Origin of the sequence: Ruminococcus sp. YRD2003, assembly GCA_900109435.1 — a bacterium.
GTDB lineage: Bacteria > Bacillota > Clostridia > Oscillospirales > Ruminococcaceae > Ruminococcus > Ruminococcus flavefaciens_G.
This window is the reverse complement of sequence record FNZT01000011.1, coordinates 57672-115342: the sequence shown is the minus strand read 5'-3', so window position 1 is coordinate 115342 and position 57671 is coordinate 57672. Positions and strand designations below refer to the sequence as shown.

At 53.7% G+C, this 57671-nt stretch carries 46 protein-coding genes (2 of these 46 cut by a window edge); 45 read left to right on the top strand and 1 reads right to left on the bottom strand.

Annotation, left to right across the window (positions count from 1 at the left end; all coding sequences use genetic code 11):
* The 33 genes from truB to BMX22_RS10435 form a co-directional block, all read left to right on the top strand.
* Positions 1–212: the 3' portion of a tRNA pseudouridine(55) synthase TruB gene (gene truB / locus BMX22_RS10595; protein ID WP_074742423.1), read on the top strand. 682 nt of this gene lie to the left of the window's left edge; 212 of the gene's 894 nt are visible here — the last part of the coding sequence; the start codon falls outside the window, past its left edge; its stop codon occupies positions 210–212.
* A 3-nt stretch (positions 213–215) separates the two neighbouring features.
* On the top strand, positions 216–1103 hold the full coding sequence (gene ribF / locus BMX22_RS10590) for a riboflavin biosynthesis protein RibF (protein WP_074742422.1): 888 nt from the start codon (positions 216–218) through the stop codon (positions 1101–1103).
* A 188-nt stretch (positions 1104–1291) separates the two neighbouring features.
* On the top strand, positions 1292–2428 hold the full coding sequence (locus BMX22_RS10585) for an ATP-binding cassette domain-containing protein (protein ID WP_074742421.1): 1137 nt from the start codon (positions 1292–1294) through the stop codon (positions 2426–2428).
* Positions 2428–3132: an ABC transporter permease subunit gene (locus tag BMX22_RS10580; RefSeq protein ID WP_074742420.1), complete on the top strand. Its 705-nt coding sequence runs from the start codon at positions 2428–2430 to the stop codon at positions 3130–3132. Before BMX22_RS10585 ends, BMX22_RS10580 begins: the two co-directional genes overlap by 1 nt.
* A 25-nt stretch (positions 3133–3157) precedes the next feature.
* Positions 3158–4774: a Gldg family protein gene (locus BMX22_RS10575; protein ID WP_074742419.1), complete on the top strand. Its 1617-nt coding sequence runs from the start codon at positions 3158–3160 to the stop codon at positions 4772–4774.
* The gene (locus tag BMX22_RS10570) at positions 4771–6318 is read left to right on the top strand and encodes a DUF4340 domain-containing protein (protein ID WP_074742418.1); all 1548 of its coding nucleotides are present in this window, start codon (positions 4771–4773) and stop codon (positions 6316–6318) included. The genes BMX22_RS10575 and BMX22_RS10570 overlap by 4 nt, the downstream gene beginning before the upstream one ends.
* Positions 6319–6419: 101 nt before the next feature.
* A complete protein-coding gene (locus BMX22_RS10565; RefSeq protein ID WP_074742417.1) occupies positions 6420–6704 on the top strand; it encodes a hypothetical protein in 285 nt (94 codons plus the stop codon).
* Positions 6705–7061: 357 nt separating this feature from the next.
* Entirely contained in the window at positions 7062–9149 is a 2088-nt protein-coding gene (locus tag BMX22_RS10560; RefSeq protein WP_074742416.1) for a glycosyl hydrolase, read from the top strand.
* Between the two features lie 153 nt (positions 9150–9302).
* Positions 9303–10676, top strand: coding sequence for a tRNA (N6-isopentenyl adenosine(37)-C2)-methylthiotransferase MiaB (miaB, locus tag BMX22_RS10555; RefSeq protein ID WP_074742415.1), 1374 nt, complete (start codon positions 9303–9305; stop codon positions 10674–10676).
* 15 nt (positions 10677–10691) lie between these two features.
* Positions 10692–11549, top strand: coding sequence for a hypothetical protein (locus BMX22_RS10550; RefSeq protein WP_074742414.1), 858 nt, complete (start codon positions 10692–10694; stop codon positions 11547–11549).
* Positions 11550–11563: 14 nt separating this feature from the next.
* Positions 11564–11968: a YlbF family regulator gene (locus BMX22_RS10545; RefSeq protein WP_074742413.1), complete on the top strand. Its 405-nt coding sequence runs from the start codon at positions 11564–11566 to the stop codon at positions 11966–11968.
* 518 nt (positions 11969–12486) lie between these two features.
* Positions 12487–15111, top strand: coding sequence for a DNA mismatch repair protein MutS (mutS, locus tag BMX22_RS10540; protein ID WP_074742412.1), 2625 nt, complete (start codon positions 12487–12489; stop codon positions 15109–15111).
* A 9-nt stretch (positions 15112–15120) separates the two neighbouring features.
* Entirely contained in the window at positions 15121–15432 is a 312-nt protein-coding gene (locus BMX22_RS10535) for a hypothetical protein (protein WP_074742411.1), read from the top strand.
* 11 nt (positions 15433–15443) lie between these two features.
* The gene (gene mutL, locus BMX22_RS10530) at positions 15444–17447 is read left to right on the top strand and encodes a DNA mismatch repair endonuclease MutL (protein WP_074742410.1); all 2004 of its coding nucleotides are present in this window, start codon (positions 15444–15446) and stop codon (positions 17445–17447) included.
* A gap of 11 nt (positions 17448–17458) precedes the next feature.
* A complete protein-coding gene (locus BMX22_RS10525) occupies positions 17459–17749 on the top strand; it encodes a hypothetical protein (protein ID WP_074742409.1) in 291 nt (96 codons plus the stop codon).
* A 216-nt stretch (positions 17750–17965) separates the two neighbouring features.
* A complete protein-coding gene (miaA, locus tag BMX22_RS10520) occupies positions 17966–18916 on the top strand; it encodes a tRNA (adenosine(37)-N6)-dimethylallyltransferase MiaA (protein ID WP_074742408.1) in 951 nt (316 codons plus the stop codon).
* Positions 18917–19023: 107 nt separating this feature from the next.
* Entirely contained in the window at positions 19024–19263 is a 240-nt protein-coding gene (gene hfq, locus BMX22_RS10515) for an RNA chaperone Hfq (RefSeq protein WP_031559851.1), read from the top strand.
* A gap of 11 nt (positions 19264–19274) precedes the next feature.
* Complete coding sequence (locus BMX22_RS10510; RefSeq protein ID WP_074742407.1) at positions 19275–20555, top strand: HlyD family efflux transporter periplasmic adaptor subunit; 1281 nt, start codon at positions 19275–19277, stop codon at positions 20553–20555.
* On the top strand, positions 20548–21243 hold the full coding sequence (locus BMX22_RS10505; RefSeq protein WP_074742406.1) for a YggS family pyridoxal phosphate-dependent enzyme: 696 nt from the start codon (positions 20548–20550) through the stop codon (positions 21241–21243). Before BMX22_RS10510 ends, BMX22_RS10505 begins: the two co-directional genes overlap by 8 nt.
* 130 nt (positions 21244–21373) lie before the next feature.
* Positions 21374–21859 carry a cell division protein SepF gene (locus BMX22_RS10500; RefSeq protein ID WP_074742405.1) on the top strand — a complete coding sequence of 162 codons (486 nt, stop codon included), beginning with the start codon at positions 21374–21376 and terminating at the stop codon, positions 21857–21859.
* The gene (locus BMX22_RS10495) at positions 21859–22617 is read left to right on the top strand and encodes an RNA-binding protein (protein ID WP_074742404.1); all 759 of its coding nucleotides are present in this window, start codon (positions 21859–21861) and stop codon (positions 22615–22617) included. Before BMX22_RS10500 ends, BMX22_RS10495 begins: the two co-directional genes overlap by 1 nt.
* 12 nt (positions 22618–22629) lie before the next feature.
* On the top strand, positions 22630–23175 hold the full coding sequence (locus tag BMX22_RS10490; protein ID WP_074742403.1) for a DivIVA domain-containing protein: 546 nt from the start codon (positions 22630–22632) through the stop codon (positions 23173–23175).
* Between the two features lie 61 nt (positions 23176–23236).
* Entirely contained in the window at positions 23237–26008 is a 2772-nt protein-coding gene (ileS, locus tag BMX22_RS10485) for an isoleucine--tRNA ligase (RefSeq protein WP_074742402.1), read from the top strand.
* Between the two features lie 60 nt (positions 26009–26068).
* Positions 26069–26590, top strand: a complete 522-nt coding sequence (gene lspA, locus BMX22_RS10480; RefSeq protein ID WP_074742488.1) for a signal peptidase II — start codon at positions 26069–26071, stop codon at positions 26588–26590.
* Entirely contained in the window at positions 26583–27497 is a 915-nt protein-coding gene (locus tag BMX22_RS10475) for an RluA family pseudouridine synthase (protein WP_074742401.1), read from the top strand. The genes lspA and BMX22_RS10475 overlap by 8 nt, the downstream gene beginning before the upstream one ends.
* A gap of 4 nt (positions 27498–27501) precedes the next feature.
* On the top strand, positions 27502–28329 hold the full coding sequence (locus tag BMX22_RS10470; RefSeq protein WP_074742400.1) for a Cof-type HAD-IIB family hydrolase: 828 nt from the start codon (positions 27502–27504) through the stop codon (positions 28327–28329).
* A 31-nt stretch (positions 28330–28360) separates the two neighbouring features.
* Complete coding sequence (locus BMX22_RS10465; RefSeq protein ID WP_074742399.1) at positions 28361–29200, top strand: transketolase; 840 nt, start codon at positions 28361–28363, stop codon at positions 29198–29200.
* Positions 29201–29204: 4 nt separating this feature from the next.
* Positions 29205–30155, top strand: a complete 951-nt coding sequence (locus BMX22_RS10460) for a transketolase family protein (RefSeq protein ID WP_074742398.1) — start codon at positions 29205–29207, stop codon at positions 30153–30155.
* Positions 30156–30585: 430 nt separating this feature from the next.
* Entirely contained in the window at positions 30586–31410 is an 825-nt protein-coding gene (locus BMX22_RS10455) for a helix-turn-helix transcriptional regulator (RefSeq protein ID WP_074742397.1), read from the top strand.
* A 228-nt stretch (positions 31411–31638) separates the two neighbouring features.
* On the top strand, positions 31639–32682 hold the full coding sequence (locus BMX22_RS10450) for a M15 family metallopeptidase (RefSeq protein ID WP_074742396.1): 1044 nt from the start codon (positions 31639–31641) through the stop codon (positions 32680–32682).
* Between the two features lie 176 nt (positions 32683–32858).
* Complete coding sequence (locus tag BMX22_RS10445) at positions 32859–34496, top strand: ABC transporter substrate-binding protein (RefSeq protein WP_177173013.1); 1638 nt, start codon at positions 32859–32861, stop codon at positions 34494–34496.
* A gap of 34 nt (positions 34497–34530) precedes the next feature.
* Positions 34531–36387 (top strand): 1,4-alpha-glucan branching protein GlgB, encoded by a 1857-nt coding sequence (gene glgB / locus BMX22_RS10440; RefSeq protein ID WP_074742394.1) that lies wholly within the window; start codon positions 34531–34533, stop codon positions 36385–36387.
* A gap of 214 nt (positions 36388–36601) precedes the next feature.
* Positions 36602–37081, top strand: coding sequence for a hypothetical protein (locus tag BMX22_RS10435; protein WP_074742393.1), 480 nt, complete (start codon positions 36602–36604; stop codon positions 37079–37081).
* Between the two features lie 122 nt (positions 37082–37203).
* Here the strand turns inward: BMX22_RS10435 and BMX22_RS10430 are convergent, their stop codons facing one another.
* Positions 37204–39423, bottom strand: a complete 2220-nt coding sequence (locus BMX22_RS10430; RefSeq protein ID WP_074742392.1) for a substrate-binding domain-containing protein — start codon at positions 39421–39423, stop codon at positions 37204–37206.
* A 443-nt stretch (positions 39424–39866) separates the two neighbouring features.
* Between BMX22_RS10430 and abc-f the strand changes: the two genes are divergently transcribed.
* From abc-f to BMX22_RS10370, 12 genes are all read left to right on the top strand, one after another.
* Positions 39867–41792: a ribosomal protection-like ABC-F family protein gene (gene abc-f, locus BMX22_RS10425; RefSeq protein WP_074742391.1), complete on the top strand. Its 1926-nt coding sequence runs from the start codon at positions 39867–39869 to the stop codon at positions 41790–41792.
* A gap of 579 nt (positions 41793–42371) precedes the next feature.
* Positions 42372–42509: a six-cysteine ranthipeptide SCIFF gene (gene scfA / locus BMX22_RS10420; RefSeq protein WP_074742390.1), complete on the top strand. Its 138-nt coding sequence runs from the start codon at positions 42372–42374 to the stop codon at positions 42507–42509.
* 74 nt (positions 42510–42583) lie between these two features.
* Positions 42584–43951, top strand: coding sequence for a thioether cross-link-forming SCIFF peptide maturase (gene scfB, locus BMX22_RS10415; RefSeq protein WP_074742389.1), 1368 nt, complete (start codon positions 42584–42586; stop codon positions 43949–43951).
* A 20-nt stretch (positions 43952–43971) separates the two neighbouring features.
* Positions 43972–44484: a hypothetical protein gene (locus BMX22_RS10410; protein ID WP_074742388.1), complete on the top strand. Its 513-nt coding sequence runs from the start codon at positions 43972–43974 to the stop codon at positions 44482–44484.
* Positions 44485–44607: 123 nt separating this feature from the next.
* Positions 44608–45366 carry a hypothetical protein gene (locus BMX22_RS10405; protein ID WP_074742387.1) on the top strand — a complete coding sequence of 253 codons (759 nt, stop codon included), beginning with the start codon at positions 44608–44610 and terminating at the stop codon, positions 45364–45366.
* 11 nt (positions 45367–45377) lie between these two features.
* Positions 45378–46904 carry a YifB family Mg chelatase-like AAA ATPase gene (locus BMX22_RS10400; protein WP_074742386.1) on the top strand — a complete coding sequence of 509 codons (1527 nt, stop codon included), beginning with the start codon at positions 45378–45380 and terminating at the stop codon, positions 46902–46904.
* A gap of 158 nt (positions 46905–47062) precedes the next feature.
* Positions 47063–48223, top strand: a complete 1161-nt coding sequence (locus tag BMX22_RS10395) for an FtsW/RodA/SpoVE family cell cycle protein (RefSeq protein ID WP_074742385.1) — start codon at positions 47063–47065, stop codon at positions 48221–48223.
* 4 nt (positions 48224–48227) lie between these two features.
* On the top strand, positions 48228–48509 hold the full coding sequence (locus tag BMX22_RS16490) for a hypothetical protein (RefSeq protein WP_074742384.1): 282 nt from the start codon (positions 48228–48230) through the stop codon (positions 48507–48509).
* Positions 48510–48813: 304 nt separating this feature from the next.
* On the top strand, positions 48814–52719 hold the full coding sequence (gene rpoB / locus BMX22_RS10385; RefSeq protein ID WP_074742383.1) for a DNA-directed RNA polymerase subunit beta: 3906 nt from the start codon (positions 48814–48816) through the stop codon (positions 52717–52719).
* 52 nt (positions 52720–52771) lie between these two features.
* Complete coding sequence (gene rpoC, locus BMX22_RS10380) at positions 52772–56494, top strand: DNA-directed RNA polymerase subunit beta' (RefSeq protein ID WP_074742382.1); 3723 nt, start codon at positions 52772–52774, stop codon at positions 56492–56494.
* A 58-nt stretch (positions 56495–56552) separates the two neighbouring features.
* Positions 56553–56807, top strand: coding sequence for a TIGR03905 family TSCPD domain-containing protein (locus BMX22_RS10375; RefSeq protein ID WP_074742381.1), 255 nt, complete (start codon positions 56553–56555; stop codon positions 56805–56807).
* Between the two features lie 258 nt (positions 56808–57065).
* A protein-coding gene (locus BMX22_RS10370) for a YicC/YloC family endoribonuclease (protein WP_177173018.1) crosses the window boundary here: on the top strand, positions 57066–57671 show its 5' portion. Its footprint extends 309 nt past the window's final position; 606 of the gene's 915 nt are visible here — the first part of the coding sequence; the start codon lies at positions 57066–57068; its stop codon lies off the right edge, out of view.

Sequence of the window (57671 nt, the reverse complement as noted above, 5' to 3'; positions counted from 1 at the left end):
AGCGTGTTTTCACGAAGCTGCCGAGGCTGAGGCTGAATGAGGTGCAGACGCGTATGTACCGAAACGGCGTAAAGCTCGACCTTGCCCGCGTGCGCGATATAAAGGCGGGCGTGACGGACTACGCAGTCTACGGCTCCGACGGCGCATTCATCGGCACGGCGCTCGCGGACTTTGAAAACGGCATACTGCGCGTGGCGAAGAATCTGGGGTGAGCTATGGAACGCAAGAAAACAGCAGTTGCTCTGGGACTTTTCGACGGCGTACACCTCGGACACCGCGCGGTGCTCGGGGCAGCGTATGCTCAGAGCAAAAACGGGCTTATCCCGTCGGCTTTCACATTTGAGCCGGGGAGCGTACTGCGTAAAGCAGGCGGTTCGTATGGCTATATCTACGGACAGCGGGCGAAGATAAGGCTCTTGAACGAGTGCGGCATCGAAAGGACCGATTTTCCGCCGTTTGATACGGTGTGCGGACTATCGGGCGAGGAATTTGCATCGCGCATACTTCACGAGCGAATGAACGCAGCCTATGTATGCTGCGGCAATGATTTCAGATTCGGAAAGAATGCTGCCTGCGGCGCGCAGGAGCTCATCGGCTTCGGAAAACGCTTCGGATTCGGCGTTGAGGTCGTTGACAGCGTAAAGCTGGACGGCGAAACGGTTTCCTCGAGCCGAATAAGGGAGCTTCTGCTGAGCGGCGATATCACTGCGGCAAATGAGCTTCTCGGCTCTGCGTATTTCATAAATGCGACGGTCACGGACGGCAATCACATCGGACGCACGATAGACTTCCCGACGATAAATCAGGAATTCGCGGAGGGACAGCTTGTCCCGAGATACGGCGTATACAGCACACACACAAATGTAGGAGGAAGGGTGCTTCCCTCGGTCACGAATGTAGGGGTCAAGCCCACAGTCGGCGGAGTTGACAGACCTCTTGCGGAGACTCACATAATCGGCTACAGCGGCGACCTTTACGGCAAAAACGTCGATGTGAGCTTTAGCGGATTTATCCGTCCCGAGAGGAAGTTCGGCTCGCTAGATGAGCTGAAAGCGCAGATAGCCGCTGATATAATGAGAGCTCGGGAACAGCGTACCACATAAAGTTCGTTTTGCTTTCACAACGTTATCACACATTAGTATTACTATAAATAAGCCATTAGCCGTTAGCCGTTAGCCATTAGCTTTTGGTGTCAGCTTCGCTGACTTATTTAAAATATCGCGTCAGCGATACCATTAGCTAAAGGCTAAAGGCTAATAGCTAAAGGCTCAAAACAGGAGGTTATTGCCAAATGATAGAGGTCAGAAACCTTACAAAGCGTTACGGCGACAAGCAAGCCGTGAACGATATCAGCTTCAAGGTCGAAAAGGGCGAGATACTCGGCTTTCTCGGACCTAACGGAGCGGGAAAATCAACAACCATGAATATGCTCACGGGCTATATCTCGTCGACTTCGGGACAGATACTCATCAACGGAGTAGACATTCTCGAAGACCCGATAAAGGCGAAGTCCAACATCGGCTACCTGCCCGAGATACCGCCTCTTTACGTGGATATGACAGTCGACGCCTACCTCGGCTTCATGTACGACCTGAAGAAGTGCAAGCTTCCGAGAAAGGCTCACTTGAAGGAGATATGCGACCTCTGCAAGATAACCAACGTAAGGGGCAGACTTATCCGCAACCTGTCAAAGGGCTACAAGCAGAGAGTCGGTCTCGCACAGGCGCTCATCAACAATCCGCCCGTGCTCATTCTTGATGAGCCCACTGTCGGACTTGACCCGAACCAGATAATCGAGATACGCACTCTCATCAAGAAGCTCGGCAAGAACCACACCGTTATCCTCTCGTCTCACATACTTCCCGAGATACAGGCGGTATGCGACAGGATAATCATCATCAACAAGGGCGTCGTAGCGGCTGACGGCACTGCTGACGAGATAGCCGCAAAGATAACCAACGAGCACAAGATGACCCTCCGTATCGAGGGCTCAACGCATACAGCTGAGGACAAGAAGGCGATAGTTGCAGCACTCAAGCAGCTTGACGGCATCAAGTATGTCCGTGCCGATATGGAGCGCGAGAAGGGCGTTTACGACTACGATGTAGAGTCTGAGGAAAAGGTGGATATCCGCCGCGCTATCAATCAGCTCTGCCGCGAAAAGGGCTGGAATATCCTCATGCTCCAGCTCTCAGACCTCACTCTCGAGGACATCTTCCTCAAGATAACCATGGGCGACGCCATCCCCGCAGGAGCGGAAAAGGCTGAAAAGCCAGCTAAAGATAAGCCCAAGTTCGACCTCAACGTCAAGGACGGCGCGCTCGTAGCAACCGAGGTCGAGGAGGAGACCAAGGAAGATCTTGAAGAGAACCTTCCCGCAGACCGTTCCTTTGAGGACGAAGACAAAAAAGAAGGAGGCGAGGAGTAATGGGAGCTATATACAGGCGTGAAATGGGCGCTTTCTTTACTTCGGGCGTCGCATACGTATTTCTGACAGTGTTCACACTGCTCTCGGGCATATTCTTTTTCTTCGGCGTTATCACCTCGGGCACTACCGAGACCTCGCCGCTGTTCAGCTCTATGTTCATCGTAGTGCTGTTCCTGATACCTATACTGACGATGAAGCTCCTCAGCGAGGAGAAGAAGAACCGCACAGACCAGGGCTTGCTGACCGCACCGATAGGCTTGTGGTCGATAGTCCTCGGCAAGTACTTCGCAGCTCTCACGCTCTATATCATAGCAGAGAGCGTCATCTTCATCTATTCACTGATACTCGCATATCTCGGCGACGTCGTATGGCCGTCGCTGCTCGGCAATTACTTCGCGATGCTGTTCCTCGGAGCCGCATTTATCGCAGTCGGACTCTTCATCTCCTCCCTTACGGAGAACCAGATGGCAGCAGCCGTAGCGAGTATGCTCGCACTCTTTGTGCTTTACCTCTTTGATTCGCTCGCCTCGAACGTGTCGATAGACTTCATCAGAAAGATAATGCTTTCTTTCTCGTTCTATTCGAGATACCTCGAATTCACGCGCGGCGTGTTTGACCTCACCGGCGTGATATTCTTCATCAGCGTCGCCTTTATCTTCAACTTCCTGACGGTAAGGATACTCGACAAGAGACGCTGGGGTTAATTGAGAAAGGAAGGTGCAATAACAGATGAGCAAAAACAAAAAAGAAGAAATAGAGAAGGTAGAGAGTGCAGCTGCCGATGAGAGCAGCAAGTCCGCCTCTCACGCGAAGCGCGGAACAGGCAAGAAGATAAAATACGGCTCGATGTCGCTGGGCATCGTGGTAGTAGTTATCGCTATCGTAGTGCTTCTGAACCTCATGTGCGGGCTCGTAGTCAAGCGTTACCCCGTAAAGCTCGACCTCACGAGCGATAAGAGATACGACCTCTCGGACGAGTCGATCGACGCGCTGAAGTCGCTTGAAAAGGACGTGGACATCGTTGTAACGTGCCCCGAAAATGATTTTGAAGGGCTCTCAAATCAGTACAAGGCAATGATATACCAGTCCTACGGCATGAATGTGGAATTCCCGTATACGATCATCCCTGAGATGCTCGAAAAGTACAGTATGTACGCAGGGAGCGGCAAGGGAAGCGTAAATGTCAAGTACGTCGATATCAACAAAGACCCTGATGTCATCGCGAAATACAAGGCAAATTACAGCGGCGAGATAACCGCACAGAGCATGATATTTGCCTGCGGTGACCGCGTAAAGGTCATCCCGCAGAACGAAGTGATCGGAATGATCGCTCCTTCAAAGGCAAGTGCTCAGTCCACCAATCTACAGATGGTATTCGGCGGCGAGAGCACGATAACCTCCGCTATCATGTCCGTAGCCGATTCCAAGCCGATAAAGGTCGCAGTCGTCAGCAAGATGAACGGAAGTGTGGTAGTTGACCAGATAGGTGCTAACATGGCGTACTCCACAGAGCAGTTCCTCAACAAGAACGGCTATGACTGTACGGAAGTGGATATCGCTGCAGATGAGCTCGGCGACTACGATATGATCGTGCTCTGCTGTCCCGCATTCGACTTCTCGGACGACATCATCAGCAAGATGACCGATTTCCTCTACAACGACGGAAAATACGAGAAGGACATGATATATATCCCGAGCCTCGACGCACTGAATCTCCCGAATATCACCGAGTTCCTCGCTGACTGGAAAATACAGATCGACGAGAACTACATCAAGGACGACAAGAACAGCGTTGCTATCTCGGGACAGCTCTACCCCACAGTAATGGTAAGCGATACCGAAGAGGTAGGCACGCTCCCGAATGACACGCTCCCGATAGTAGCTCCCTTCGGAAGGACTATAACTGTAGTCGGCAAGAATAACGAGACAGTTATCAAGGAGCTCCTCAAGTCCAACGACACATCGTACACCGCATCTCTTGTTGACGACAGCGATTCGAGCGAGAGAGCGGCATATAACATCGTAGTAAAGGCGAGAAAAGAGACATCGTCGGGTATCAGCGTATACGGCAGCGACCTTCTCGTGATAGGCAGCCCGTATATGCTCGACAGCACGATACTCTCGAACACTAACACCTACAACAACGCAACAGTGCTCCTCACCGTCATCAACGGTATGTCAGGCAAGGAGAACAGCGCTATCATACCCGAGAAGTCGCTCCAGCAGAATTACATCTCGCCCGACGCGACAGCTCTCAGGGTCATTGAGATAACAGTTATCCTCGTGATACCGTTCATCATCGCCTGCATAGGACTTGTTGTACTGTTAAGGAGAAAGAATCGATGAATAAAACAGCAAAGGGTCTTATAGCGCTCAGCGGAGTGCTGGTGCTGCTCGGAGGCGGCTATGCCGCCCTGAAGCTCACCGAGGACAAGGGCGGCGAGAGCGAGAGTTCCTCTTCGTCCGAGACCTCCGAGAGCGGAAAGCAGGTCATCATAATCAGTGACGATACTCCCGACGGTCCCGACAACCCGAACAGCAATATCGAATACGGCGTTATCAAGACTGTTGACGTCAAGAATCCGACAGACGAGCTCCATGTGGTTCAGAGCGGCAAGGGCACCAATGAATCGGGCTCGTCATATACGACCTACACACTCGACGGCTATCAGGACGTGGCAATGGACAACTCTGTTATCGGCACGCTCGCGAACAACGCGAACGAGCTGACATCCGAGGACGTGATTGCCGAGAACTGTAAGGATATCGCAAAGTACGGACTTGCAGACCCACAGACGACCGTAGATATCAAGTACGAGAGCGGAAAGGAGTACCGTATGCTCATCGGCGACGAGGCTCCCTCTGGAGACGCGACCTACGTAATGATAGATGGCGTTGACACGGTTTATACCGTAAGAGACTCCGTGCTCTCCAACTATAAGCGCACGGCTGTTGAATTCGTTGATAAGACGCTGCTCAAAAGCCCCGAAGAGACACCTGTTGTCAAGGAGCTGAAAATAGAGCGCGGCGATATCGACTACAACATCGTGATAAAGTACGACGAAAAGGCTGACGACCCCGATTATACGGGCGGAACATCGTCCTCGCACCTTCTTGTCGAGCCGACAAAGGCATATCTTGCGGTAGAGCGTTCGACCAACGTGGTCTCGGGTATGTTCGGGCTCAGTGCAGCAGGCATATACAGCGTACACTGTACAGACGCAGACATCGCGGAGGCAGGTCTCTCAGACCCGTTCTGCCGCGTGACGATGAGCTGCGAAGACGGCAGTGAGTACGTGCTCCTGCTGAGCGAGCTGTTCACCGACAGTGAGTACGGCAAGTGCTGCTACGGAATGCTTGAGGGCGGTAACGTCATCTTCATAATCAGCGAAGACAAAGCGCAGTGGACGACTGTTATGCCTGTAGATATAGCCTCGAAGATATTCCTTGCCGCATACGTATGGAACCTCACCGACCTCAGTGTTGAGTGCAATACAGGCGACAAGGCGGAGTTCAGGCTCACGAAGAAAAATCCCGATGAGAAGAAGGACTCCTACAAGGCTGAGGACTTCAACATCACGAAGAACGGAGAGAGCTTCGACAGCGAGCGCTTCCGCCAGTTCTACGGCTTCCTTATCAGCGGCAACGCGGAAAACTTTGCTCTCGGCGAGGAGATACCCGCGACTGAACCGATGGTAAAGATGCAGTATACAGATTCGTACACAGGAGAGACCGAAACGCTTGAATTCTACGAAAAGACAGCGATGTCGGCGCTCATCGTCGTAGACGGCGAAGCGAAGTTCACAGTGACGAAGTCGTTTGTTGATACGCTGATACACAACGTGCAGATACTCGACACCGACGAAGAATTCAAGCTGACATGGAAATAATTTGTAATTATAGAACTCGGAGTTCAGAACTCAGGTCGTAGTGGCGGCGCTCCGCTGCCCGAAGTTACGACAAGCATATCATACGAACAGGAGGAAAACAAATGAGCGAAAAGTTTTTCACATACAAGGGTTATCCGCTCGTGAGGAACGGCAACCAGATATACTACGGATACATGGCTGACCCTTATGTAATATGGATACAGATACTCGCCACAGCCAAGAACGAGGCAGGCGAGGAAGTCACCTCAAAGGTCAGAGTCGTGCAGATGGACACCAACGAGACAGACCCGATAAAGGCATTCGTGAAGAATGCAGAGCGCGAGTGCGGACTTTACGAGGCACTGGACATCGCCAAGGTATGGCTTGATAAGGCACTGGCAGTATAAGATCGAGAGAGAGGAGCGAAAGCTCCTCTCTTTTTTGTCGGGTACTCATGTGAGGGCTCCGTCTCGGTGCTCCGAGGAGCAGTCAGCGTGTGCCCTGTAAGAGATACAGCAAATGATTGAACTACAATGATTAAATCTTTCTGATTAAATTCGACTTAAATAAAGCGAGATTTTTCTTTATATGTGCAAAATCAAACTGTGGATTTGGTGAATGCAACGATTTTTTATACTGTTCATAAAAAGTTCTTGAAATAATACTTTATCGTGACTATAATTAAAGTGGATTTAATCTAAAAAGCTGTTTAGGCGCAGCTTAAAAGAACATAACGAGGGATAATTTTATCGGAGGGAAAAAACATGAAAAAAATCATTTGCAAGCTCCTGTCAGCCGTATCGGCTGCGGCTGTCACTGCGGCAGGCGTACCGTATGCCGCTCCCGTACAGGCGGCGGACACCGTCTTCCCGTACACCATCGAGGGTGAGGACTTGGAGGGCGCCGACCTCTGGACGTCCATCTACGAAACGAAGATACCCGATTATTCGGGCGAGGGCTTCTGGTACCTCACGAATGCATCGGGCTCTTTTGAGGTGACAGTCCCCGAGGACGCGATGTATCAGCTCACAGTGCGCGGAGCCCAGATACTCAGCGGCGAAGGCGGAGCGCGTCAGCAGGCGGTCAAGGTAAACGGCGTGAAGTACACGATACAGGCGGGTTATTCCGCAGAGTGGCGCGACTACGACTTCGGCATGATACGTCTCAACAAGGGCGTGAACACCATTGAATTCATCAACGAGTACGGCTACATGGCGATAGACACCGTGACCGTCTCTGAGGCAGTGTTCCCCGACCTCTCGAAGGCAACGGACGAGCTCTGCGACCCCGACGCCATTCCCGAGGCAAAGGCTGTGATGAAGTATCTTCACAGCGTCTACGGCACGAATATCCTCTCGGGACAGCAGCAGATATACGGCGGCGGAAACACGATACAGACCACGATACGCTACGACGAGAACGCCGACAAGTGTACCGACCAGGACGGCGTCGAATACGAAATAGACCCCGAGAGCTACGACAAGGATGAGCAGGGTCACAAGTTCCCGTGGCACTGCACGGGCCCCGACGGTCAGGTCTACACCTACAGCACGCAGAACCGCAACTACACCTACAACAACTACGACCTTGACGTAAACCTCATACACGACCTCACAGGCAAATATCCCGCGATACAGGGCTTCGATTTTGGAAGCTACTGCCCGTGCTACGCATGGGACGACGGTGTTGCGGGACGAATGATAGAGTGGACGAACGAAAAGGGCGGCATATGCACAGCTTCATGGCACGTGAACGTCCCGACAGTTCTCGCAGACTATACTCTTGGCGAGCCGCTCGACTTCTCCAAGACGACATACACCGAAAAGACCGACTTCAAGACCGCGAACTGCATGGTCGAGGGCACAGTCGAGTACGAGTATTTCCAGCTGTGTATGAAGAACCTCGCGGCAGAGCTGAAAAAGCTTCAGGACGCGGGAGTTCCCGTGATATTCCGTCCTTTCCACGAGGCAGAGGGCAACCCGAGCCACACCGACGACCCGATAGACGGCTCGGGAGCATGGTTCTGGTGGGCAAAGGAAGGCGCAGTAGTCTACAAGCAGATATGGGCGCTCTTACAGGACACCCTCGAAAACGAGTACGGTCTGCACAACCTGATATGGGAGCAGAACCTCTACGCGTGGTCGGATTCGTCAGCTGAGTGGTACTCGGGCGACGACAGGGTCGACATAGTCGCATTTGACAAGTACAACACCCAGTACAACCGCCACGACGGCAAGACCTCGGGACCCAACCTCGACGCCGAGGCAGGCATCTTCTACAAGATACACGGCTATGTCAAGGGCAATAAAATGGTAGCAATGGCAGAGAACGACTCCGTACCGAGCATGACGAATATGCAGGTCGAGCACGCCGACTGGCTGTACTTCTGCCCGTGGTACGACACACCCGAGACCCCCTTCGTAAGCGGCGAGAAGTATCAGGACCACGCAGAGCTGAAGGCTCTCTACAACAGTGACTACTGCATCACGCTCGATGAGCTTCCCGCCGACCTTTTCAATGGCGGCACAGCTCCGACGAGCACGACCTCGTCCGCGGCGACAACGTCCAGGACGACGACCACCACTGCCTCCGCGACTGCAACTACAGCTTCGACCTCCGCAGGCAAGGTGACGCTCATCGGCGATGCCAACTGTGATAAGAAGGTAACGGTAGCGGACGCAGTAGCGATACTTCAGGCACTGGCGAACAAGGACAAGTACGCGCTCACTCCCGAGGGAGCGGCGAATGCGGACTGCTGTGATGTCGGCGACGGCGTGACAGCGAAGGACGCGCTTGCGATACAGCGTCTTGACGCGAAGGTGATATCCGACCTTCCCGAAACGAGCAAATAAGCGAAAAAGCACCCGAGAGCGCTCGGGTGCTTTTTTATGCGTCTCTGTCTGCGGTAACGTGGATATATTTTGTACGTTTCGCCACTTGCAAGACTTCCCGACTTGTGTTATAATGATATATTGGCGGAAAATGTTCGGGGAGGTACATGGAAGTTGAACGATAACACCGTGATAATAGACGAAATAAAGCGCCTTCTCGGCGATAAAACACCCCTTGCATACGTGCGGAGCTTTGGCTGTCAGCTGAATGTCTCCGACGGCGAGAAGCTCAAGGGACAGCTCAAAAAAATGGGATACGGCTTTACGGAGGACGAATCCACAGCCGACCTTATCATACTCAACACCTGCGCCGTCCGCGAGAATGCGGAGGACAGGGTATTCGGCATAGTAGGCAGCATGAAGAAGCTGAAAGAGCAGAAGCCCTCGCTCATCATCGGCATAGCGGGCTGCATGACGGCTCAGAGCCATATTGCGGAAAAGATAAAGAAGTCATACCCGCAGGTCGACTTCGTGCTCGGCACATCTGCGATAAACGGGCTTCCGAAGCTGCTGCTGGACAGCCTGCGGGGAGTGAAGTTCTCGGCTGATATAGCGGAATACGACGATTTCTCGGCGGAGGCAGAGCAGGTGCGCGAGAGCAGCTTCAAAGCGAGCGTGCCAATAATGTTCGGCTGCAACAACTTCTGCACCTACTGCATCGTGCCGTACGTGCGCGGCAGAGAGCGCAGCCGCCGTCCCGAGGACATCATTTCCGAGGTGGAAGGTCTCGTGCGGGACGGCTACAAGGAGATAATGCTGCTCGGACAGAACGTCAACTCCTACGGCAATGACCTCGGCGGAGAGATGAGCTTCCCACAGCTTTTGCGGAGGCTGAACGCGATAGAGGGAGACTTCCGTATACGCTTCATGTCCTCTCACCCGAAGGACGCATCAAATGAGCTGATAGACGCGATATTTGAATGTGACAAGGTCGCGAAGCACCTGCATCTTCCCGTACAGAGCGGCAGCGATGATGTGCTGCGCCGCATGAACAGGCGATACACAGCGGAGAGCTACCTTGCGATAGTGGACGAGATACGCCGCCGCGACCCTGATTTTTCACTGACGACGGATATAATAGTCGGTTTCCCTGATGAAACAAACGAAGATTTTGAGGCGACACTTGCTATAATGGAAAGGGTGAGGTACGACAACATCTACTCTTTCATCTACTCGAAGCGCACGGGCACGAAGGCAGCAGAAATGCCCGACAGTATCACCGACGAGGAGAAGGGAAAGCGGATGCGCCGCCTCCTTGAGGTGCAGCGCGGCATATCGACGGAGCACTACAAGCGCTTCATCGGCAGAAGGATGCGTGTACTGGCAGACGACATATCGAAGAAGCACGATGGCTATGTGACGGGCAAGAGCGACGAGTTCATCATCGTTGAGTTCGAGGGTGACAGCACGCTGATAGGACAGTTTGTCGACGTCGAGATAACCGCGGCGATGAACTGGGCAGTCATAGGCAGACGGATACAGAAATAAGCAGGAGGAATAGCTATGAAAAAGTTTTTGGCACTTTCATGTTTGACGGCGATACTTCTCGCGGGCTGCGGAGTTGACGAGCCGAACGAGGAGATAAGCAAGCCCGCCCCTGTGAGTGTTCCCGCGACGGAGGCGGAGACCACCACAGAGCCCGCGACAGAGCCCGCGACAGAGCCCGAGACGACCACCACGATTGCAACGACTACAAGGGCTACAACTACAAAGGCGACCACCACAGCCGCTACAACGACAACATCGGCGACAGCCACAGCTCCCTCTGGCGGCACGGCTTCGTTCACCGACAGGCTCGACAGCTATGCTGAGCTCTACAAGGCGGAGGTACAGCGCGTGTGGGACGAGACATACAACGCCAACGACGGCACGGTCATGATAGACTACGTGCTCTACGACATCGACAATGACAGGATACCCGAGCTGATTTTCAATCACGGCACGTGCGAGGCTGATATGATGGTGACGGTCTACACGGTAGACCTCGACGCCAAGCTGAAAAAGGTAGGCGAGGTCGGAGGAGGTCACGCCGTATTTGCCGAGGACGATTCCGAAGACGCCGACAACCGCGCATTTGTTCTCGTGCAGGGACACATGGGCTATATGACGATACGCTGGTTCACGCTGGGCGACGATTTCACCTTCAGCGAGCGCAGAAAACTGGAGCACGAGCTCAAAGCTGACGAGGATTATGAGGACGTAGAGTGGGACAACTCCGTATGGCGTCTGGACTACATCAGCGCGTATAATATGGATAAGGACAGCAAGCCGAAGTCGTATTACAACTACGCATACAGCGAGGCAGAGGAGCAGGACGGACTTGTCCTCGATTTCAACTATGATAACGGCTGGCTGAGATAAAAAAGGAGAAAGAAATGGATATTATTGAAATGACGAGGGAGCTCGGAAAGGCTCTCCAGACTGACGACAGATACATCGCGTATATGCTCGCGAAGCAGGTAAACGACGGCGACGAGGAGCTTCAGGAGCAGATAGACAGCTTCGAGAAGATGCGCTACGACCTGAGCATGGAGCTCACGAAGGAGAACAAGGATACCGACAAGGTGAAGGAGCTTGACGAGAACATCAAGGCGACATACAACAAGATAATGTCGAACAAGAACATGATAGTGTTCACAGCGGCGCAGAAGTCACTGGAGGCGCTGGTGAACAATATGCAGCAGATAATCACCATGTCAGCCAACGGTGAGGACCCTGCCACCTGCGAGCCGTCAACGGGCTGCACGGGCAGCTGTGCGACCTGCGGCGGCTGCCACTGAGTACGCAGAACTCAGAACTCAGAACTCAGACTGTAGGGGCGGATATTATCCGCCCGCAATATACCGACAAACCAACGGCTACCAAATGTAGGGGACGGCGCGGCTAACAGCCGCCCGTACCCTCTGTCAGCTTCGCTGACATCTCCCTACACTGTAGGGAGTCACCCGACGTCCCACCATTATACCGCAAAACAAACGGCTACCAAATGTAGGGAACGCCGCCCTCGGCGTTCCGCAAATATACCGACAAACCAACTCAGACTGTAGGGGCGGATATCATCCGCCCGCAATATACCGACAAACCAACGGCTACCAAATGTAGGGAACGCCGCCTCGGCGTTCCGCAAATATACCGACAAACCAACTCAGACTGTAGGGGCGGATATTATCCGCCCGCAATATACCGACAAACCAACGGCTACCGATTGTAGCGGCGAGTTCCGCTCGCCCGCGAATGACCGAATGAACACGGGCGCACGGAATGCGCCCCTACAAATCCACGATAAGGAGAAAAGATAATGGATATCGACAGAAGCAAGATATCGCCGATGATGCAGCAGTATTTCGAGGTCAAGGACAAGTACGCGGACTGCGTGCTGTTTTTCAGGCTCGGCGACTTCTACGAGATGTTCTTCGACGACGCGATAGCGGTATCGAAGGCACTCGAGCTGACGCTCACGGGCAGGGACTGCGGTCTCGAGGAGCGTGCGCCGATGTGCGGTGTCCCTTACCACGCCGCTGATGTATACATAAAGAAGCTCATAGATATGGGCTTCAAGGTGGCGGTATGCGAGCAGCTCACCGACCCTGCGGAGACGAAGGGGATAGTTGTCCGCGATGTTATCCGCGTAGTCACCCCGGGAACGCTGACGGATTCGAGTATGCTCGACGACGGCTCGAACAACTACCTGTGCAGTGTCTACTACGATGAGGAGAACAAGACCTGCGGAGTCGCGACAGCCGATATATCGACGGGCGAAGCTTCTCTCTGCGTTTTTGAGGGCAAGGACATGGAAGCCGACGTGATAAACGAGCTTTCCCGCTGCCGCCCCGCGGAGATGATATTCCCCGAGAACTTTCTCTCGATGAAAACTGTGGCGGAGTTCGTAAAAATACGCCTTGAATGTGCCGTGACCCTGCGTGACACGGTATGCTTCAGGACGCCCGACCGAATAGATTACGTGAAGGAGGTCTTCGGCGTCAAGTCCATGCCCGAGCTCGGCATATCCGAGGACGGCGCGGACTGTTATGCCGTGTGCGGACTTTTTGACTACATACGCGAGACGCAGAAAGCCACAGTATCGCGCTTTACTGCGATACAGCTCATGCAGGGCGACGCCTACATGGGGCTCGACCTCAACGCGCGCCGCAACCTCGAGCTGACCGAGACCATGCGCAGCAAGGAGAAGAAGGGCTCGCTGATGTGGGTGCTTGATTCGACAAAGACCTCAATGGGGCGCAGGATGCTGCGAAGCTGGATAGAGCAGCCGCTGAAGAGCCCTGCTCGTATAATCGAGCGTCTTGACGCGGTACAGGCGCTCTACAGAAAGAGCGTGACACTTGCGGATATGCAGGCTCTTCTTGAAAGGGTATATGACCTCGAGCGCCTGATGACGAAGGTGATGTACAAGTCGGCTACCCCGCGCGACCTCCGCTCGCTGTCAGCGACGGCGATGCAGCTTCCCGCGCTGAAAAAGGAGCTTGCGGGACTTAGCGGCAGCTCGAAGCTGCTTGCAAGGCTCGACAGCGAGATATCCACGCTCGATGAGATAGTGAAGCTCGTGGAGAACGCGATAATGGAGGAGCCGCCGATATCCGTTAAAGACGGCGGTGTTATCAGGGACGGCTTCAACGAGGAGCTCGACTCGCTCCGTCACATAATGAAGCACGGCAAGGACATCATTGCCGAAATAGAGCAGCGCGAGAAGGACGAGACAGGGATAAAGAACCTGAAAATAGGCTATAACCGCGTGTTCGGCTACTATCTGGAGGTCACTCGCTCGTACTACGACCTCATTCCCGAGGACTGGATACGCAAGCAGACCCTTGCGAATGCCGAGCGTTTCATCACCGAGGAGCTGAAAAACGCCGAAAATTCGATACTCGGAGCCAAGGACAAGGCGCTCCAGCTCGAAGCGGACATATTCGCGGAGGTCAGGGACTTCCTCGCGACTCGTCTCGAACCCGTACAGAAAACGGCTTCGGCGGTCGCTGCGGTGGACGTACTCTGCTCGTTTGCGGACGTCGCCCTCAGGAACAACTATGTAAAGCCCGATATCGCAATAGACGGTGCTATTGACATCAAGGCGGGGCGTCACCCCGTAGTTGAGCTCATGCTCGAGGACGAGATGTTCGTGCCCAACGATGCCTACATCGACAAGAAAGCCGACCGCATGGCGATAATCACAGGACCGAATATGTCGGGTAAATCGACGTATATGCGTCAGGTCGCGCTGATAGTATTAATGGCGCAGACAGGCAGCTTCGTGCCCGCAGATTCCGCAAAGATATCGGTCGTTGACAAGATATTCACCCGTGTGGGCGCCTCCGACGACCTCACCGCAGGACAGTCAACGTTCATGGTAGAGATGAGCGAGGTGTCCGATATACTGAAAAACGCCACACCCGACAGCCTTGTCATACTTGACGAGGTCGGACGCGGTACGTCCACATTTGACGGCGTGAGCATAGCGCGGGCGGTCGCGGAGCACATCTGCACATCGAAGAAGCTGGGCTGCAAGACTCTGTTCGCGACTCACTATCATGAGCTGATAGAGCTTGAAAACGAGCTTGAGGGCGTGAAGAACTACAGCATCGCGGTGAACAAGCACGGCGGCACGATACGCTTCCTGCGCAAGATAGTGCGCGGCGGAGTTGACGAGAGCTACGGAGTAGACGTCGCGAAGCTTGCGGGACTTCCGGGCAAGGTAGTCGCGAGGGCGAAGGACCTGCTCGAAGAGATGGAGCGCGCTCACGCCTCCGAGCGTACTGCTGCGGCGCGCGACGACGGCGGACAGATAAGCTTCGGCAGTCTCGGACGCGAAGCCGCTCTCGGAATGCTCGAACGCACCAATATAGATGAGCTTTCCGACGAGGAATGCAGAGGCTTGTTAAAAGATATGTTGAATGTTATTAATAATTGAGGTAATAGTATGGCGAAGCATATTTGGTCGAAGGAAGAAAATATAATATGTTGCTTAAGCTGTGTAAGTGAATATGTGATAAAGAAAAACGGCTGTGATCCGTTTGAATTTATAGAAAAACTTCATTCCATTTTTATTGCTATAGGCAGTGATATACCACTTTCCTCTATTAGAATGAAAATGCAGAATATTAAACAGCTTTTTATTGAACTTGATGTTGAAAACAATCTAAGAATCAATGAATTGGAGCATTATTCAAAGGATAACAAAGAAGCTATGATATCTGTTTTGGATATGCTTTCAATAGAATATAATAAATAAAGGAGTACGCTATGCCGCATATCAACGTACTGAGCAAGGAGATATCCGAGCTCATAGCCGCAGGCGAGGTCATAGAGCGCCCCGCCTCCGTAATAAAGGAGCTTGTTGAGAACTCCATAGATTCGGGCGCGACCCATATCACCGTCGAGATGAAGAACGGCGGAACAACATATATGCGTGTCACGGACGACGGCTGCGGCATGGCGTTCGGTGACGTGCCGACGGCTTTTCTCCGCCACGCGACGAGCAAGATAGTTACAAAAAAAGACCTTGACGATATCCGCACCCTCGGCTTCCGCGGAGAGGCACTTGCCTCGGTGTCGGCAGTGGCGAGGGTGGAAGTGATGACAAAGCGCCGCGAGGACGAGTACGGCACCCTCTACACCATTGAGGGAAGCGTGGAGAGATCGCACGATAGGGGCGGCTGTCCCGACGGCACGACCATAATAATACGCGACCTCTTCTACAACGTCCCCGCGAGGGCGAAGTTCATGAAGAAGGACGTCACCGAAGCCAACGCGATCAGCAATATAATGCAAAAGACCGCGCTCTCGCACCCGTCTGTCGCATTCAAGCTCATACGCGACAACCGCATGGAGTTCAACTCTGCGGGCGACGGCGAGCTGTTTTCGGCGGTATATGCAGTCTACGGGCGCGATTTTGCACGCGACCTCATCCCCTGCGACTATGAGTACAATGGGATACACGTCAGCGGCTACGTGATAAAACCGCTGTATTCCCGCAATAACAGGGCATTGCAGAACTTCTTCGTCAACGGCAGATATGTCAGGTCGCGGCTGTGCTCGGCTGCACTCGAGAACGCCTACTCGAATATGATAATGACAGGGAAGTTCCCCGCCTGCGTGATGATGATAGACCTCGCACCCTCGGCAATGGACGTCAATATCCACCCCGCAAAGGCTGAGGTGCGCTTTACCGACGAAAAAACGGTATCGGACGCGATATATTTCGCTGTGAAGAACGCCCTCATGAACGACGGACTGATATACGAATTCGAGCTCAAGTCCCGCACCGACTGGACAGCGCCTGTTCCCGAAGAGAAGCCACTCCAACAGATGTCGATGTTCACGCCCGTGGAGGAGATAGCGAAAAAGGAGCAGGAGCTCGCCGCACACGAGACAGCGGTGAAAGTCCCCGAAAAGCCTGCCTATACTCCGCCTGTGAAGGTCGAGCGCGACGAAGCTGAGGTCGTGAGCATACGTCCGTTCGAGCATTTCGGCGAGAGCGGCGTGACGGCTGCGAAGTCCGAACCCAAGCCGCCGCTTCCCGAAACCAAGCCTGCCGCGGCTCCCGAGCCCGAGCCCGAGAGTGTTTCGGCGGCTCCGATAGAGGGCTTCACCTACATCAGCGCGAGCTCCTTTGCGAAGCCTGCCGCACCCGCGGAGGAGGTCAAGGCGGAGCCCGCGGACGCACTGCACGAAGAATTCCCCGATATCAAGGTCATCGGCGAGGCATTCGGGCTTTATGTGATATGCGAGAGCGCGGGCAAAATGATAATGATAGATAAGCACGCGGCTCACGAGCGCATCATCTTCGAGCGTCTGAGAAGCCGCAACTGCCGCCAGTACAGCCAGAATCTGCTCACAGGGATAAAGGTGCTGCTCACGGCGGAGGAGATAGACGCGATGGAGAGCCAGCAGGAGCTTCTTGCCGACCTCGGTTTCACGTTTGATTTCTCGCAGAGACCGTGCATCGTCGCGACGGCTGTCCCCACCTTCATAATGGAGGCAGACATAGAGGACATCATCTGCGAGGTCGCGAACAATCTTCGTATGCACAAGGCAGACCCACAGTCGGGGCTGCTCGACGATATGCTGCACACAGTCGCCTGTAAATCGGCGATAAAGGCAAATGACAAGAGCACGCCCGAGGAGCTGCAAGCGCTCGCGGAGCAGGTCTGCTACAATGAGAACATCAGGCATTGTCCGCACGGACGCCCCGTGATGTTCACGATGACAAAATATAATATCGACCACCAGTTCAGACGGACATAAGGAGAATACCAATGGAATTCCACGTAAGCAATAAACTGATAGTGACGGCAGTGATGTTCGCTGTCGCTTTCGTGCTTGTTACGTTTATATTTTTCAGGAAGCCGCATATCGCGAGGAGCAAGAACCGCCTTGTGCGGACGGCTGTGATATTCTGCATCGCCTTCGTACCCGGAGTGCTCGCGGCTACGGTCTGCGCGAAGGCTCTGACCGAGATCTGCACGCACGTTTTCGGCGATGTAGCGCAGACTGTCGCCGAGGAGATAGTCGACGACGACAACGAGGAAGAAAAGCACGCGGCATAAACCTTGTAGGAACGCATAAATTCTGCGCGTCAAATTTGTTAAAACTAAACAGCAAATGTAGGGGCGCACAATGTGCGCCCGCGCCTTTTTGAATCTGTTCGGGAGAAAACGATTGTAGGGGCGAGTTCCGCTCGCCCGCGTCTCGCACGATTGCTGTGGCGGCATATTGTAGGGGCGTCCTTTGGGCGTCTGCAACTTTTATTTTTGGAGGCTGACATGGATAAATCAAATAAGCCCTTCGTCCTCGCAGTGGTAGGCCCGACCGCCTCGGGCAAGACACGTCTCGGCGCGGAGCTCGCGAAGGAATACGGCGGCGAGGTAGTTTCAGCCGATTCCATGCAGATATACAAGGGAATGGACATCGCCTCCGCGAAGCCGACGAAAGCGGAGATGCAGGGCATCCCGCACCATCTCATCGGCGTGATAGACCGCGATACGCCGTTTTCTGCGGCAGATTACGTGAAAATGGCGCGCGAGGTCATCGCTGATATCCTCGGCAGGGGAAAGCTCCCCGTTATCGTCGGCGGAACAGGGCTGTACGTGGATTCGCTGCTCAATAACGTGCAGTTTTCCGAGATGAAGAGCGACCCCGACTACCGTGAGAAGCTGCACGCCCTCGCCCGCACGCAGGGCAGCGAAGCGCTCTACGCGGAGCTTGTACGTGCAGACCCCGCGGCGGCGGAGTCCATACATATGAACAACACCGTCCGCGTGGTGAGAGCGCTCGAGGTCATACACGTTACGGGCAGACTGTTCAGCGAGCTCAAAGCGGAGAGCATCGCAGAGGAGAGCCCCTACGACTCGCTTATACTCGGGCTGAATGCCGCAGACAGAGCTGTTCTGTACGAGCGGATAAACCACCGTGTTGACGAAATGGTGCGTGCAGGACTTATCGAAGAGGCACGTGCCGTCTACAGCGAGGGCAACCTTCGCACAGCCGCCAACGCCATAGGCTACAAGGAACTGATACCGTACTTTGAGGGAGAGATGCCCCTTGACGAGTGCATTGACAAGATAAAGCAGGAAACGCGCCGTTACGCGAAAAGACAGCTCACATGGTTTAGGAGAAATGAACGTATCAGGTGGATAGTTGCGGACGATTTTAGTAAAAATTATGAAATTTTAGAAAATTCCAAAAAAGCTATAGCAAAATACGGAAGAGTATGATATAATGTATTGTGTGTATTTTTATCCTTATGGGATAGGTATGCCCTCTCGCGGACGGCACTATGCTCCCGCGGGCGTGAAAAACTACAAAGGAATGGAGAATGTGTATGAACAAAACGATCAATTTACAGGATGTTTTCCTCAACCAGTGCAGAAAGGAAAAGATCGTCGTTACCATTATCCTTACCAACGGCTTCCAGTTCAAGGGTATGGTAAGAGGATTTGACAGTTACGTAGCAATATTCGACTGCGACGGCAAGCAGCAGCTCGTATACAAGCACGCTATCTCGACGATAATCCCCGCAAGACCCGTTTCTATCCTCGATACATCCGAGAAGAGCGAATGAGCGGTGATTGAATGAACACAAACAAGTCAGAAAGCAGCATTATCTCGAAGATACTGCGAAACAGCGTCCTCATACTGCTTCTGATAATATTTATCAGTATCGTTTACAATTTCCGCAACAGGCAGGAAAAAACTGCTGTCGCCCTTATGTCGGACGCCGTAGCCTCGAAGGAGCTCAGCGGCGTGTTCATCAGGGACGAGGAAGTACGCCTCTACAGCGGCAGCGGCATCCTCAGCTATAATGTAGCCGACGGCGGCAAGCTGGGAAACGGCACAGTTATCGCAGAGGTATATCCCGACGACAAGCAGATAGCCAGAAACAGGGAAATAGAGAAGCTCACCAAGGAACTCGATATCCTCAAGAAGATACAGAACCCTGGCACTATCGAGTCCGCCCAGCCCTCGACGCTCTCCGCGAGCATAGAGGAGAGCTACCGTAGTCTCATCTACAGCCGCGATACACATGATTATGAGACACTGAAGAGGGATATGGAGGATCTGGTCGTTGATATGAGTACGTACCAGATAATCACCAAACAGGTCAGCGGCTTCAATCAGCAGATAACAGATATCAATTCCGAACTCGCACTGCTCAAGTCGGAATCCACCAAGCCCACAGAGACGATAAAGTCTCCGCGCTCGGCGTATTTCGTCAGCTATTGTGACGGCTACGAGAAGGAACTTACCCCCGATAAGCTGGACAAGCTCACTATCGCCGAGATAAACAGCATCGTCGACCGCAAGACCGACGACCCGCAGGTCGTAGGCAAGCTCATAGACGGCTACGGCTGGTATCTCGCAGGCGTTATCGACAACTCCCGCAAGGAGTACGCGATAGGCAACGACGTAAAGCTCAGATTTGATTCCTCCGCCGATACGTTCAGCGCAGTGATAAAGGACGTCAGGGACGAGGGCGACGCCTCGAAGAGTATCATTATCCTCGAGTGCGACCAGTTCAACTACGACCTCGTCAAGCACCGCGTGGAAAAGTGCGAGATAATCAAGGGAGAGTACCACGGTCTGAAAGTCCCGCGTGAGTCCATACGATTCGCGGAAGTGACAGAGACCGACCCGACCGCTCCCGCACCGACCGAGGACGGCGCAGAGCCCGCGACCACTACAGTCAGCTATAAGGGCGTGTACATAATGAAGGGCGAACAGATGACCTTCAAGAAGATAGACGTTATCTATGAGGGAAGCGATTATGTGCTCTCAAAGGTACATGAAGAGGACCCGTCCTACCTGTCTCTGTACGACGATATCCTGATAGAAGGAGTTGACGCAGATGACTGACGCTCTCAGCTATGTAAATGAAAACCTTGCCGCTATCCGCGAAAATATCGCAGAGGCGGCTGATAAATGCGGAAGACGCGCAGAGGAAATACGCATCATGGCGGTCACCAAGACCGTCGCTCCCGAGACCGTGAACCGCGCGGTCGAGCTCGGAGTAACGCTGCTCGGCGAGAACAGGGTGCAGGAATTCCTCTCGAAGCAGGAGGCTTATGACAGCTCTGCCGAGATACATTTCATAGGACATTTGCAGACCAATAAGGTCAAATACATAATAGAGCCGATGACCATGATACAGTCTGTGGACAGCATTAAGCTGGCACAGGAAATAAACAGGCTGGCTTCGGCACATAATAAAGTGATGGATATCCTCTGCGAGGTCAATATCGGCGGAGAGGAGTCCAAAAGCGGTATCGCTCCCGACTCACTTGCAGAGCTCATAGAGGCAGCAGCTTCTATGGAGAACCTGAGAGTGCGCGGATTGATGACCATACCGCCGCCTGCCTCGGGGGACATCTTCCTCGGGCGCATGGAGGAGCTCTTTCACAAAGTCAGAAACTCCGCAGGGCTGAGCATGGACGTGCTCTCCATGGGCATGACCCACGACTATGCCGACGCCGTAAAGCACGGCTCGACGCTCGTGCGGATAGGCACGGGGCTCTTCGGAGCAAGGGACTACTCAAAAAAGTGAGCCCCGCATGACAAGTTCAGAGCTGCCGAAAGGCAGATATGATAATCACGGCAATAAGCCTGTACGTTTCTCCGCATGGGACGCACAGGTCACAGACATATAAAACAATATGCGGAGAATGGAGTAAATTATGAAACTGTTCGAGAATATCAAGGATTTCTTCTTTGCAGCCGAGGATGAGGAAGCTGATTTTGCTGATACTCCCATCCATGCTGACCCCAGAGCCGAGCGTGCAGCTGCCGCTATCGAGCACGAGGAGGCTGTTGCAGCCGCATCGGGTGAGGGCGGAAGCACCTTTGGAAGCAGAAGGAACAAGGTGGTGAATATCCAGACTACCGCACAGCTTCAGGTAGTTCTCGTAAAGCCCTCGGCTTTCACAGACGCCAAGCAGATAGCCGACCACCTCATCGCCAAGAAGACCGTAGTTCTCAACCTTGAGACAGCTTCTCCCGAGAACAAGAGAAGGATAATCGACTTCCTCGTTGGCGTTGCCTACGCTAACGGCGGAAGCCTCAAGCCGGTTGCGAACCTCACATACATCATCACGCCCTACAATGTCGGCTTCATCGGCGAAGACCTCGTCGGCGAGCTGGAGAACAACGGCGTGTTCATCTGATGAACGCACAGCCTGATAAGCTTTTTTTCGCAAGGCTCGCGGATATGGTGAGCCGCTGCGGCAGAGACTACGCCCCCGTGTTCTCGTCATTCTTCGATGAGAGACAGTGCGCGGAGGCAGAGCTCTGGTGCAGGGCGAACGTCGGCGGCCTCAGCTATATGCTGTGGGGCGGCTATGACGGTGCAAGGCGGAAAATGCTGGCTGTTTACCCCGAATACCTCGGCGATGAAGTGCGGGAGATGTTCCCGATGAAGTGCCTGACCTTTACCTACCGCGAGGAGGACAAGCTCACGCACAGGGACTTTCTCGGCTCGTTCATGGCTCAGATGCTGAGGCGCGAGGTCATAGGGGATATCGTCACGGGCGAGGGCAAAGCTCAGGCATTCGTGACGGATATCGCCGCCGGGTCTGTTACGGCTTCGGTGACGAAGATAGGGCGCGTCGGAGTGAAAATATCCGACGACCGTCCGTTTGAGCTTGATGATGCTCAGAAGTTTCAGGATATGAGCGGTACGGTCGCTTCGCTGCGGCTCGACTGCATCGTCAGCCTTGCGGCGAAGGTGAGCCGCGAGAAAGCGGCAGAGCTTATCCGCACTGACAGGGTGGACGTCAACCACCTGACCGCAGATTCGGTATCGAGGGAGGTACGCGAGGGCGATATCCTCTCGGTTAGAGGCTGCGGAAGATTCATTCTATCAGGTATCAACGGCGAGACGAAAAAAGGCCGTATACACATAATTCTGAAGAAATATATTTAGAGGTGATTTATCATGATAACATCAAAGGACGTAAGAAATAAAAGATTCGAGAAGGCAGCCTTTGGCTATAAGCAGGAGGAGATAGACGAATTCCTCTCCCAGCTCGAGGCTGAGCTCGATGAAATGGAGCGCGAGCGCGCAGAGGCAAACAACAAGATACAGATACTTGCCGACAAGGTAAGAGAGTATATGAAGGACGAGGACGCCCTCAAGGACGCTCTTCTCGGCGCTCAGAAGCAGGGCCATCAGGTCCTCAACGAAGCCAATGACAAGGCAGAGCAGATAATCGCTGAGGCACAGGCTAAGGCAGACCAGCTCGAGGACGAGGCAGTCCGTCAGCACGCAGAGGCAATGGAGAAGAACAGAGCCGAGATAGCCAAGGAGAAGGAAGCTCTCATTGACGCACGCCGTCAGGTCGCAGAGTTCAAGAAGAGCCTCTTTGATATGTACAAGGCTCACCTTGAGATGATATCTTCAATGCCCGAGGCTTACGACGAGGACGACACCACCGAGACAGCCGAGGATATCGCCAACGCTGTTGCCGGCGTCAACGACTGATAAACTTTAACGAAATCGCTTGAAAGGAGGAGCGCTCCTACGCGGAGACGCTCAGGATACAATGGCACAGGATTACAATGCTACTCTGAATTTACCCGTGACAGAATTCCCCATGCGCGGAAATCTGCCAAAGAGAGAGCCCGAGACCCTTGAAAAATGGGAGAGCGAGAGGCTCTATTACAAGATGATAGACAAGAACAAGGGCAAGCCTACATTCATTCTCCATGACGGACCTCCCTACGCAAACGGCGAGATACATCTCGGTACAGCGCTCAACAAGACCCTCAAGGACTTCATCGTGAAGTACAAGAATATGTCGGGCTTCTGCGCACCTTACGTACCGGGCTGGGATACTCACGGTCTGCCTATCGAGCTGAAAGCAATGAAGGCTATCGGCGTCAAGGACGGCGCTATCCCCCCGACAGAGCTGAGAAAGCATTGTCATGACTATGCCATGACCCACGTTGCCAATCAGATGAAGCAGTTCAAGAGACTGGGCTCGCTCGGTGATTACGAGTACCCCTATCTCACGCTCCGTCCCGCATATGAGGCACGTCAGGTCGAAGTATTCGGCGCAATGGCGAAGAAGGGCTATATGTACAAGGGACTCAAGCCTGTCTACTGGTGCCCCGATTGTAACACAGCCCTCGCAGAGGCGGAGATAGAGTACTCCAACGACCCCTGCTACTCTATCTATGTAAAGTTCAACGTTACCGACGACAAGGGTATGTTCACTGCCCTCGGTCTTGACCTTTCAAAGGTATATTTCGTTATCTGGACTACGACTACTTGGACTATCCCGGGCAACCTTGCTATCTGCCTCGGACCCGAGTATAACTATACCCTCGTACACGTAGGCGACGAGTATTACGTAATGGCTGAAGAGCTCGTAAAGACGACTATGGAGACTGCGGGTATCACAGAGTATACCACCGAGCACATCTTCACAGGCGCAGAGCTTGAGGGCATGAAGACAAAGCACCCGCTCTATGACCGTCCGTCCCCGATAATCGTCGGCGACCACGTTACTCTCGAGAGCGGTACGGGCTGCGTACATACCGCTCCAGGCTACGGTGTCGAGGACTTTGAGGTCTGCAAGAATTATGACGACATCGGCATCATCGTATGCGTAGACGCCAAGGGCAGGCAGACCGCAGAGGCAGGCGAGTTTGAAGGTCTCGACACAGACGAGGCGAACAAGGCTATCGCCGCCAAGCTCACAGAGCTCGGCGCAATGCTCGCAACCCAGAAGATAGTCCACCAGTATCCTCACTGCTGGAGATGCAACAGCCCGATAATCTACCGAGCTACCGAGCAGTGGTTCTGCTCCGTCAACGGCTTCAAGGACGAGGCTATCAAGGCTATCGAGTCCGTTAAGTGGATACCCGAGTGGGGCGAGGACCGCATCAAGGGCATGGTCCGCGACAGAAGCGACTGGTGTATCTCCCGTCAGAGAACATGGGGCGTTCCGATACCCGTCATCTACTGCAAGGACTGCGGAAAGCCCATCGTCACCGACGAGACTATCTCAGCTATCGCCGACCTCTTCCGCAAGGAGGGCTCGGACGCATGGTGGACGAAGGAAGTCAGCGAGTTCATCCCCGCATCCGTGAAGTGCGAGTGCGGCTGCGGCGAGTTCACCAAGGAATACGATATCATGGACGTATGGTTCGACAGCGGTGTTTCCCATACCTCTGTCATGGACGAATTCGACAGCCTCACATGGCCTGCCGACCTCTACCTCGAGGGCGCAGACCAGTACCGCGGCTGGTTCCAGTCGTCACTCCTTACATCCGTAGTATACAAGGGCACTGCCCCCTATAAGGCAGTCTGCACCCACGGCTGGGTAGTTGACGGCGAGGGCAAGACGATGCACAAGTCGCTCGGCAACGGCATTGACCCCAGCGAGATAACCGACCAGTACGGCGCGGATATCCTCCGCCTGTGGGTAGCTTCATCGGACTATCACAGCGATATCCGTATCTCCAAGCCTATCCTGAGCCAGCTCTCGGACGCTTACAAGAAGATACGCAATACCGCAAGGTTCATACTCGGAAATCTCGGCAACGGCTCGGGCTTCGACCCCGACAAGGACAGCGTTTCCGACGACAAGCTCACAGAGCTCGATAAATGGGCACTCATGAAGCTCGACAAGCTCATCGACGACGTCAAGGGCGGCTACGAGAGGTACGATTTCCACATTGCCTTCCACGCTATCCATAACTTCTGCGTCGTTGATATGTCCAACTTCTACCTCGATATCATCAAGGACAGGCTCTACTGCGAGAAGGAGGCAAGCGAACTCCGCCGCGCTGCTCAGACAACGATGTACCGCATACTCAGCGCACTTGCTCGACTTGCGGCTCCGATAATCTCGTTCACAGCCGAGGAGATATGGCAGTTCATGCCGCACACCTCTGCTGATGACAAGGAGAGCGTTTTCCTCAACCAGATGCCCGAGAAGAGCGGAATCGAGTTCAGCGCTGATTTCGCCGACAAGTGGGACTTCATCTACAACACCCGCCTCGGAGCAAACAAGGCTCTCGAGGAAGCAAGAAACGCCAAGACTATCGGCAAGTCGCTCGAGGCTAAGATAATCATCAAGTCCTCCGAGGCTGACTTCGCCCGCTATGCGGAGCTTGCTGACAGCTTAAAGGATATCCTCATCGTTTCGGGAGTTGAAGCCGTAAAGGGCGAGGGAGAGACCGTCTTCGAGGTCGCAAAGGCTGACGGCGAGAAGTGCGAGCGCTGCTGGTGCTATTCATGCACAGTCGGCAAGAACAGTACGCACCCCACACTCTGCGAGAGATGTGCGGTCGCAGTTGAAGTATAAATTAGAACGATATTGCCTGCCGCAATGATTGCGGCAGGCAATGTTTGCGAAAGGATAAATATGGCGATAATACTCGTTGTACTCATCGCCGTGCTTGTTGCAGCAGACCAGCTCGTCAAGCACTGGGCGGTGGTATCGCTCAAGCCCGTCGGAAGCATGGATTTCATACACTTCGGCGATTTCAAGGTGTTCGACCTGACCTACCTCGAGAACGACGGCGCCATTTTCGGCAGTATGTCGGGGCAGAGGTGGTTCCTTATCGGGTTCACGCTGCTGATAATCGTACTTGGTCTGGCGGGAATGTTCTGGGCACTTAAGCGCTCGAAATTCCTTGCTTTTTCGATAATGCTGTTCGTCGCGGGAGGCATCGGGAATTTCATCGACCGCTTCCGCTACGGCTACGTAGTTGATATGTTTGAATTCAAACCCTTCCACTTCGCGATATTCAACGTAGCAGACATCTGCGTGACATTCGCATTCATCTTCGTCCTCATTTACATGGTATTCATTGACCCGAAGATAGAAAAGGCGAAGAAGGCAGCGAAGCACGAAGACGGGAAAACGGAGAGCGGAAATGAGTGACAAGGTCACGCTCGTCTGCGGAGAAGGATCCGCGGGAGCGAGGATAGACAAGTATATTTCGGACAATATTGCGGAGCTCACACGTTCAGCCGTACAGGGGCTCATCGCCGACGGAATGGTCCTCGCGGACGGCAAGCCCGTCAGCAAAAACTACAAGCTCCGCGGCGGAGAGACGATAGAGGCAGAGATACCCGAGCCACAGGCTATGGACGCCGTTCCTGAGGATATCCCGCTGAACATCGTCTATGAGGACGCCGACCTGCTGGTGGTCAACAAGCCGAAGGGCATGGTCGTTCACCCCGCGCACGGCAACTACACGGGCACGCTCGTCAACGCGCTCCTGCACCACTGCGGGGACAGCCTCTCGGGGATAAACGGCGTTATCCGTCCCGGTATCGTCCACCGTATCGACAAGGACACGAGCGGGCTGCTCATCGTCGCGAAGAACGACGCCTCCCACCTGCACCTCGCAGAGCAGATAAAGGCACACAGCTTCACGCGTGAGTACGAGGCTGTCGCGTGCGGAGCCTTCAAGGAGGCGGAGGGCACGGTCGACGCACCAATCGGGCGGCACAAGACCGACCGCAAGAAAATGTGTGTCACGACCGAGAACAGCCGCAATGCCGTCACGCACTACAGCGTGATAAAGCAGTACGGCGGTTACGCGCACGTAAGGCTGCGGCTCGAGACGGGGCGCACCCACCAGATACGCGTTCACCTCGCCTACATCGGACATCCCGTCCTCGGCGATGCGGTCTACGGCAAGCCTTTCAAGGGCATTGAGGGACAGTGCCTCCACGCCCGAAAAATAGGCTTTATCCACCCGACGACAGGCGAGTATATGGAGTTCACGAGCGACCTCCCCGACTACTTTGTTTCGGTGCTGAACAAGCTTGAAAAGATGTGATAATTTGTTTGAAGATATATCAAAGGTGATACTGCTCAGCGATATGGACGGCACGCTGCTCAACTCCAAAAAGGAGATAAGCGACACCGACCGCGCCGCTATCGGGCGGTTCACAGCTCTCGGAGGGCGGTTCACCGTCGCGACGGGGCGGACGATACAGTCGTTCGAGCAGTTCCTGAAAGTGCTCGACCTTCGCTCGCCCGTCATCATGTACAACGGCGCGGCGATACACGATTTCGTGCGCGGCGAGACGCTCTACACTCATCCGCTCCCGCCCGAGTGCAGGGAAATGGCGATACGCCTGCTCGAGGCTATGCCCGAGGCGGGCGGAGAGGTGCTCCGTGCGGACGGCACATACGTATTCAGCAACACCGAGTACCAACAGCTCCACACGCGGCTGTGCAATATAGTCCCCGAGTACGTCGAACTCCCCGACATCGCGGAGGGCGGCTGGCTGAAGGTGCTGTTTTCGCTCGCACCCGAGGACGTCCCGCATATGGAGGTTCTCACGCGTCAGCTCGGCTTCGACAAGAAGGCGGACTTTGTGCGCTCGGCGGACATTTTCCTCGAAATGCTCCCGCTCGGAGTGAGCAAGGGCTCGGCTCTTACGGAGTACAGGAAGCTTGACGGCTTCAGTGACTTCACATTCGTCTCGATAGGCGACTTCGACAACGACCTCGAAATGGTACAGGCAGCGGACTTCGGAGCTTGTCCCGCCAACGCTGAGGACTGCGTCAAGGCGGCTGCGGACTTGGTACTGACCCGCACCAATGACGAGGGAGCTGTAGCGGAGCTTATCGACATCATCATAAATAAATGCGGACTTGCGTGAGCGGTCGGCAGAATAATAAACGGAGGTAATTATGGACGCATCTAAGAAAAAGGAATTGCAGAAATTCGCCTGCAAGGCGAGAATGGGCGTTATCGAGGGCACATATAACGCGAAGTCGGGACATCCGGGCGGCTCGCTCTCGATATGCGACACACTGACCTATCTCTACAACGTGAAGATGAACATTGACCCCAAGGCCCCCGAGTCCCCCGACAGAGACCGCTTCGTGCTCTCCAAGGGACACACAGCCCCCGCGCTGTACTCCGTACTTGCGCTCAAGGGCTACTTCCCCGAGGAGGAGATAAAGTCTCTCCGTCACATCGGTGCGCTCTTACAGGGACACCCCTGCATCCATATCCCGGGCGTTGATATGTCGAGCGGCTCGCTCGGACAGGGCATCTCGGCGGCTTGCGGAATGGCACTTGCAGGCAAGCTTGACGGCAAGTCCTACAAGGTCTACACTATCCTCGGCGACGGCGAGATAGAGGAAGGGCAGGTATGGGAGGCAGCGATGTTCGCGGCACACAAGAAGCTCGACAACCTCGTTGCCGTAGTTGACAACAACGGCTTGCAGATAGACGGACCTATCAGCGAGGTATGCTCGCCCGAGCCTATCACCGACAAATTTGCGGCATTCGGCTGGCACGTCATAACAATGGACGCCCACGACTTCGACGACATCGACCGCGCATTCAGCGAGGCAGATGCGGTAACGGGAAAGCCCGTAGTCATCGTGCAGAAGTCCACAAAGGGCAAGGGCGTTTCTTTCATGGAAAATCAGGTCGGCTGGCACGGCACAGCTCCCAACAAGGAGCAGTACGAGCAGGCAATGTCGGAGCTCAGCGCGCAGTTAAAGGGATTGGAGGACTAAGACAATGGCAGATGTTATCAAAAAAGCTACCAGAGAGAGCTACGGCGAGGCGCTCAGAGACCTCGCAGAGGAGTACCCGCAGCTCGTAGTCCTCGACGCAGACCTTGCAGCCGCAACCAAGACAGGCATATTCAAGAAGGCTTACCCCGACCGTTTCTTTGACTGCGGCATCGCGGAGGCTAATATGATGGGAGTTGCCGCGGGACTCGCATCCTGCGGAAAGATACCGTTCGCATCCACATTTGCGATGTTTGCGGCAGGACGCGCATTTGAAATAGTCCGCAATTCCATCGGCTACCCCCACCTCAATGTTAAGATAGGCGCAACTCACGCGGGCATATCCGTCGGCGAGGACGGCGCTACCCACCAGTGCAACGAGGATATCGCGCTCATGCGTACTATCCCTGGCATGACGATAATCAATCCCTGCGACGACGTAGAGGCAAGAGCGGCTGTAAAGGCGGCGCTCGACTTCAACGGACCCGTGTATATGCGGTTCGGACGTCTCGCAGTGCCCGTTATCAACGACGCAGCGACCTACAAGTTCGAGCTTGGCAAGGGCGTTGTCATGAAGGACGGAAGTGACGTTACCATCGTTGCAACGGGACTTATGGTCAACGAGGCGATGCAGGCGGCGGAGGCTCTCGCAGCTGACGGCATTTCCGCGCGCGTTGTCAATATCCACACGATAAAACCCCTTGACAGGGAGCTCATCTGCAAGTGTGCGAAGGAGACGGGAGTTATTGTGACAGCCGAGGAGCACAGCATCATCGGCGGACTCGGCTCAGCAGTAGCCGAGGCAGTTACGGAATGCTGCCCCGTGCCTGTAGTGAAGATAGGCGTGAACGACGAGTTCGGTCACTCGGGACCCGCAGTTGACCTCCTCAAGGAGTTCGGTCTGTCGGCGGACAACATCGCCGCAAAGGCAAAGGAAGCAGTCAAGCTGAAGAAATAATTATTAAAGGGGACGTTCTATAATACGATTACAGGGCGTCCCCCTTTTAATTCGTAATGCGTAATTATGGGGGCGCGGAGGTATCCACCGATTTGAAAAGACTGACGCGCGAAACCGAAAGTTTCGCTCAAGCCTTTCCAAAGGCTTGCAGAGTCCGGAGACAGCGTCTCTGGTCGCCGCTTATAGTTTTATAGAGCGGCGAAATAAAACCGAAGGGCGCTCTGCAAGGGGATGAATTCAAAAACAGTCCGGTGGACTGTTTTTGAAGAGGGGAGGCTCTGCAAGAGAGAGCCTCCCCTTGTGGAAGTCCGCAGTTGATGAGTCCGCGTAATTATTCCGCGCGCGATAGCAGAGCCGTTTGTCAGCGGACGCCCGAAGGGCACCCCTACAAAAAACATATCTAATCCAAAGAACCAGCAAAGGAGGCAGTATGAAAGTCACCAAGATAGTGCTCGGGTGCAGGCGGACAGGCACGGTATACGGCGAGATGTCCGACGACTACTGTCTCTACCTATTCCGCACACCGATAGTGTTCAATCTCGGCGGCAGCGAGAAGCAGTGCGCAGGCAGCTCCGCGGTGCTGTTCACGGGCGGCAAACGGCGGTACTTCCGTCCGCAGGACGGCAAGACCATGAAGTACGACGTCGTCATGTTCAAGCCCTCGACAGCAGATAAGCAGTATGCGGCTTCGATGAATATCCCGTTTGACGTACCCGTAGAACTTGCCGATGACTTCGTCATCGCCTCGCTTATCAAGAGCATGAAGGTGAGGAGCGGCATCAGCGGCAGGCGCAACGGCGAGTTTATGGAGCTTTCCATGCGCATGATACTCATTTGTATGGGAGATATGTGCAGCACGGAGGCGGCGCCGCAGCCCGCGCGCGACGTGCCGATGTATCATCGTTTCAAGGCACTGCGCGAGGAGATATACGACGACCCGATGCGCCCGTGGTCGGTAGACGAGCTCTGCACGGAGCTCGACATCAGCAGAACGTATTTCCATCGGGTCTACCTTTCGGCATTCGGGGTAACGTTTCTACAGGACGTGATAGAGAGCCGCCTTGTTTATGCAGAGGAGCTGCTCTCCGAAACGGAGCTGACCGTCTACGAGGTCGCAGAGCAGTGCGGCTACGACAGCGACTCCTACTTCATGCGCCAGTTCAAGCAGCACCGCGGCTGCACACCGACGGAGTTCCGCAGACGCGCCGCCCTGAAAGCGGCAGCAGCGTTCACGGACGACGGCGCGGACGGGTGAGCTGTAGTGCGTCCATTACAGGCATATTCGCGGGCGAGCGGAACTCGCCCCTACACAATGTTAAATCTGCGTAGTGTGTCCCGAAAAAAAATACAGAAACAGGAAAAAAGCTATTTACAACCAATGACATCTATGCTATAATGTAAAGTGCGCAGATATCGCGCGGCAACAAAAGAATCTTTCGACATAAATAAAGAAAAAATCAGAAAGATAAGGAGAAAACAGAATATGAACAAGGGAGAAAGACGCAGACAGCGCAGAAGATACCGCGTCAGATATGACCGTATCGTTATAATGGCTCTCATTCTGACTATCGTCATTGTGCTGATGACCTCATGCGTGCTTGCTGTGACAGGCAAGGGAGAAAAGCCTGAAAAGCCGCAGCCCAAGCCTAAGACGAGCAGCTCCGAACCGACCACTGAGCCCGAAAACGAGCAGACGAGCAAGGACAGCGGCAAGGAGGACACTACGAAGGCTACAACTGAGGGGGAGGCAAAGCCGCTCGACGACGGCTTCACTGCCGAGACTCACACCCACGACGAGATATTCATGGGCAACCTCATACTTGTAAATGCCGACCATGAGTACAAGTTCATCGAAGGCGATGTCGAGCTGTACAGTGTTGTACAGAACAGGAACGACTACTACTCAAACGGCGACTACGTAACAAAGCTCGACAGCATGGCGCTGACAAAGCTCAACGAGATGATGGAAGCGTTTGCGAAGTCACAGTCACTTGAAACAACGAACATATTCGTGCAGGACGGCTACAGAACGTATCAGGAACAGGTCGATCGCCACAACAGCGGCAAGTCGGGCACGTTCGAGGCAGGTCACTGCGATTATCATACAGGACGCACCTTTGATATGTTCCGCATGAACGACGACGGCACGACGCCATATTTCAAGGCAGAGGGCGATGTTGAATGGTTTGCGGACAACGCCTGCAAGTACGGCTTCATCGTGAGATATCCCGAGGGCAAGGACGAGGTCACGGGCGAAAAGGCGAGGACGTACACCTACAGATATGTAGGCGCACCTCACGCGACATATATGCATGACAACGGCTTGTGTCTCGAGGAGTATATTGCAGAGGTAAAGGAACATACTAAGGATGACCCGCTGACTGTAGCAGTTGACGGCGAGGTCAGCCTGATATACTACGTGCCCGCCTCCGAGGAAGGCGACACCGACGTCACAGTCCCGAAGGACAAAGCATACACAGTATCGGGCAATAATTGTGACGGATTTATAGTAACTGTAAAGAAATAAAGGCAGCACCGCCCGAGCCGTCAGGCGGTCATTGAGCGGTGCTGTGAAAATGCTTCCCCCGCCGACTGTCCTGTCGGCGGGGGAAAAGTATCTGACTATGTTTTGATTATATCTTTTTGCGGAGCTCCTGCCGCGGAGGTCCGATGGTGTGTTTTGGCGGCGGAACGGAGATAATTGTGAAAAAAACACCGCTTTTCGCAAGCGTAATGATAGCGGCAGCCCTCCTGACGGGCTGCGGAAATGAGGATAAGGGCAGCGGTACGGGGCACCAGTACAAGGCAGTGCTTTGCGGAAATCCCGAGAGCCTCGACCCCCAGTTCGCTGACGACCCGTCCTCAAATACGGTGATAAAGAACCTGTACAGCGGGCTTATGAGCGTTGACGCGGGCGGAAATATCGTCGCGTGCAATGCCGAGAGCTATTCCGTCTCGACAGACGGAACGGCATACACGTTCACGCTCCGCGGTGACAACGTGTGGTTCTACGATACGAATGACGACGACGTCATCGAGGAGGACGAGTATTTCCCTGTTACGGCGAAGGACTACGTTTTCGCGCTCAGGCGGGTGCTCGACCCGAAGATGAAGTCGCCCTATGCCAAGGATTTCTCCTGCATAAAGGGCGCGAAGCTCATAGAGCGCGGTCTGCTCGAGCCTGAAAAGGCTGAGATATATGCCCCCGACGACAGCACTCTCGTGGTAGTGCTTGAGGAGCCGAACGCCGAATTCCTGTACCTTATGAGCACACCCGCAGCATATCCCTGCAACGAGGAGTTTTTCGATTCCACGAAGGGGCGCTACGGGCTCGACGACAGGTCGGTGATGTCAAACGGCGCGTTCTTTGTGCGCCAGTGGTTCTACGACCCCTACGGCAAGAACAACATTCTCTATATGAAGCGCAACGACGCTGACTGGAGCGAAACCTACGACATCTGTCCCTCACTGCTCAGCTTCAGCATAGAGCGCAGCGAGGAGGATATCCGCAAGGTGTTCAAGTCCGAGGATACGGAGTGCTTCACGACACGGAACCGCAATCCCTACAACCCGAAGAAGTACATCGTCGAGGGGACGAGTGCGACCACTCTCGGACTGATATTCAACCCCGACGATAAATACTTCTCTAACGAAAATATGCGCAGAGCGCTTGCTCTCGCAGTCGACCGCGAAAAGCTCGCAAAAGACCTCGACAGCGACCTGACGCCCGCATACGGCATAATCCCGCCCGCAGTAAGGCTCAGCGGCAGGAGCTACCGCGAGCTTGTCTCCGACCGCTCATTCGACCTCTTCGACAGTTCCGCCGCGCAGGAGGCATTCTCGCAGGGCAGGAGCGAGGTCGGCGCGGAGAGCCTTGAGGGCGTGAAGGTGCTCGTCTGCGGAGGCACAGTGGATACGGCAGCCCTGCACGTTCTCACGCAGGACTGGCAGAGCATATTCGGCACCTATATCGGCATAGACGAAGTCACGGAGGAGGAGTATCGCTCACGTATAGAGAGCGGCGACTACAGCATAGCCCTCTACCCGCTGAAGGGCGAGCTCTGTTACGGAGCGTCCGTTATAGCGCAGTTCGAGGACGTGCCGTGCCTTAAATATATCGCAGGTGAGGCAGAGCTGACAGCGCCGCTGAGGAACTGCACGGATACGAACGCCCTTGTCGAGGCATATACAGCGGCAGAGCGCGGGATAATAGAGAAGTACGGCTTTGTGCCCGTATTCTATAAGAAGTCATATCTCATAGCAAGCAAGGACAACGAGCAGATCTGTTATGACCCGTTCACGGAGGCTGTCGATTTCAGGCTCGCACTGAACTACAGCTGATGAAGCGGTAATTCTGTAAGGAGTGTGACATACCATGGACATCTACGGATTCTACAAGGGCAATGCTTTTGAAGCCTACGAGTACCTCGGTGCTCACCTGACAAATCAGGGGACGCTGTTCCGCACCTATGCTCCGAACGCGGGCAAGGTAGCGTTAGTCGGCGACTTCAACGACTGGACCGACGAGCCGATGAAGCCCGTAGAAGACGGGCGCTTCTACGAGCTCCTATGCCCCGACGCAAAAGAGGGTATGCGCTACAAATACAGGATATACGACAAAAAGGGCAATTTCATCGACCACTGCGACCCCTACGGCTACGGCATGGAGGTGCGCCCTGGCACGTGCTCAGTGATACGGAGCATAGAGGGCTACACCTTCTCGGACGGCGAATGGCTCACACAGCGGAGCGACTGCCGCGACAAGCCGCTGAACATCTACGAGGTGCATCTCGGCTCATGGAGGCGCAAGCCGGGCTTTGTCCCGCACGAAAACGGCACCCCGCCGCTTGATGAATCGGCTATGTCCGCAGAGGAGATACGCGGGACCGAGCACTGGTACAGCTACGCGGAAATTGCCGATATTATTTCCGATTACGCAGTCGAGTACGGCTACACTCACATAGAGCTCATGCCCCTCGCGGAGCACCCCTCCGACGAGTCATGGGGCTACCAGATAACAGGCTTTTTTGCCCCGACCTCCCGCTACGGCACACCGAAGGAGCTCATGGAGCTCGTAGATGTCTGCCACAAAAAGGGCATAGGTGTCATCATGGACTTCGTCCCCGTCCACTTCGCAGTAGACCACTACGCCCTCACGGAGTACGACGGCACACGGCTTTACGAATTTCCCGACGACGAAGCCGCCTACAACGAGTGGGGGAGCCGCAACTTCATGCATTCAAAGGGCGAGGTGCGCTCGTTTTTGCAGTCGGCGGCGAATTACTGGCTCTCTGTCTACCACTTCGACGGCTTGCGCATGGACGCGGTCCGCAATATGATATACTGGAACGGACGCGAATATCTCGGCGAGAACAGGTACGCGATACAGCTTCTCAAGGACATGAACAGCGGGCTCAAGGCTCGTCATCCGTCGGTGATACTGGCGGCTGAGGACTCCTCCTCGCACCCGAAGGTAGCAGCCCCCGTATTTGACGGCGGGCTCGGCTTCGACTACAAGTGGGACCTCGGCTGGATGCACGACACACTGGAATACTTCCAAAGTGCGCCGATGTACCGCACCCGTGACTACCACAAGCTGACGTTCTCGATGCTGTATTTCTACAACGAGCGCTATATACTGCCGCTTTCTCACGACGAGGTCGTTCACGGCAAGGCAACGATACTGCAAAAGATGAACGGACAGTACGACGAGAAGTTCCCGCAGGCACGCGCTCTGTATATGTACATGATAGCCCACCCGGGCAAGAAGCTCGATTTTATGGGCAGCGAGTTCGGACAGCTCCGCGAGTGGGACGTCAAGCGCGAGCAGGACTGGGATATGCTGAAATACCCGATGCACGACTCGTTCCGCGAGTATATCAGGGAGCTCAACCGCATCTACATCACCTATAGCGCCCTCCACTACGACTACGACCCCACCAATTTTATGTGGGAGGACTGCGAATCCACAGACAGGTGCGTCTACGCGATACGCCGCAAGAGCGCGGAGGGCGATATCCTCGCGGTGCTCAATTTCTCGGACTGGTACCAGTTCGACTATTACGTCACCATAGGCGAGGAGTACGAAGCCGAGCTGCTGCTCGATTCGGACGACCAGCTCTACAGCGGCGACACACCGCACGGCGAGACGATATTCAGCCGCACGGGAGCCGACCTTGACATGGACATACCGCCATACAGCGGACGGCTGTTCCTGCTGAAGCGGAAATGAGCTTAGAGGGACGTCGAGGACGCCGTCCCCTACACAAATATGCTGTAGGGGGCGATGTGACCGATACATATTGTAGGGAACGCCGCCCTCGGCGTTCCGCGAACATATCGACGATTTCAGGGCGAGCGGAACTCGCCCCTACAAATAGCTTGTGTAGGGGGCGCATTCCGAGCGCCCGCTCATTGTCGTCTATAAATGATGTGGAGGGATTCAAGTGAGCTCAAGCCGCATAAAAAAAGGAAAAATACTGAAGGTTTCCCTGCTCTCTCTGCTCATCATTCTGCTGATATGCTCGATATCTGTAGTGTATATACTGGAAAGCATTGGCTGCTATGAATATGTAGACGAGCTATGCTACGAGTGCAATGATATCGGTGGTTTATCAAGCTATATCGACTACAGTATGCTCAGCGGCGATATGAAGAAAAGAATTTCAAGGGAAGAGCTTGATTTTTCAAACGATGATTCGATATACAATGTAGCAGAATGCTTTTCGGAACAAACCGATAATAAGGAATTTCTCGCGTATACGTGTACAACAAGCTCTTTCCCTCATTCGCACTTGTATAAAAAGATGTCGATAAACGGGAAAGCGTATCTTGTCAGCTATACTATCGTTTTTTCTCCGAAAGCCTTTTCGCCGAAGCCTAAAATCGTTGATTGGGAAGCCTCGATTATTGACATTGAAGTGTAAAAAAACGGCTCTTTAGGGCTGCTCTCTTTAACGGAAAAAGCGGGCTACCGTGCTGTAAACTTACGGCATATGTTTGGTAACCTGCGAATCCGCCAAAGGGGGCTCCCCTTAGAGCCGTTTTTTTATTTGCCGTTCTTTGTCCTGTATTCCGACGGTGAGAGCCCTTCGGATATCTTGAACTGCCGCACGAAGTAGTTGTACGACGAATAGCCGCACTCCTTGGATATCTCGGTGACGGTCATATCGGTATTGGCGAGCAGTTCCTTAGCTTTTTCAATGCGGAACTGTATCATTTCCTCGATGATGCTCTTATTGAAGTATGACTTGTATATCTTCTGGAGGTAGCTTTTGCTGAGGTAGAGGCTCTCGGCTATCTCGCTGATATTCCACGGATTTTCGGGGTTCTTCATTATCCTGTTTCGGAGCATACACAGCTTCTCGAACTGCGGGTTTGCGCTGTTCTCGGAGATATTGTAGTTAAAGAGCCTGTTTATCGCCGCCTTGTGCATGGCATTACCGAGGCTGACGTCGGTGCTCATCGGCTGACTGAACTGTCCGAGCGAGAAATCGACGTTGCAGTTCTCGCCGTCGCTGAACTGTGAATCCTTGCATTTTTCCGACAGCTCGCGGAATAGCTCGCCCGCGCGTTCGGGGTGTACGGTCACCACGCCGAGTATATTGCTTGACCACGTGCCGCATATCTCATCGGGCTTGACGCATTCTCTCAGCTTCTGTGCGAAAGCGGCGAAAATGCGCTGACACTTGTCCTCGCCGCTCTGGAAGTAGGTCTTGTTCAGACCCGTGAGCTGAATGCGGATGAAGTCGGCATCGAAGCCGCGCGCCGTCCATTCGCTCTTGCAGTCGGACATAGCCTTCTCCATGCCGTTCCTGTTGAGGAGCCCCGTCGCCTCGTCGTAAAGGAGGGCATGGTTGGCAGTGGAGATAGTGCGGTTCATCATCGCTTTTATGCGGAGCTGTTCAAGCGCCACATTTACGTAGTTTATCCACTGCAAATACAGAGTCGAGAAGCTTATCGGCTCCTTGCCGAAGGAAATGGCGGAGTAGCCGAAGAAGTTGCTGTTGTAATGGAGGGGCGAGATGTAGTACGCCACGGGGAAAGCCCGTTCCTTGCTGAACACAGGCAGAAGGTCGAACGAGCTGAAATACTCATCGGATACGTCCTCACGCCTCACAGCTGATTTTGAGATCACCATTCTCACGTCATCGCCCGCAGAGAAGGTGAGCTTGTCGGTGAAGCTGCCCGAAGGCGAGTCGATGAACTTGCGCGTAAGGCAGATCGCGATGTGGCGGAGCTTGTAAATGAAGTAGGTGTAGTTGTCGAGTCTGTCGGCGAAATCGGCGGGATTATCGACATTGGTGATATCGAAGAGCATATCGCTCATGAGCATATTCGACTCGAAACGCGCGTTGATCTTGTTCTGCCGCTGCAAGCGCTGAACGACGCGCATATCCTCGGGACATCCGCAGCTCTGCCCTGTGCGGAGCTCGCCGTTCTCGTTGTGGACGCGGTTGCATATCCTGCCCGTGATTATGCGGTAGAGTCGGCGCAGCGCCTCAGCCCCCATCTGGAAGTTCGGGCGGCTGAAGCTTGTGATAGACGGTTTGAAGTTATAGCCGTCCTCGGAGGAATCGTAGCCTGTGAGGGCGATGTCCTCGGGGACGCGGATACCCGCGCTGAGGAATTCCTCCGCAAGCGAGATAGCCATATAGTCGTTGCCGCAGACGATAGCCTCGGGGCGTTCTATCTCGCCGCGGATCATACGGCGTGCGAGGTCTTTGGCGGCTTCGCGCCAGAAGTCGCCGTAGTAGCAGTAGCTCCTGTCGTAGTAGAGCCCGTGTTTTTTCATAGAGTTCTTGAAACCCTTGAGCCTCTCTTCCGAGACGAACTCCTTCTTCGGACCTGTCAGGCAGTAGATCCTGCTGAAGCCGTGGACTTCGATGAGGTGGTCGGTTATCTGCTCGAATGCGGCGCAGTCGTCGATAGAGGTAGTCTCGAAGCTCCTGTGGTCGGCGGAGTCCATCAGCATAACGGGCTTGCCCGAGCGCACGAGGAGGTTGTCGATGTGGTTTTTGATCTCCTCGCTGTAGAAGGTATTTCTTCCGTAGAGGAAGCCGTCGAAGCGGTTGGAGAGGATAAGGTCGAAGATTTTCTTTTCTATCTGTTTGTGGGGGGTATCCATGAAGAAGTTATGCAGCGGAGTGAGAACGGCGATATCGCAGTTGCTCTTGAAGGCTTGCGAGATAATGCCGCGCAGGATCTCCTTCTGGAAGTCTATCTGGCATTCGGTGATAATAACGCCGATGAGAATACGCTTGCTCACGATGTCCTCCTTTATGAACGATAGTGTTTGCACGAGAAAAGAAGCATATTTTACATAGATAAAATAATGTTTTTACCATATGCCATTTTATTCTATATGTATTATTGTATCATAAATATATAAAAAAATCAATAGCACAGGCAGAGAAAAAAGCGGAGATTACAAAAAAATCTTCTGAAATTGATAGGATAATAGATTGTACAAATGAGCGGCATGGGGTATAATATAAGCACAGACAAACGTCTCGCAGCGTTCACAGGACGCACGATATTTAAACAACAACCCCTAATTCTATAATTTACCCTACATGAAAAGCTCTCCGATAGGCACGGAGGGCTTTTTATGTTTCACAGACACAGGTCACGGTGTCCGCGCCGTGCCCTCTTGCAATCCGAGCGGAAATATGGTAAAATAGGCTTATATTTACTGAAAAGGAAGATAATATGCTTGCAAGCCTGACAAATATAAACAAATTTTACAACGGCGTACAGCTGCTCAGCAACGTCTCGCTGACCATAGACGAGGCGGACAAGATAGGACTTGTCGGCAATAACGGCTGCGGAAAATCGACATTGCTGAAGATACTTACGGGGTCGGTGGAGCCCGACCGTTTCACCGAGAAGGACGGTATTGTCTCCTTTGCGGGCAAGACGAGCATCGGTTATCTCGAGCAGATGGGCGGTCTCGACTCCGAGAGCACCGTCATGGACGAGATGCAGAAGGTGTTCGAGCCGATGCACAAGGCGATAGAGCGCCTTCGCGAGATAGAGCTTGAGATAGAGGCGGGCGACAGCTCCGCCGCAGACGAGTACCAGCAGCTCTCGTCGTGGGTAGAGGCAAACGACGGCTACAACACCGACGTGAAGATACGCACTATCCTGAACGGCATGGGCTTCACGGAGGAGGAGCTCGGGCGCGTGGTATCGGGCTTCAGCGGAGGCGAGAAGACACGTCTCTGCATATCGAAGCTGCTGCTTGAAGAGCCGAACCTGCTCATTCTCGACGAACCCACGAACCACCTTGATTTCAAGACGATAATGTGGCTGGAGGACTACCTTCGCAGCTACAAGGGAGCGGTCCTCATCGTGTCGCACGACCGTTTTTTTCTCGACAGGCTGTGTACGTCGATATGCGAGATAGAGCGCGGAGTGCTCCGCCGATACAAGGGCAACTATTCGGCGTTCGTGCGGCAGCGTGAGGAGGACGACGCCCGCCGCGAGAAGGAGTACGCCCAGCAGCAGAAGCAGATAGCGAAAATGGAGGACTACGTCGCGAAAAACCTCGTGCGCGCCTCCACGACGAAAATGGCTCAGAGCCGCCGCAGGCAGCTTGAAAAGATAGAGCCGATAGAGAAGCCGTTCCACGACACGCGCCGCGCGAAGATACACTTCACATATGGGGTCGAGCCGCCGCTCGACGTGCTGAAGGTCAAGGGAGTGGACATCACTGTCGGCGAGGGCTCGGAGCGTAAAACACTTGTTGACGAGATAGATTTTGAAGTCCGCAGAGGCGAGAAAATAGGCATAATCGGCGACAACGGCATCGGCAAGTCGACCTTGCTCAAAATAATACAGGAGAAGCTTCCGCACAAGGGCGTTGTCCGCTGGAACAGCAACATCAAGATATCCTACTTCGAGCAGGAGAGCACCAACCTCAACCGCGCACTGACGGTAATGGAGGAGCTCCACAGCCGCTATCCGTCGCTGTCGGACCTCGAGGTGCGCAGCCTGCTTGCACAGGTGCGATTCACGGGCGAGAACGTGTTCAAGGAGACAGGCGTTATCAGCGGAGGCGAGCGTGCGAAGCTGTGCTTCGCGATAATGATGCAGGAGCACGGCAACGTCCTCATACTCGACGAGCCGACGAACCACCTCGACCTCGCGTCGAAGGAGGCTATCGAGGAGGCGCTTGAGGAATACACAGGCACGGTGATATTCGTCTCGCACGACCGCTACCTGCTCAGCAAGATAGCCGACAGGCTCATCGAGCTGACCGAGGGCGGCTACCGCGAGCACAACTACGGTTTTGCGAAGTATCTTGACGTCCTGCGTGACGAGCAGGCGGAGGAGAAGCGTATCGCGGACGCAGCGAAGTTTGCGAAGGCAGCCGAGGCAGCGCGCGAGAAGAACGAGCGCAGCTACCGCTCGAAGCAGCAGAGGAGCGCCGATGCCGCCCGCAAGAACGAGATGAGGCGCTTGGAGAAGGAAATAGACGAATTACAGGCGCGTATCGACTTGCTGACCGAAGAGATATCCCGCGAGGAGGTCTACACCGACTATGAGCTGATGAGCAGCAAATGTGCGGAGATAGACAGCCTGAAGCAGCAGATAGACGCTGATTTTGAGAAACTGATAGAGCTTGATGAGTGAGCTGTCAGAGCTCAGAAAAAGGCGGACGGTGTCCGCCTTTTTTAATTGAGAATGAATGTAGGGGCGAGTTCCGCTCGCCCGCATATTCTCGAATTGGTTCCTGCAACATTATGTAGGGGACGGCGTCCTCGACGTCCCGCAAAAAACGAAATGTTAGCGGAAACATCTTGTAGGGAACGCCGCAGCCAACGGCTGCACGTACCCTCTGTCAGCTCTGCTGACATCTCCCTACACTGTAGGGAGTCACTCGGCGTTCCGCAAAAGAACGAACGGCGACGCGGGCGGACACACGGGTCCGCCCCTACAAATATCACGTAATACAGCAAATTATTTGGTAAGGAACGGGCGCACGGAATGCGCCCCTACATTTGAGTTCTAATATAATCATTTACATATATGGGTATATGTTCACGAATGCATTTGTGCTCTTTTGATACCCAATCAACAGCTCTCTTGTAAAAAATCCACAAAAATATAAATCCCACCATTTTTCTATTGAAATTTCTGCCGCATTGTGGTATAATGATGACAATATATATAGTGCGGCGACGTACCGCATAGCTTTAGGAGGATAAAAACATGAAACACATCCAGACTATCAACAAGGCTAATCTCAAGGAGTCCGCAAAGAAGGGCGGCTGCGGCAAGTGTCAGGCATCATGCCAGTCAGCCTGCAAGACTTCATGCACAGTAGCAAACCAGAAGTGCGAGAGATAAGCTCGGTTCAAACTGAACATTCCGAGAGGCAGTATTTATACTGCCTCAAATTTTTTAAAGTTGAGGGATAGTTTATGATACATAAATACAAGCTGAACGGGTTCAACATCGTTCTTGACGTAAACAGCGGCGGAGTCCACATCGTTGACGAGCTCACATACGACCTCCTCGACAACGTTGAGCCGCCGTTTGAAGAAAAATGTCCCGAGAAGGTAGTGGAGAAGCTCTCGCGTTCGTATACGCCTGATGACATCGAGTCATGCTATCGCGAGATAGTCGAGCTCTACAACGACAAGATACTCTTCTCCGATGATGACTACGAGAAGTACGCGAAGTATTCCGTAGCCTCGCCCGTTAAGGCGATGTGCCTGAATATCGCGCACGACTGCCAGCTGAGGTGCAAATACTGTTTCGCATCGACGGGCGACTTCGGAAAGGGCAGAAAGCTCATGTCTCTCGAAACGGGCAAGCACGCAATTGACTTCCTTCTCGAAAATTCGGGCGACCGTCCGAATCTCGAGCTTGACTTCTTCGGCGGCGAGCCGCTGATGAACTGGAACGTCGTAAAGCAGGTCGTGGAGTACGCACGCTCTCGCGAGGCGGAGTACGGCAAGAAGTTCCGCTTCACTATCACGACTAACGGACTTCTGCTCGACGACGAGAAGATAGACTTCATAAACCGCGAGATGTCGAACGTCGTGCTCTCAATAGACGGACGCAAGGAGGTCAACGACTACTTCCGCGTGCTGCCGAACGGACAGGGCTGCTACGACATCATTATGCCGAAGTACAAGAAGCTTGTAGAGGGCAGAGGCGACAAGGAATACTACGTAAGAGGCACATTCACGAAGAAGAACCTCGACTTCTCTAACGACGTATTTGCGCTGTATGACGCAGGATTCGACCAGATATCCGTCGAGCCCGTAGTAGGCGACAGCGACGAGTACGCGCTCACGGAGAAGGAGCTCCCCGCCGTATTCAAGGAGTACGAGGTACTTGCGAAGAAGCTGATAGAGAGCGAGAAGCAGGGCAAAAAGTTCAATTTCTTCCACTTCATGCTCGACCTTGACCAGGGACCGTGCGCGATAAAGCGACTTCGCGGCTGCGGCTGCGGAAACGACTACGTGGCGATCACTCCCGACGGCGACATTTTCCCGTGCCACCAGTTTGTAGGCATAGACGAGTACAAAATGGGCAACATCGACGAGGGCACCTTTGATCAGGAGATGAAGAAGGACTTCGCGGCTGCACACGTATACTCAAAGCCCGACTGCCGCAAATGCTGGGCGAAGTTCTACTGCAGCGGCGGCTGCAACGCGAACAATTACCAGTACATGGGAGATATCAGAGCGGCGCACAAGATATCGTGCCAGCTCGAGAAGAAGCGCCTCGAATGCGCAATAATGATAAAGGCAGTACGCGCTTTTGGTGAACAGGAATAAGTATTCTAAGGAGGAATAATATGGGGAATGTTTCTTCAAGGATAATGGGACAATTGTTTGGTGCATCTCCACAAACAGTTAATTACATATTAAAAAAGTACCTTGGAGTATTAGATGGCGAGGAAGGAAATTATACACCATCTGAAGAAGGAAGAGAACACGCTAATTTTTCTTATGGAAATAATGGTTCTGCGTTTATTTCATGGGATAATGATGTTCAGGAGAGCTTTAAGGAGTTGGTTGAGAATAATCCTGAAATAATATCACAAGCCAAAGAAGAATTGAGAGAGTATAGAAGGCAAAAAAAGCAGGAAGAGGAAGAAAATGACCCTTATAAGTATTTGTTAGAGGGGAACAACGATGAAAACAATTCAGAAGATGATGATTATGAAATAGAGATATCAAGTAGTACAGATGTTGTAAAATACGGATTAATTGCGGTAGCAGTGGGTTGCAGCGTATGGTACATTGGCAAATGTATTAAGAAAAAAAGAATTTTTAATCCTTTTTCAAAGAAAAACAAGAAGGAATAATAACGAAATAATCCCGAGGTCTCCTCGGGATTATTTGTTGGAGTGGATAATAATAAATGTTTACATTTCCTTGAAATGGTGGTATAATATATCTGTTATACGATAACCGAGGAGGTGAGCAGTTTGCACGACGCGAAATACGACGAAAAGCCCGACCACGGACACTATGTAGCCTGTGCGGAGCGAAGCACGCAGATATACGAATTCTCGCGCAACGTCTTTGTGTATACGGGCGGAGTCTGTCTTGTCATGCTGTTCATCACCTACTGCGGCGCAGCGATGCCGCTCGTCTCGTGGATACCCTCGCTTTTCGGCTGCCCGACCTGTGTGCCGTTTCTCTTCACACAGACAGCCGAGCTGATACTTGTGACCCTTGCTGCATTTCTTGCCTTCGGGAAGTGGAAGATACTGCACATCGGGCTGTTTATCGGCTATGTGCTGCTTGTGGTCGCGACATTTTTCTCAAGTTCGGGGATAGGGATAATAACGTTCATTATCGGCGTAGTCGGAACAGTCCTCACAGCTCCGAGCTTCAAGGTATACTCCGACTACAACCAACTTGTAAATACCGAGGGCTGGCCGCATTTCAGCCTTCACTACACTGATTCGCTGGAGCACCCGACCTACACCTCGCGCTATATGTCGGAGTACCGCTCAGCCCCCGATGACAAGAGGATAACCGCCGACGAGACCGCAGCGAGCCGTTCCGCGCCCGTGCTGCCCGAGATGGCGGACATTGAAGCGCCCGAGCCCGTAATGGAAGACATACCGCTTATCGGAGCAGCCCCTGTCCCCGATACAGCGGACACGCCCGAGCTCCCCGACGGCGAGATGTTCGTGCCCGACTCAGGGCTTTCGGACGAGCCGTTTGACATTCAGTAAGGAGGCAAGCCATGTTTGCAAAAGTATCAAGTCTCGGACTGTTCGGACTGAACGCCTTTCCCGTAGACGTCGAGATAGACATCAGCCGCGGACAGCCCTACTTTGAAATAGACGGACTCACCGACACCGTAATAAAGGAGAGCCGCGACCGTATCCGTGCGGCAATGCGCTCCTGCGGGATAAACTTCCCCGTGGCGTCGGTCATGGTCAACCTCGCACCCGCGGATATGAAAAAGAGCGGCTCGGTGCATGACACAGCGATATTCATGGCGATACTCCGCGCAATGCGCATGATAGATGACGTCCCCGAGGATGCCGCGTTCATAGGCGAGCTCTCGCTGAACGGCGATGTCCGCCGCGTGAACGGCGTGCTGCCGATGGTGATGCTTGCCCGTGAGAGCGGGAAGAAGAGCGTGTTTGTCCCTGCGGCGAACGCCCGTGAAGCGTCGGTCATCGCGGGGATAGACGTGTACGCCGTACACAGTGCCGAGCAGCTGATACTGCACTTTCGCGGCGAGGAGCCGATGACCCCCTGCGAGCACTACATACCTCCCGAGGCCGCGTACAACGAAACGCTTGACTTTGCCGATGTGCGCGGACAGCAGTCGGCGAAGAAGGCACTCGAGATAGCAGCCGCAGGAGGTCACAACGCACTGCTTATCGGCGCACCTGGAAGCGGCAAGAGTATGCTTGCGAAGCGGATGCCGTCGATACTGCCGCCCCTCACATTCGAGGAGGCGCTTGAAACTACCAAGATACACTCGATATCGGGGCTTCTCGACCCCGACACTCCTATAATCACAAAGCGCCCGTTCCGCTCGCCGCACCACACGATATCGTCCGCGGGACTTGCAGGCGGCGGCAGCATACCCCAGCCGGGCGAGATATCCCTTGCACACAACGGGCTGCTCTTCCTCGACGAGCTCGCGGAGTTCGACAGACGTACACTTGAGATAATGCGCCAGCCGCTCGAAGACAGGAAGGTAACGATAGCGCGCGCATCGGGAACGATAACCTACCCGTGTACGATAATGCTGATAGGCGCGATGAATCCGTGCCCGTGCGGTTATTACGGACACCCGAAGCGCAAGTGCATATGTTCGCAGAAGAAAGTCTCGGCATACCTGTCGAAAATATCGGGACCCCTGCTTGACCGCTTCGACCTGCACATAGACGTAGCCCCTGTGGAGTACGACGACCTTTCGGCAAAGACGAGCGAGGAGTCCTCTGCGGAAATAAGGAAGCGCGTAATGGCGGCGCGTGAGATACAGGCAGAGCGATTCCGCGGTACTGACATCACCTGCAACGCGCTCATCACACCCGACAAGCTGCGTGAAATGTGTCCTATGGACGACGGAGCGGAGGCGATGATGAAGAGCGTTTTTGACAGTCTCGGGCTAAGTGCCCGTGCATATGACAGGATATTGAAGGTCGCGCGGACGATCGCCGACCTGAGCGGGAACGAGGTCATTACGCGAAGGCACGTTGCCGCAGCTGCGCAGTATCGCAGTCTCGACCGCAAGTATTGGCATGAATAAACCTGACGGCAATTGAGAAAAAATTGAAAATTGAGAATTGAGAATTAATGTGTCCGCTGACGCGGACGAATTTCAAATAATATCGGCGAAGCCGATACCGCGAGCTAATGGCTGACGGCTAACGGCTAATAGCTCAAAAAAGAAAAAGGAACAAGAAAATGGGATCAGTATTCAAGAAATTACCCGCCAACAAGCATAATATCGACCTCGGACTGCTGTTTGCGGTTACGCTCTGCGCGTGTATCAGTACGATACTGATATGGTCGATAGTCAAGAGCGGTATAAGCGAGAACGAGGGCGTCGGAGACAGCTACTGGCAGACCCAGCTCATATCCATGGGACTTGGCATAGCGGCAGCGTATATCATCTCCTGCATCGACTACCGCAAGCTTGTGAAGATATGGTGGCTGTTCGTACCGATAACGCTGGTGCTCGTAGCGCTGCCCTTCACATCGCTCGGCTATCAGCGCGACGGCGCGGACGATCAGGGCTGGATACGCTTATTCGGCGTAAGTATGCAGCCGTCGGAGATAATGAAGATAGCGTTCATCCTCACATTCAGCTATCATCTCTCGCGCGACGAGGAGGACATGAACAAGCCGCTGCATATGCTTCTTCTTCTTATCCACGGAGCCGTGCCGATCGGTATAGTCGCATTGCAGGGCGATTACGGAACGGCAATCATCTTTGCGGCGATATTCACATTTATGATGATATCGGCAAAGATATCGTGGAAGTACCTTATAGCCGCGCCGTTTGCAGCGGCAGGAGCCATAGCCGTGATGTGGTTCAATTTCCTTAGTTCTTTCCACAAGCAGAGGATACTGATACTGTTTCATCCTGGCACAGACCCCGAGAACATCGAGTACCAGCAGGACCTCGGACTTGCGGCGATAAAGTCGGGCGGAATCTTCGGAAAGGGGATATTCGACGGCAAGAAGGACTACATCTACGTTCCCGAGCTCCACAACGACTTCATTTTCGCTCATGTGGGGCAGGTATTCGGATTTGTCGGCTCTATAGGCATCATAATAGTTCTCGCGTATATCATACTGAAAATATTCGCAGACAGCCGCATCACGCGCGACCGTCTCGGGCACTTCATATGCATGGGAGCTTTCGGACTTTTCTTCACCCACTGTCTTATGAACATCGGCATGGTGCTGAAGGTAGCGCCCGTTATCGGCATACCTCTGCCGTTCCTGAGCGGCGGCGGAACGGCGATGCTGAGTATGTATGCGGTGATAGGGCTTGTTATCAGCACCTACAGCCACCGTGCGGTCGCATACAACGTATTCTACGACGAAGACGAGGAGTGACGCCATGAAAAAAGGCTTGCTTATAGCAGGAGCCGCAATTTTGGGAGGCAGCGGGCTTGGAACAGTCGGACTTATCGCGTGGTTCGTGTACACGCTGAGACGTGAGCCCGAGCACATAGGGATAATAGGCGGCGCAGACGCTCCGACCGCGATATTTCTTGCGGACAGACTGAGCCCACTGTTTGTTGCGGTATTTGTGCCGCTTTTCCTGTTAATATTCATCGGAGCTGGACTGCTCGCTGCTGCGATAATAATGCATCTTATACGGAAAAATCCCGAGGCATGACCTCGGGATTTTTGCATTTTCAGCCCAATTGCATTAAGCTACAAAAAAAGCCGAGGCTTCACATGAAACTTCGGCAAGAATGCTGATATTTACCAAAAGCGCTTGACACTGCTGCAAAAGAGTGATATACTAATATAATGTATCAATATGGAAAAGTGCCGCTACTTTGCAAGATATTATAGCACATCTGTGCAGTACTTGTCAATAGCTTTTTCAAAAATTTTTCCAAAAGGGTACGCAAGGTGATAACAGCCCCGACGCGCAGAAGCGTCTGCGGGGTAGAAATAATAAGGAGGTTCCGCCTATGGTGAATGTAACACCTAAGCAGCTGGGAAAAAACGTCAGGATGAGCTTCGGTAAGATAACCGAGCCTCTTGAGATGCCGAACCTTATCGAGGTGCAGAAGAACTCGTATAAGTGGTTCAGGGAAGAGGGACTGAGAGAGGTATTCCGCGACATGACCGCGATAACCGACTACAACGGCAATCTCGTCCTCAACTTCAAGGACTACCGCTTCGACGACACCCCCAAGTACAGCCTTGCGGAGTGCAAGTCCAGAGGCGCTACATATCAGGTAGCGATGAGGGCGACAGCAACTCTCTGCAACAAGGAGACGGGAGCAGTCAGCGAGAGCGAGATATACATGGGCGACTTCCCGCTCATGACAGACAGCGGAACCTTTGTTATCAACGGTGCGGAGCGTGTCATCGTATCACAGCTCGTGCGTTCGCCGGGCGTTTACTACGCATTCGAGAAGGATAAGACGGGCAAGGACCTCTTCAACACCACCGTTATCCCGAACCGCGGTGCATGGCTCGAATACGAGATGGACTCGAACGATATCGTATACGTTCGTATCGACAAGAACAGAAAGATACCGATAACCACATTCATCCGTGCGCTCGGCATCGGCTCCGACGAGGAGATATTCGAGTTCTTCGGCGAGGACGAGAGACTCAAGCAGACCATTCTCCAGAAGGACCAGACAAAGAACAACTCCGACGCACTTATCGACGTGTACAAGAAGCTTCGTCCGGGCGAGCCCCCGACGGTCGAGAGCGCGGTAACACACCTCAACAATCTCTTCTTCGATGCCAAGAGGTACGACCTCTGCCGCTTCGGAAGATACAAATACAACAAGAAGCTCGGCATAGCAACGCGTCTGTCGGGTCACGTACTCGCAGAGCCCGTTATCAACCCGATGACAGGCGAGATAATGGCTGATGCGGGCGAGACCATCAGCTACGACAAGGCTTGCGAGATAGAGCAGGCAGGCGTATACAGCGCATTCGTCACAGTCGAGTCCAAGGAGTATTTCACCAACGACCGCGGCGAGACCCAGATACGCCCCGTTGAGAAGACCGTGAAGATAATCGGCAACGGCATGGTAGACATCAAGGGCTACGTTGACTTCGACACCGAGAAGTACGGCATCAACGAGAAGGTATCCTTCAAGGTGCTCCGCGAGATAATGGAGAATTCCGCCGATGCCGAGGAGCTTGAGGAAAACATCAAGAAGCGTGCCGATGAGCTCGTTCCCAAGCACATCATCCTCGACGATATCTTCGCAACTATCAGCTACTTCATCAACCTCTGCGAGGGCGTAGGCACGGTTGACGATATCGACCACCTCGGCAACAGACGTATCCGCTCCGTAGGCGAGCTTCTCCAGAACCAGTTCCGTATCGGCTATGCCCGTATGGAGCGCGGAATCCGCGAGAGAATGAATATCCAGACACAGGACGTGAACACCCTCACGCCCCAGACTCTCATAAATATCAGACCCATATCCTCGGCAATGAAGGAGTTCTTCTGCTCATCGCCTCTGTCCCAGTTCATGGACCAGAACAACCCCCTCGCCGAGCTGACTCACAAGAGACGTCTCTCCGCTCTCGGACCCGGAGGTCTTTCCAGAGACCGTGCGGGATTCGAGGTCCGCGACGTTCACTACAGCCACTACGGCAGAATGTGTCCTATCGAGACTCCTGAAGGACCTAACATCGGACTTATCTCCTACCTTGCAACATTCGCAAGGATAAACGAGTACGGCTTCATAGAGGCACCCTACCGCAAGGTAGACAAGGCAACGGGCGTTGTCACGAACGAGGTAGTATATATGACTGCCGACACCGAGGACAACTTCGTAGTTGCACAGGCAAACGAGCCTCTCACAGAGGACGGCAAGTTCGCACGTCCGCGTGTTAATGCGAGATACCGCGAGCAGATACTCGAAATAGACAACGAAAAGGTAGACTACATGGACGTATCGCCTAAGATGGTCGTTTCCGTAGCTACCTCCATGATACCCTTCCTCGAGAACGACGACGCTAACCGTGCCCTCATGGGTTCAAATATGCAGAGGCAGGCTGTACCGCTCCTCAAGACCGAGCGTCCGTTCGTCGGCACAGGTATGGAGTACAAGGCGGCTGTTGACTCGGGCGTATGCGTAGTTTCCGAATACGACGGCAAGGTAACATACGTTGATGCCGACAAGATACACATGATAGACTCCGAGGGCATCGAGCACAAGTACGAGCTCATAAAGTTCAAGCGCTCGAACCAGGGTACCTGCGTAAACCAGAGACCTATCGTCACAGCAGGCGAGGAGGTCAAGAAGGGACAGGTGCTCGCTGACGGTCCCGCGACCGCAGACGGAGAGATATCCCTCGGCAAGAACGCCCTCATCGGCTTCATGACATGGGAAGGCTACAACTACGAGGACGCCGTTCTTCTTAACGAGCGTCTCGTAAGAGAAGACGTATTCACATCAGTTCATATAGAAGAGTACGAGATAGAGTGCCGCGACACCAAGCTCGGACCCGAAGAGATAACCCGCGATATCCCCAACGTCGGCGACGACGCACTCGCGAACCTCGACGAGAACGGTATCATCCGCATCGGTTCGGAGGTAACATCGGGCGATATCCTCGTAGGCAAGGTAACGCCGAAGGGCGAGACCGAGCTCACCGCCGAGGAGAGGCTCCTCCGCGCTATCTTCGGTGAGAAGGCAAGAGAAGTCCGCGACAACTCCCTCAAGGTACCTCACGGTGAGGCAGGCGTCATCGTTGACGTCAAGGTATTCACCCGCGAGAACTGCGACGAGCTCAGCGCAGGCGTAAACAAGCGCGTTATCTGCTACATCGCCCAGAAGCGCAAGATAACGGTCGGCGATAAGATGGCTGGTCGTCACGGAAACAAGGGCGTCGTATCGCGCATACTCCCCGAGGAGGATATGCCTTTCCTCCCAGACGGCACACCGCTCGATATCGTGCTCAACCCCCTCGGCGTTCCTTCACGAATGAACATCGGACAGGTGCTTGAAGTCCACCTCGGCATGGCGTGCAAGGCTCTCGGCTGGCACATCATGACCCCCGTATTCGACGGCGCACACGAGGGCGATATCCGCGAATGCTTCAAGATGGCAAACGAATACGCTCAGGAGCACAAGGACGATATGTTCGAGCTCAAGGCAATGGATAAGGTCATCAACCCCAAGGCACTCGAATTCACAGACGACTGTAAATTCACACTCTACGACGGACGCACGGGCGAGAAGTTCGACAACCGCGTAACGGTGGGCTATATGTACTACCTCAAGCTCCATCACCTCGTAGACGATAAGATACACGCACGTTCGGTAGGTCCGTATGCTCTCGTAACACAGCAGCCGCTCGGCGGTAAGGCGCAGTTCGGCGGACAGCGTTTCGGAGAAATGGAAGTTTGGGCTCTCGAGGCTTACGGTGCAGCCTATACTCTTCAGGAGATACTCACCGTCAAGTCGGACGATACCATCGGACGTGTCAACACCTACGAGGCTATCGTAAAGGGACAGAACGTTCCTACACCTGGTATACCCGAGTCCTTCAAGGTACTCATCAAGGAAATGCAGTCACTCTGCCTTGACGTCAAGGTGCTCGACAGCAATCAGGAGGAGATCGACCTCAAGCAGAACTTTGACGACGATCCGATACCTGCAAGAGATTCCTACGCTGACGAGGATACTGCCGACGGCACAAGCTACTCCGACGACGAGCTCGGCGAGGCAGGCTTCGGCTTCGAGGACGGCGACGACTTCGACAGCGTTGACAAGGACGACGAGTTCAGCTTCGATGATGACGAGTCCGATGACGACCTCGACTTCAACGACGAGGAGGAAGGCGACGATGTATTCGACAGCTTTGACCTCGACGAGGAAGGCGACGAGAACTGATAAACAGTCGGTATACGAAATGAATCGGCAATAAATTGCAGGAGGTAGCAGTTTGGAAAACACGACTTTTGAATCAATAAAGATCGGTCTTGCATCGCCCGAGCAGATAAGAAGCTGGTCGTACGGCGTTGTTGAAAGACCCGAAACCATAAATTACAGAACACAGAAGCCCGAGAGGGACGGTCTTTTCTGCGAAAGGATATTCGGACCCACAAAGGACTGGGAGTGTCACTGCGGCAAGTTCAAGAAGATACGCTTCAAGGGCAAGATATGCGACCGCTGCGGAGTTGAGGTAACAAGAGCAAGAGTGCGCCGCGAGAGAATGGGACACATCGAGCTTGCAGCTCCCGTGTCTCACATCTGGTACTTCAAGGGCACACCGTCCCGTATCGGACAGGTGCTCGAGGTATCGCAGAAGCGCCTCGAGGAGGTACTCTACTTCACAAAGTACATCGTAACAGACCCTGGCAACACCGAGCTTGTGAAGAAGCAGCTCCTCTCCGAGAAGGAGTACCTCTCCTACGTTGAGAAGTACGGCGACGATTTCAAGGCAGAAATGGGCGCCGAGGCTATCAAGAAGCTCCTCAACGAGTACGACCCCGCAAGATACGACACACAGAAGAACCGCCTCATCGAAACAGGCAAGATAAACATCGGAAGCAGCCATGTTGAGTGCTACAACAACCCGCTCGAGTGCGAGTGTGAGGAGTGCCGCAAGTTCGCGGAGCTCACAGATGTCGAGTGGAAGAACAACATCGAGATAGTATCCGACGACCTCAAAAACGAGCTCGTTGGACTTCCCTCGGGTCAGAAGAAGGTAAAGCTCTTAAAGAGGCTCCAGATAATCGAGGCATTCCGCCTCTCGGGGAACAAGCCCGAGTGGATGATACTCGACGTAGTCCCCGTTATCCCGCCCGACCTCCGTCCTATGATAATGCTCGACGGCGGACGCTACGCCACATCCGACCTCAACGACCTCTACAGACGTGTTATCAACAGAAACAACCGTCTGAAGAGAATGCTCGAGCTCGACGCTCCCGACATCATCGTAAGAAACGAGAAGCGTATGCTTCAGGAAGCAGTTGACGCTCTCATCGACAACGGCAGACACGGCAGAGCTGTAACAGGTCCGAGCAACCGTGCTCTCAAGTCACTCTCCGATATGCTCAAGGGTAAGCAGGGACGTTTCCGTCAGAACCTTCTCGGTAAGCGAGTTGACTATTCGGGACGTTCGGTTATCGTCGTAGGACCCGAGCTGAAGATGTACCAGTGCGGTCTCCCGAAGGAAATGGCACTCGAGCTCTTCAAGCCCTTCGTACTCAAGAGACTCGTTGACAAGAAGGCAATCGCAAATATCAAGTCCGCAAGAAAGCTCATCGACCGCGCCGACAACAAGGTGTGGGACGCTCTCGAGGACGTCATCAAGGACCACCCCGTAATGCTCAACCGAGCTCCTACGCTCCACCGTCTGGGTATACAGGCATTCGAGCCGATACTCGTAGAGGGCAGAGCTATCAAGCTCCACCCGCTCGTATGCTCGGCGTTCAACGCTGACTTCGACGGCGACCAGATGGCTGTACATCTCCCGCTCTCGGCAGAGGCACAGGCAGAGGCGAGATTCCTTATGCTTGCGGCAAACAACCTCCTCAAGCCCTCGGACGGTAAGCCTGTTGCCGTACCTTCGCAGGATATGGTACTCGGTTCCTACTATCTGACAATGGATAAGCCGGGCGAGCCTGGCGAAGGCAAGGTCTTCCGCGATGTGAACGAGGCTCTCATGGCATACTATGAGCACGATGTATCGCTCCACGCAAACATCAAGGTCAAGATAACGAAGGACATCGGCGACAAGAAGGTTTCCAAGATAATAGACGCAACAGTCGGAAGACTCATCTTCAACGAGAACATCCCGCAGAACCTCGGATACGTTGACAGAACGAACTCCGACAAGCAGTTCGACCTCGAGGTAGCCTTCCTCGTAGGCAAGAAGCAGCTCTCCGACATCATCGAGCGCTGCATCAAGATACACGGCACAACGACCACCTCCGAAGTCCTTGACCGTATCAAGGCACTCGGCTACAAATATTCGACAAGAGCAGCTCTCACCGTTGCTGTATGCGACGCCTCCATTCCTCCGCAGAAGAAGGAGATACTCGCAAAGGCAGACGAGGAAGTAGCACGCATCACAGAGGATTACGAGTACGGCTACATCTCCGCCGAGGAGAAGTCCAAGCAGGTAATCGAGCTCTGGACAAACACCAACGACGAAGTAACAGCCGCACTGAAGGCAAACTTCGACCGCTACAATCCTATCTGGATGATGGCTGACTCGGGCGCCCGTGGTTCTATCTCGCAGATACGTCAGCTCGCAGGAATGCGCGGACTTATCGCCAACACATCGGGTGCCGTAATCGAGATCCCGATCAGAGCCAACTACCGTGAAGGCCTTAACATCCTCGAATACTTCATCGCATCCCGTGGTGCCCGTAAAGGACTTGCCGATACGGCTCTCCGTACCGCTGACTCGGGTTACCTTACCCGCCGTCTCGTTGACGTATCACAGGACGTTATCATCCGCGAGGAAGACTGCGGTACAACAGACGGTATCGAAGTATACGAGATAAAGAACGGCAACGAGGTAGTTGAGCCGTTTGCAGAGCGTCTCGTAGGCAGATTCCTCTCGGAGGACCTCCGCGACGAGGCAGGCGAGCTCATCGTCTCCAAGAACAAGCTCATCAACGACGCAGACGCGAAGAAGATAATCGAGGCAGGCGTCGAGAGGATAACTATCCGCTCTGTCCTCAACTGTAAGGCAAGGAACGGCGTATGCGCGAAGTGCTACGGCGCAAACCTCGCATTCAACAACGTAGTATCTGTCGGCGAGGCTGTCGGCGTAATCGCAGCCCAGTCCATCGGCGAGCCTGGTACACAGCTCACCATGAGAACCTTCCATACAGGCGGTGTTGCATCAGCCGACGCGGAAGATATCACACAGGGTCTTCCCCGTGTCGAGGAGCTCTTCGAGAGCAGACGTCCCAAGGGCGCGGCTATCCTCTCCAAGATATCGGGCAGGATAACCATAGAGGAAGTAAAGACCACCCGCAATATCATCGTTACCAACGACGAGACAGGCGAGAGCGAGAGCTACATGATACCTTACAACCTCAAGATACGCGTACAGGAGGGCGAGCAGATAACCAAGGGCACGCGCCTCACCGAGGGCAACATCTACCCGACGGATATCCTCAATATCCTCGGCATCCACGACGTACAGAACTACATCATCAACGAAGTACAGAAGGTTTACCGTTTACAGGGTGTTGATATCAACGACAAGCACATCGAGGTCATCGTACGTCAGATGCTTCGCAAGGTCAAGGTAGAGGATTCGGGCAGCAGCTACCTGCTTCCGGGCAATCTTGTTGACCGCAAGGAGATCGACGCAATAAACGAAGAGCTTCAGGCACGTATAGATGCAGGCGAGTACGATGTACAGCTCGTACAGGTAACTCCCGTGCTTCAGGGTATCACGAAGGCATCCTCCAACTCCGACAGCTTCATGTCGGCGGCTTCCTTCCAGGAGACCACAAAGGCACTCACAGACGCAGCGATCAGAGGCAAGAGCGACAAGCTCCTCGGACTCAAGGAGAACGTTATCATCGGTAAGCTCATACCCGCAGGTACAGGTATGGAATGCTACAGCCATGTCAAGGTCGTAAAGACCGAGACGGCAGCCGAGCACAATCCCGCGATAAACAGCGCTCCTATCGTATAAAACCCGCTCATCCCCGATGTTACGGCATCGGGGATAACTATAGAAACAGGTGAAAAAAATGAGATACACATACAAGCCGAAAATGGTCTGCGCTCAGCAGATAAGTTTTGATATCGAGGGAAATGTCATCACGGATGTCTCATTCCTCGGAGGCTGCAACGGCAACCTCAAAGCCGTATCCAAGCTTGTAGACGGCATGACCGTTGAGGAGATAGAGGCGAAGCTCAAGGGCAATACCTGCGGCGCCCGCCCGACCTCCTGTGCCGACCAGTTATGTCTTGCTATCCGCGAGGCATACGAAAAGACAAAATAAGACAGCCGATTGTGGGGCTGATGCCCACATCAGCCCACAAATATATGGTAAAAACATTTTTGACAGACTGAGACCGTGCCGACAGGCGCGGTTTTCTTTTGGCAGAGAAAAACGGAAATATCTTCCCGCGCCTATTGCAATTTTAATGATAATATGGTACAATAATATAATAGCATAGGTATGCCCATATCATAGCATAAACATAGCTGTCGGAGGCATATTATGCACGAAAAAACCGAAAAGGTGGCGAAATATACAGTGATAAGAAGCATGACAGGCTACGGCAGAGCGCAGAAGATACTCAGCGGCAGAGATATCCTCGTCGAGATACGCTCGGTAAACCACAGATACTACGAATACTCCTCACGTATCCCGCGCACGTACAACTACATCGACGAGAAGCTGAAAGCGATGCTGAAGAGCGGCATCTCGCGCGGCAAGGTCGAGGTCAACGTCACGATAAACAACATCGAGGGCAGGGACACGGTCGTTGCTCTTAACAAGGGGCTTGCCGAGGAGTACCTCCGCGTGCTGAAAGAATTCGGCGAGGAGATAAACGACAAGTACGTTGACTGCGACGAGATAGAGGACTACGTCGAGGACGACCTCACCCTTTCGAAGCTCATCAAGCTGCCGGATATATTCACGATACAGAAGGCACCCGACGACGAAGAGCAGGTATGGAACGACGTATCCGAAGTAGCAGCCGAGGCGCTCGCCAAGTTCGTGGCAATGCGCGAGACCGAGGGCGAAAAGCTCCGCGCGGACGTGCTCGACAAGGCAGAGGGCATACTCGGCATGGTAGCGAAGGTCGAGGAGCAGTCGCCGAAGACCGTTGAAAACTACCGCAGCAAGCTTTACCAG

Excerpts from the sequence above, each read along its gene's own strand:
- BMX22_RS10410 (WP_074742388.1), top strand. The coding sequence starts at position 43,972 with ATGGGGAATGTTTCTTCAAGGATAATGGGACAATTGTTTGGTGCATCT.
- BMX22_RS16490 (WP_074742384.1), top strand. The coding sequence starts at position 48,228 with ATGAAAAAAGGCTTGCTTATAGCAGGAGCCGCAATTTTGGGAGGCAGC.
- ileS (WP_074742402.1), top strand. The coding sequence starts at position 23,237 with ATGGCACAGGATTACAATGCTACTCTGAATTTACCCGTGACAGAATTC.
- BMX22_RS10455 (WP_074742397.1), top strand. The coding sequence starts at position 30,586 with ATGAAAGTCACCAAGATAGTGCTCGGGTGCAGGCGGACAGGCACGGTA.
- BMX22_RS10490 (WP_074742403.1), top strand. The coding sequence starts at position 22,630 with ATGATAACATCAAAGGACGTAAGAAATAAAAGATTCGAGAAGGCAGCC.
- BMX22_RS10525 (WP_074742409.1), top strand. The coding sequence starts at position 17,459 with ATGGAATTCCACGTAAGCAATAAACTGATAGTGACGGCAGTGATGTTC.
- abc-f (WP_074742391.1), top strand. The coding sequence starts at position 39,867 with ATGCTTGCAAGCCTGACAAATATAAACAAATTTTACAACGGCGTACAG.
- miaA (WP_074742408.1), top strand. The coding sequence starts at position 17,966 with ATGGATAAATCAAATAAGCCCTTCGTCCTCGCAGTGGTAGGCCCGACC.
- ribF (WP_074742422.1), top strand. The coding sequence starts at position 216 with ATGGAACGCAAGAAAACAGCAGTTGCTCTGGGACTTTTCGACGGCGTA.
- BMX22_RS10550 (WP_074742414.1), top strand. The coding sequence starts at position 10,692 with ATGAAAAAGTTTTTGGCACTTTCATGTTTGACGGCGATACTTCTCGCG.
- BMX22_RS10585 (WP_074742421.1), top strand. The coding sequence starts at position 1,292 with ATGATAGAGGTCAGAAACCTTACAAAGCGTTACGGCGACAAGCAAGCC.
- lspA (WP_074742488.1), top strand. The coding sequence starts at position 26,069 with ATGGCGATAATACTCGTTGTACTCATCGCCGTGCTTGTTGCAGCAGAC.
- BMX22_RS10375 (WP_074742381.1), top strand. The coding sequence starts at position 56,553 with ATGAGATACACATACAAGCCGAAAATGGTCTGCGCTCAGCAGATAAGT.
- BMX22_RS10510 (WP_074742407.1), top strand. The coding sequence starts at position 19,275 with ATGAACACAAACAAGTCAGAAAGCAGCATTATCTCGAAGATACTGCGA.
- scfA (WP_074742390.1), top strand. The coding sequence starts at position 42,372 with ATGAAACACATCCAGACTATCAACAAGGCTAATCTCAAGGAGTCCGCA.
- BMX22_RS10395 (WP_074742385.1), top strand. The coding sequence starts at position 47,063 with ATGGGATCAGTATTCAAGAAATTACCCGCCAACAAGCATAATATCGAC.
- mutL (WP_074742410.1), top strand. The coding sequence starts at position 15,444 with ATGCCGCATATCAACGTACTGAGCAAGGAGATATCCGAGCTCATAGCC.
- BMX22_RS10580 (WP_074742420.1), top strand. The coding sequence starts at position 2,428 with ATGGGAGCTATATACAGGCGTGAAATGGGCGCTTTCTTTACTTCGGGC.
- BMX22_RS10500 (WP_074742405.1), top strand. The coding sequence starts at position 21,374 with ATGAAACTGTTCGAGAATATCAAGGATTTCTTCTTTGCAGCCGAGGAT.
- BMX22_RS10575 (WP_074742419.1), top strand. The coding sequence starts at position 3,158 with ATGAGCAAAAACAAAAAAGAAGAAATAGAGAAGGTAGAGAGTGCAGCT.
- BMX22_RS10460 (WP_074742398.1), top strand. The coding sequence starts at position 29,205 with ATGGCAGATGTTATCAAAAAAGCTACCAGAGAGAGCTACGGCGAGGCG.
- BMX22_RS10560 (WP_074742416.1), top strand. The coding sequence starts at position 7,062 with ATGAAAAAAATCATTTGCAAGCTCCTGTCAGCCGTATCGGCTGCGGCT.
- scfB (WP_074742389.1), top strand. The coding sequence starts at position 42,584 with ATGATACATAAATACAAGCTGAACGGGTTCAACATCGTTCTTGACGTA.
- hfq (WP_031559851.1), top strand. The coding sequence starts at position 19,024 with ATGAACAAAACGATCAATTTACAGGATGTTTTCCTCAACCAGTGCAGA.
- BMX22_RS10570 (WP_074742418.1), top strand. The coding sequence starts at position 4,771 with ATGAATAAAACAGCAAAGGGTCTTATAGCGCTCAGCGGAGTGCTGGTG.
- BMX22_RS10565 (WP_074742417.1), top strand. The coding sequence starts at position 6,420 with ATGAGCGAAAAGTTTTTCACATACAAGGGTTATCCGCTCGTGAGGAAC.
- BMX22_RS10545 (WP_074742413.1), top strand. The coding sequence starts at position 11,564 with ATGGATATTATTGAAATGACGAGGGAGCTCGGAAAGGCTCTCCAGACT.
- BMX22_RS10505 (WP_074742406.1), top strand. The coding sequence starts at position 20,548 with ATGACTGACGCTCTCAGCTATGTAAATGAAAACCTTGCCGCTATCCGC.
- BMX22_RS10495 (WP_074742404.1), top strand. The coding sequence starts at position 21,859 with ATGAACGCACAGCCTGATAAGCTTTTTTTCGCAAGGCTCGCGGATATG.
- BMX22_RS10475 (WP_074742401.1), top strand. The coding sequence starts at position 26,583 with ATGAGTGACAAGGTCACGCTCGTCTGCGGAGAAGGATCCGCGGGAGCG.
- BMX22_RS10400 (WP_074742386.1), top strand. The coding sequence starts at position 45,378 with ATGTTTGCAAAAGTATCAAGTCTCGGACTGTTCGGACTGAACGCCTTT.
- BMX22_RS10450 (WP_074742396.1), top strand. The coding sequence starts at position 31,639 with ATGAACAAGGGAGAAAGACGCAGACAGCGCAGAAGATACCGCGTCAGA.
- BMX22_RS10465 (WP_074742399.1), top strand. The coding sequence starts at position 28,361 with ATGGACGCATCTAAGAAAAAGGAATTGCAGAAATTCGCCTGCAAGGCG.
- mutS (WP_074742412.1), top strand. The coding sequence starts at position 12,487 with ATGGATATCGACAGAAGCAAGATATCGCCGATGATGCAGCAGTATTTC.
- rpoB (WP_074742383.1), top strand. The coding sequence starts at position 48,814 with ATGGTGAATGTAACACCTAAGCAGCTGGGAAAAAACGTCAGGATGAGC.
- glgB (WP_074742394.1), top strand. The coding sequence starts at position 34,531 with ATGGACATCTACGGATTCTACAAGGGCAATGCTTTTGAAGCCTACGAG.
- BMX22_RS10535 (WP_074742411.1), top strand. The coding sequence starts at position 15,121 with ATGGCGAAGCATATTTGGTCGAAGGAAGAAAATATAATATGTTGCTTA.